We start from the raw sequence: 48,248 nt of genomic DNA, 5'->3' as shown, positions 1-48,248 counted from the left end.
TAACCCTGTACAACGAGAGGCGATTACACTCCAGTCTGGGGTACGTGCCCCCGGCAGAGTTTGCGGCCCAGTATCATCAAGCCCAGATGTGACTTGACCCCCTGTCCGCCTTCTTGGGTGCAGTCCAGTCAGTCGCCGCTCTGAGGAAGGAGTGGTTCTTGCTCCAAGCACGGAACCATGGGCCAGAAGAACGTGCCTGGCATTCAGGTTCAAACTTGCCCGAATTGGTTGCAGGCAAGCAGCCATCGCCTCATCGAAGGTACGCACGTCACTGGCACCGAGCCTACTGCGGACGACTGCCGGCTCACAGAACGGAACACAGTGAAAATGCACAGCACCCCATTCATCCTGCAGAACGAGCGGCTTAGGGTCAACTTCCGGCCAACCCGTGATATGCAGATTCTGATGCCGCAGCAGGTGGCGCAGGAAGGCTAAACGTTCCGCGCTATCATGATTACCGGCAATGACAATGACTGGAACATTCAATGCCTGTAACTGCACAAGGACATCGTTAAGCACTTCGACTGCCTCCGGTGGAGGAACAGCTCGGTCGTATAGATCTCCACTGATCAGGATGGCATCAGGTCGATCACTGTGGACAAAATGAATTAATTGTTCGAGGATCTGTCGCTGAGCTGGGAGAAAGGACTCACCACCTAAGCGCCTTCCAAGATGCCAGTCAGCTGTATGGATAAATCGCATCGTTACTCCGTCTGCAAAGATGAGTGAAATAAGGGCAGTTGTAAGTCGGTAGAGTTAAGCCTTGCACACAGGATGCACAACCATAACGCCTCCAGTGGCTTGGTCGCTTGTGCCCATTCACTCCTGTAATGCCTTGATAAGAGCGTCCCGTGCATCGGTGTAGTACAGAATGGTCAGTTTGGCGGCCACGTCGTCCGACAGGTCGTTGAGTTGCTTGCGTGCGCTGATGGGCAGCAGCAGGGCCGCGGCGCGTTTCTCCGCAGCCAGCTCCGCCAGGTCGATAGCGTTATGCACCGGGTCTATGCCGCCGCCCAGGTTCAGATGACCCGCCGCAAGCAACCCGCCCTTGAGAGGCCTTTCCAGCAGAGCGCTGCACAGCGCCAGCAGGGCCGGCAAGCCCAGCCCGCTGCCGCTGCGGGCCGAGTCGAAGGCCCGGAGCTGCACGCTGTACTCATGCTGGCGCGGCTCCCGTTCTCCGACCAGCGTCCTGGCCTGGGAATACAGGTTCTGCTCGGCGAAGCGGATGCTCTCCTGGAAGGGACGCGGCACCGGATTGTTGAGTACCCGAACCCCGCTGCCTGGCCCCTCATTCACATCAATCCGGTACAGCCCGGCGTGTTCATCTTGCCCACCAGAACCGAGTGCCCAGACCTGTCCAGGCGGCAATGGGTCAGAGCCTATCGAATCGTCGCTCTGAAGTTCCGGTGTGGCGACGAACCGCTCCACCGCATCTTCTCCCAGCTGGTAACTGAAGTGCGTATTTCGGAACTCGGCGCTGCCAATGCGCTTTTGCTGCTCCTTCACCCGGCGGCGCATCTCGAGGGCCAGCCGCACTGCCCACTCCAAGTCGGCGTCTTTAATTTCAGCGGCCTCATCCGGCGAAATCAGCTTCAGCAGACCACCAACGGTGCGCTGTACGGCGGTGGTATCCCGGCCACTCAAGGCCCCACCCAGCCGGACACGGTGAGCGACTTTATTCCAGCGTCCCTCGAAGCGCAGCTGGTGCCAGCACTCAGCCAGGAAATCGCTGACCAGCCCAAAATGCTGGGTGAACAGCGCACTGTTCAGTTTGGGCACGTCCCAGCCTGGCAGGTAAGCGTGAATGCGGTCCATCAGTGCAGTGTCATCGCGCATCTCAGGGGGCATTGGGCCAAACAGATGCCCAATGCGCTGCTGGTGGGCCACGTCCACGTCGAAGTTCCCGACCATCACCACGCCGCCGTCCGCGCGGATGCTTTCACGCCCCCGCGAAAATTCGCCGCTCTCCATGTAGCCCTTCATGATGTTCACGCCGTCTTTCTGGTCAAAGGACACGCCGGAGACCTCATCAAAGCACACCACGTCGTACTGCGTGACCAGGCCGCGCTGCCCGTTGGCGTTATTCACGAACATGCGGGCCACGGTGGCTTTCCCGCCCGATACCAGGTGTGAATACGGCGACACCTGCTGGAACAGGTGAGATTTCCCGGTACCGCGGGGGCCAAGCTCCACCGAGTTGTAGTTGCGCTCGACGAACGGCACCATACGCAGTAGCAGGACGTCCCTGGCCCGCTCGGAGAGGGCCTCAGGTTCGAATCCCACGCTTCTGAGGAGGAGCGCCTTCCATTCCTCAGTGGTAAACTCCGCCCGTCCACGCGCCATTTCCTCGAGGGCCGAGCGTTTCGACAGCTGGATGGGACGTAGGGAAGCCACGCCGAAAGGCCGCCCGTTCTTCTCGGCGGCGATCACGGCGTCATACTCCAGTTCGACCTCAGCGTAGAAGCCGCCGGTCAGCATCCGCTCGTGCTCCTGCACCAGTTCCGAGGTAATACGCACGTCCTTGAGTTGCAGGCTAGGTAGTTCGACCAGATACGAGTCCGTTTTCGCGTCCAACCTTGCCGTGACCAGATCAATAAGTTTAACGCTGCCACGTTCCCTGGCCCGCGCTTTGAACAGTTCCTGGGTGCCGGCACGAACGGTGCGTTCACTCATCAGCCGCTCGACGACTTCCAGCCCTTCCCGGATTTCTTCCTGATCTGTCGTCGCACAGTACCGCCCCAGCAGGAATTCCCCCACGTAGGTGGGCACCGGGTACTGGCCTTTAAAGCGCTGGGCCAGGTCTTTGCGCACGATGTAACCCTCAAAGGCGCTGGCGGCCTTGCGGTCGAGTTCGTCGGTCATGATCTCAGTCATCCTTCATCCCCTACGATGACAGTCTGCTGCCTCACGACCTGTCCGTCCCGCAGGGCCACCAGAATGGCCGCCTCGCCTTCCAGGTCATCGGCTGGAACAAGCAGCGAGACCTGACCGTCTTCCCCGACCGATTTACGCGCGGTGATCAGCGAGCTTTCCGGGTCGGTGGCCTTACGGCGCAAGTCCACCATCAGTCCTGTGCCGCCGGTGACTTCCACCTTGCAGCGATTGTTTACCCAGCGGATGGACGTGAACGCGACGGGAACAGGTGCCCCCTCGCGCTTAATGGTGAGGACGGGGATGACGCTCTCCTGCAGGCTCAGGCCGCCGTGGGCGTAGGTTCCCCCCGCCTCAAACGAACTGATGGTCGGGGCGAGCGTGATGTCGACCGCGTGATCCCAGCTCCAGGGCAGCGTGCCGTACTCGGAGATGTTGCCGCTCTTCAGCAAGGCGCAGCGTTCCTTCTTGAAGAGCGTCTGGGAGCCGGGCAATTCCACTTTGTGCAGGCTGCCCGGAACCAGCAGCCAGCCGTGATCGGTGATGACCCGCACTTCCCGGAACCCGTGCGAGAGCAGTTCCACAATGGTTTCACGCAGCTTGTCGAGTTCGTCCTCGATGCGGGAGGCCAGCCGCAAGCCCTGGCTATGACCCATGCTGTCGAAATCGCCCGATTCCAGCCAGGCGGCCCCCGCTGGGTCAGGCAGACCCGAACCCGGTGGACTGAGAAATCCCCGCCGCGCCAGCTCACCACGCAACAACGCGGCGGTCTGGGTTTTACCCTGGAGGCCAAGCGTTAATTCCTGACTGTTCAAAGGCTCGATACCGGAACCGACCGGTGCGACAGCGGGTTTGGCCGATTTGGTAATGGTGGGAACAGTCGAGAACTGCCAGTCCAGCCGCACTTCCTCATCCTTCAGGTGACTGGCCAGCTGGGCCGCGAGGTCAAAGCGCAAACCGTCCACAAAGATAACCGCCAGGCCTGGCGCCGCACTCCATCCGTGTGACGGCGGCATGGGCAAAGTCCCCTGAGCTTCGACCGCCTGCCGAAAGATTTTGTTGACGCGCTCCAGCCATTCCAGGTACGGGGCGCGCACCACGCCGCCCAGGATCTGCCGCTGCAGGTCGGTGCGGGCACCTGCCAGCACCTGCACGACGGCCTGATCCACCTGGTAGCCGTTCGAGGCGAAGCTGTCCGCCAGTTCCTGGGGCGTAGAGCCACTCAGTGTTTCTGTGGTGCGCTGGGCCAGTTCCAGCAGCGGGGCCAGCGCACCTGCCAGAGGTGACTCCCGCAGGGCACTCCACACGACGTCCCGGCGTGCGCCATGCCGCCCTTCCAGAACCTGAAGGCCTTCCCGAACCAGGGCGCTGGCCTGCCCATGCAACCCTTCGAGCGCCGCTGCGAGTTCTTTCTCAGCAAATTCGTTGACCTGCGGCCATACTTCTGCCTGTTCCAGGATCCAGTCCGGCCCGGGTGTGGGGCCAGTGGTCGCCAGTCGCTCGCGGACGCCTGGAAACTGACCCGGTGACTGGGTGTACCGTTCCCACGCTTCCGCCAGGGAACCGCCACGTCCGGCCAGTTGCGCCGCCACGGTGGCGGGGCCACTGGTGAGATCGACGCCGTATTCGCTTTCCAGCGCTGCCTGCAAACCACCTGAAACCGGTGATTCCGGTTCACTCAGCCAGGTCAGCAGTTCACGCGCCAGATCCGGGTAAGAGAGCTGATCCAGGACGCCAGGGGTCAGCGGAGCCCGCTGCCTGAGGTCACTGACTTTCCGTTCCAGCAGCGTCTCCAGGTGACCTGCCACCACCGGGCGGGCGCTGCTCGCCACCTCGACGCCCAGCCCCTCGCCCTGGCGGTTGAGGAACGAGGCCACAGTCCAGTCGTTGCGGTCACGGCGTTCGAACATGGCGCCGCGGTACTGCAGTTCCACCAGGGGAGCAAGGGGTTCAGGAATATGCTCGTCGCGCAGCTGGTCATGTGAGACACCGGGCAGGTACACCACCGGAAGCGTCCCTGCGCAGGGATCCACCACGGTGCGAATCCAGACAGCTGGCCCGGTCTGGGTGGCCGGGTCGTACTTGCCGAGGGTCAGGACAGGACGCCGCTGGCGGAGGGCTTCGGCTGCCGCTCGCCATTCCCCGGTGCCATCCGGCCACAGCAGGCAGACGGGCGGTACGACGTCGCCGGGGTTGTAGGTTCCTGCTTTCTGCAGCGCCTGTTCCAGGGCGTCCAGGACGGTGATGTCGGTGGGTATGGTCATGTCAGGTCGTTTCCCAGGGGTTGAGGAGATGAATGCCGAAAGCTTGAAAATCTGAACGGTTACGCGTCACCAGGGTCAGGTCGTGGTGCAGGGCGGTGGCGGCGAGCAGGGCGTCCATGCAGGGCAACTGTTTTGGTTTCAGCCCACTGGCCATCACCATGCGGGCCCAGGTGACCATCACCTGCTCGTCAATGGGCAGGATGCGGCCCAGGTAATCCGGAAGCACACTGTGCGTCAGCCACTGGCGCAGGGCGGCCCGGCGGGCGGGATCGGTCACCTGTTCCGTTCCCCACTCGAGCTCCCCGAGGGTAATGGCGCTCAGGTACAGCTGGCTGAGCGGCTGGCCCTGGAGGAAGGCCACGACGGCCGGGGCCGGGCGGGCTTTGGTGGCCTCACTGATGACGTTGGTGTCGAGCAGGTACATTTGGCGACCTTACAGTTCGGGGATGTCGCGTCCTGGCCTGCTGGCCCGTACGGGTTCGAAGTCCGGCACTTTCGGGGCGCTGGAGAAGGTGTCCCAGCCGTTGCGCTCCTTCAGGGTGACCTGGCTGGCAGGCAGTACCACCGCCGCAGGTTGCCCACGCCGGGTGATCAGCTGCGGCTGCCCGGACTCGGCCGCGCGTACCACCTCCGAGAAATGGGCTTTGGCGGTTTCGAGTTTCCAGCGTTTATAGGTGGTCATGCATCCTCCAATCTGGTCAGCTGACCAGATTGTAGCAGGCCCGGTTGATCGCCTACGTGTTGCCACGCCGAACCCAGGCCCGGCGATACTCCACGACGGCTTCACGGCTGATCATGGTGTACAGATCAGCGAAATTGTCCAGGAGCGACTCGCGGTGACCGGTATACACCTCCACATCCGACTCGATGGGACTGCGGTAGAGAAAAACGCGGATGTCGTCACCGTTGGTGAGCAGGTAGTACGGTGCCTGCAGGAACATGGCGTAACTTCTGGCCTGACCCACGTGATCCGAGAGCCGTTTCCCCGCACGCTTGGCTTCGACAACCAGCAGGGCATGGTTGGCATCACGGTTCGGGCCGTCGAACAGCACAAAGTCCGCCTCAGCTCGTGTCCGTCGAACCCCGACCACGATGTCCACCGGGAAGCCGTCGGCACGGTTCTCCTCACGGTTCTCCTCACGGTACCCCAGTCGTTCGAGCAGAGGCAGGATGAAGCGAATTTCCACTTCGCGCTCACTGGCGAATGTTTTGGCCTTCACTTCAGTGAACCAGGGATCTTCACTGAAACCCGGCATGGTGCTGGCGGGTGGATCGGTGTTCGGCAGTGCCGGAGCAATCAGCGACAGCGTGACCCAGTCCTCACGGTCACACTCGGCCAGGTCTGGATTAACGTGAATCCCGACTTCCGCCAGGCGGCCCTGGATGCGGGTCAGGCGGTCGCCAGACTTGATCTTGAAACCGAATTCCTTGAGGAGCGTCCTGAGCAAGACCCGCCGCGACTTCTTTGGCGTCGCTTCCAGGGCCGCCTGGATTCTGGTAACCGGCTCAATCAGGTCAGGACTCGGTGCGTCAGTCATGGGTTCCTTTGCAGAGAATGAACTTCAGTCGAAGAGAGAAGGTTGCCGGGCGCTGACCGGGGCTGGATGGAGCGCTGACAGGAAGGCGTCCTGACCGCCCAGCGCTGCTGGCCACGCGCCCGACCGCCGCATTCCCAGAGCCATGGCTGCACACCGCGCCTGGCACGCCGCCGATTTCTGCGGGTTAAACGCGATATCGCTGAACCCTGCGTAATGTTCCAGCGCTTCCAGTTCGGTGGGATGTTGCGCGAGCGCTTGAAGGTAAAGCCAGTCGTAAAACGCGGTAGTGGGCTGCCCCGGCCACGCTTCACCGAAGAAGTCGAACCCGGCAATGTCGCTGCGTCCTTTGACCCGTTCGTCCAGTTTCGCGTCGCGGCTGGAAGCCCGGTAAAGGTCAGGGAAGTGGTCGCCATTCCTGAAGACCTTGCTGCCCTGGTAGGCGGATTCCACGGAAAGAGTCGTGCCGTCCAGAGCCGTGAACGTCAGGTTAAAGGCACTCAAGGCATTGCCCAGGCGCTCGCTGCCCTTCGAGGAGATTTCTAACAGCGGTTCAATGCCCTTGGCCTGAGCAGAAGCGTGAAGCTCTGCGATAGAGCGCTGTGCCTGGGCACGGGACATGCCGGGATGCCATTTAAAGGGAATGACCTTCTCCGCGACGAAAGGAGTCGCCGAAACAGGGAGGAAAACGGGACGCTCAGCCATACCTAGAAAGCTAACGGATTACGCCAGTACTCGTAGTCATGTCGCCCCCAGAAGTACCTGGTGTCCGTTTTCATCGTAATGATGTGATCTTCATAGGACAGTGGGAAAGAGGCATCCAGATGTTCTTCAAGGTGAATTTCCTGAATAAAGGTGGGATGGATGCCTTCAAAGACGAGCACTTCCGCCTGTGGGTTGGTGGGGTAGCGGGACGGCAGAAGTAACTTCCGGCGTAATTCATCGTTCTGAAACAGGGCCTCGAAGGCATCCACAGTTTTCAGGGATGCTTCCGTGCGCTGAGCCACGCCCGTGGAAGCTGCGTTCACTTCAGTGAAGCCGCAGTCCAGTTCCCATAACAAACAGGGATCAAGCAGGAGAACCGCCCAGCTTCCACCCACCTGCTGGCGGTAGTTGTAGAACATCTTGTAATTCGGGTAGGACACGCTCAGGCAATTGGCGTGACGCCGACCATCACCGCGCCAGCCGTCATTCCAGACGCACCCCTGGTCGCCCAGCACACCGCGACTGAGAATGCCATGTTTCAGAATGCCGGGGAGGTTCTCTAGCCGCGTGAAATGCACGAGGTGCCGAATCCCCCGATCCTCCACGAGTCTACGCAGTTCATCTTCACGCGACCGAACTGGACTTTCTACGTCGGGAATGTACCTGACGTTCACTTTGAACGAAGGAATGAGCACGCGGAAGCGTGGGGGGTTCTGCCGCAAATGGTGCTGGAAAGATCGCGCCAGGTCACTCTGCCAGGTGGCTGCATGTACGGGATTCACCCAGCCTACCCATTCCACTTCAGCAGCGAACCACACCAGGTCAAAAGGGCGGGCCAGTCGATCTGAACTACTGTAACTCGTAACGGACTTCCGCAGGGTGTCACTGAGGGCTTTTCGTAAAGCCTGACTGGCCTCTACAGAGGTGAATGCAATGGCGCAGTTGACGATCACGTGTCCTTCAATCTCGAACTTGCACACTGTACCGGTCGCTGGAGCCAGGTCGGGAATTGGTATACGAAGGCCCAGCCGGGAACTCAGCGGCCCAGCGACCTCGCGCAGGCTCGCTTGACCATGACCCATCAACCAGTCGAGAAGCAACGTAGCATCGAACTTTGAGCCGGAGTGAGCCTCCACAAGGGAAACCACACCAGGAACCACACCATGCAGGTGGCGGAGCAGCTGGAGGGCAGCGGCACGGGATTCGAACTGGAAAGCCTGTCCCCCAAGAACCTGGTCATTCCAGCGAATCTCATAGACGTTCGTTGCCGCCGGGTCTGGCGTCACCAGAGCTGTGTGGGGAATGCTGTGCGCTGTATCCAGTTCATCATCTGTTGGGAAATCATCAAAGTCCCAATCCGCTGTAGGAGCTACCTGAACCTGTGGTTTTGTGGGTGGCGTGATGAGTGAAACCGGGGGCGGCGTTTGAAGAGTTGTCCTTTCAGACGACGTTTCCTGCGCCTTCGTCATCGGCAACTTACTAACTGGGTCGAGTTCAGGAAGCTCGGAAAGTGGCCGGTGACGGTACTGCACGCCGCCATGCAGATGCTTCAGGTCGGAAACGTCAATCCATCCGCCATCCACCTTGATGCAGTGAGAGGAAGGACTGCGCGACACATTCCACTCATCCAGATCATGTGAAGCAGTGATGATGTCAAACAGGTTCCCGTCCGGGCCATCCCGGAACTCCGGATACTCTGCACCGTCCGGCAAGTCCTCCAGAGGTGGAAAAGCGTAGTGAACGGTGTCGCTGTTCGCGCTGTACTGAACAGAGTTGCTCTCTCCCCAGGCATCCGGGGGCCACACCAGTTCGCGTAGCGTAACCTGCGGTACATCATCCGGGCGGCGGTAAGCACGTTGCATTAACTGTGGGCCGTATTGGTCAAGCCAGGAACTCACCTGCTGTAAATCGAACGGTGGCGCGTTTTTCTGCACCCAGCCACGCTGAACTGCGGACGCCCGTGCTCCCGTGATGTGGCCCAGCAGCAGCACGAGGCGTTCCACCTCTTGGCGGGTATTGAAGATAAAAGGACTGTTGCCGACCAGCCGACCATTCAACAGGACAGCGTACTGTTCCCTGGCGCTCATGCAGACCCTGCAAGGTCAACCAGCAGAAGCTCCTGCGGGAAGCCGAGTGTCCTTTCATGGTGTAGAACGAAGGTGTACGTCACGCGCTGCAGGCCTTTCATACCGAACCTGCCCGCCTGCGCCAGCCGCACCAGGTCAAGCCACTCGCCGTAGAAGAATAGGTGGGCCTTGCCGGGCATGTTTTTCAGCAGATGAGCGCGGTACTCCGCCAGCGTGCGGTCGCCCTTACCGTTCCCGGCGGAGTTGTTACAGGCGCGGCAACTGGTGACCTTGTTGCGATCCTGGGTACAGATGGGCAGACCTCTTGACCGCGGGGTCTGGTGCTCGATCTCGGCGCTGTCGTCCTGCCGGGTGGTTTGCATGTTCAGGATGCGTCCGCAGTACCAGCAGCGCCCGCGTTGCGCCCTGGCCTTCCGGTGCCGTTCTGTTCCCGCGTTGAACCTAAGCTTGTCGCCATGCTGCTCAATATGGTTCTGCGCTTCCAATTCCGTGCCGAAACCCTGCGCCAGTTCGTAGGAAATACCCAGCCTGTCCAGTTCTGGCCGGAGTTCCTGATCCCAGTTCAGGAAATGAACACCAGGCGCATAGGAATCCGTTTCTGCCAGCAGAGCGTACCAGCGGCGCTTCATCACGCCTGACCATCCGCGTTCTTCTTCTGCATCATAGTGAAGTGCAGGTCGTTGTGCCGCTCGTTGCTCTGGTGCTTCTCCAGATCCGTCTGTGGGCCTTTCTCGCCGAAGTCCTTCTTGCCGGGGTCGCTGCCCCGGTCTTTACCCCACTTCACATTCACTTTGTTGCGCAGAATGCCAGCTTCCACGAACGGGCGGATGTTCAGACGCACGCCGTCGTTCAAGTCTGGGTTCCAGCCTCTCGGCTGCTCATTCAGTTCCTTCCAGCGCACGTAAATGTCGTAAGGCGGCTCGCCTTCCAGAATGGCTTCCAGTTTCTTCTGCAACGTCAGGGCGTCGGCCAGGCGTGACTCGGCTCCCTTCTCATTGCGAGAAATTGCTGACCGCTGATGGTCGAGCCATTCGCCCAGGTACGTGTAAGTCAGCTTTTCCAGCTTGGCCCGGTCAAGCGCGTGGTAGTTCACGATGGCGCTGAAGCCGTCTTTGCGCCCGTCCCAGATGTGCCACAGGAAGGGGCGGTGATGGAACAGTTTGCTGTGCTGATCGAAGAACTTATCACGCAGCCAGACTTCCATCGAGTCGGCCCCCACCTGAGCCAGCAGTTTCTGCAACTTCGCCGCGTTCCACTCGCTGCCATACGCCTGGGCCAGCAGGTTCTGCAAACGCACATGCGCGGGCTGCTCACCCGAAAGCGCCTGCAACGGCACAATGCCGTCGGCATCCGGCGTCAGGTTGTCCTCCACCTGTTCCGGCCAGTTGTACCCCAGCAGCCGCGCCACCGCCACCTGCAAAGGCTCGGTGGTATCGGTCACTGTGCCTTTAAAGAGCCACTGCGTGGGGTCGTTGCTGTACTGCTCCGGCAGGCCGTCCGGGTACTTCTCGGCGGCCACCTGCTGCCAGTAGGGAAGGTCGAAGGGGACTTTGACGAGGGATGTATTAGTCACCTTCAACGCCTGGTCAATTTTTCTGACAGCGCCGCTGTAATTTTCCGAGCTGCAGTAGGCAAATATTGCGGGCAAATGTGCTTCTTCGTCAGGAATTATTACAGAAATATTCGTATCGAAGGGAGTGCCAATAAATAGAGTGGCGGGCAAATCCCTCATTGCTGATATAGCTACGCCCTTCTTCCCCCAGGCGCCACGCCCTTGTAAGTCTCGATGCTTGTCCTGCGATTGACTCTTAGCAAGGCGTCGCATTCTTCCGTTGCCGTCCTCGTGCAGGAGAATGAAATCCATTCCTCCAAAGTCTGAAGTAGCAGAAATACTGCCTTGATATTTTGCCCAGCCTGAGTCGATATCAACTCGCTCCCAGAACTGTTGTTTAAATTGGTCATCATCACTTGTGCAAAGACCTTTAAATGCATAAGCGTAATCGCTGAGCAACTTTGAGGCAGAGCGTTCCTCAAGGCTAATCCTCGAATCCGGGTTCCCTCTCTGCCCCTCCTGCCCCAGCATCACCACCTCGCCTTCTCTCAGGGCGGCGTCTTTCTCTTCAACGCTTTTGCCTGCGCTGGCGTCAAAACCAATCATCAGATGGTCTTTGGCGGGCGTCTTATTCGTCAGGGTGACAAACGAGATGTTGAAATCCCACATCGGCGTCGAAAAGGCTTTAATCCCCAGCCTCGCCACCCAGTCCCAGGTCTGTTCTTTCAGCAGCCGCTCGCGCAGGCGCTTGTAGCTGCCCAGAAACAGCCAGTTCTGCGGTGTGACCAGGCTGTAACTGCCGCCGGGGGCCGCAAAGTCGCGGCAGCGCTGGACAAAGGCGGTGGCGAGGTCGGCTTTGGCTTCCGGGTGCCGCCGCTCGATGAAGGTCTTCAGGGTGTCGCCCTGCTTGCCCCGGGCCAGGTACGGGACGTTGGTAATGACGAGATCGTAAGTGTCTCCCAGCAATTTGGCCGCTTTCGCCACTCCCTGCGCGTTCTCCCCGAAGATGGCGGCGGCTGGGTCGGACGAACGCTCCTTTGACAGCGCCTTCTCAAGTTGCTCAGGCAGCGTGGTCAAAATATCGTCGGCAAACATGCCAAGTTCCTGGCGAATGCTCTGGCGTGGATTGATCAGGCTCCCAAGGTCCGTTGCGTCTTGAAATTGCTTGTGCAAAATCTTGAGTGCGGAGCGAATACCACCGTCATCACTCAGCCCCATCCAGTCGTCCACGCTGGCGCTGATGCTCAGGCCGCTACAGGCAACATTCGGCGTGGGCAGGGGGCGGTAACCGCCGGACTTCCAGGCTTCCAGGGTCAGGTTGAAGGCGGCCAGTTGCGTGCAGCGCGGGTCAAGTTCCAGGCCGTGCAGGTTGTCGCGCAGCACCGCTTCGCCCGCTTCGGCTTCACTCAGCCCTTCCTCGATCATCCGCAGGCGCTTCAGCAGAGCAAACGCGGCGACCAGAAAGTGACCGCTGCCGCAGCACGGATCAATGACTTTCAGTTCCTTGACGGTGGTGGGCCAGCCGGGGAATGAGCCAGCAGCGGGCGTGCCGTCGTCGTTCAGTCGCAGGTAGCTCTTGTCGGTGGGCAAAGGCTGATCCGGGTGGCGGGCTGTCCACCACGCGCCGATGGTGTTGTGCAGCATGAACTGCACCATGTAGTGCTCGGTGAACAGCTGAGTGACTGGAGAAATGTCGGCCCCGCCAATCTTGCGGCCTGATTCGTTCACCTGCTTTTTGCGTTGCGTCTGCCAGAACTGGTAGACCCAGCCCAGGCCGTCGTCGGAGGTGTAGGTTGGTTTGGGAATCTCCTCGATCAACGCTTCGAGTTTCTGACGGTACTCGGTCGGGAATTTGACCTGCAGCAGCGGGTCGTGCGGGCGGAAGATACCGGGGAGCATGGCCGCGGCATACCGGGCTGCAGTGGCGTAAGCGTCAGCGTCGCCCTCCTCGTTAGCCAGTTCCGCGAGGTCGTCCAGCGTCACACTCTCTTTATGCTCTGGATGCACCAGCAGGCCATTGGCTTCCAGGAAGCGGGAAAACAGCATGGTGTGCCACTGCTCGTAAGCGCATTCCCGGATCAGGGCGTCGCGGCTCCCAAGTTGTTTTTCTTTAGCCAGAAGGCCTTTACGAACCAGCTTCTCCTGGTCACTCAAATGCTTAAGGTTCCCGGCGTCGCCATGCTTCCCGTTGTCGACCAGCAATCGGTCAAATACGGCCTGAGCGGCAGCCTCCGCGGTATCGCGGGCGTCAATGATCTTCTTTTCCAGCGTGCGGCGTAGTGGGGTTTCAAGGGCAGTCATTGGTCGGCACCTTGATGTATTTGCTCGTTGTGTCTTTAGAAACGATACGGAACAGATATTGAATAAGTTTTACAATCTCCTGCTCTTGTTGAACTTCAACGTCTCTATCTTCCCCTCTTAATGCGTAGCGTTTGACCGTCCATCCCAACTCGGTTCGCCGAATAGCGAATGATGCATCCAGGGAATGGCCTTGTCGCAGTTCTAGCTCTAGGTCGCAGGAAATGAATCCATTGCGGCAGTATTGGAATTCATTGACCTCTCCAGTGATCTTGTATTTTTGGCCCAGAGGACTTTCCTTCAGAGAAGTGAATACCCGCTCCAGCACTTCTTTTCCATCAAGGTATGACGCTTCACGAGCGTGAAAGTCCGACTCCAGGCTAGAGATAAGATCACTCATTTCAAAATCGTCGCTACCTGCCACTTCCTCTGCAAATTGAGCGTCTTCGTTTATGTTGTGCTCCATTCTTGCGTCTCCCAGTGGTCGTCTTGCAGGTCGTAAACGAAAGGGCTTTCCTCACCGCTGCGCGTAAACACCGCCAGGTGCCGCATGGCTCGGGAACAGCCCACGTAGAACAGGCGGCGATCCTTGAGTTCCTCCTCCGTCTGTTCCTCGCTGGGCAGGTCGCTGACATCGCGGGGCAGAACACCGTCTGTTACGTTCCAGAGGGCCACAATCGGGAATTCCAGCCCTTTACTGGTGTGCATGGTGATGATCTTGATGCAGTCGGCGTCCAGGCGCAGATCCTTGCTCGACATGTAATTGGCTTTCAGTTTGCGTGACTTCAGCTCTTTCGAAAGCCGGGCACCTTCGCGGGCTGCCGCGAGTTTCTCACCCGCGACAAGGATGGCGGCATTGCGCTGTGGTTCACGGCTCTCCCGGCTGGCCTCACGAATGAAGTCCACCAGGGCGTCCACTTCTGTTTCCGCAGTGGCGTACACCTTGCGTGGTTTTGGCCCCTGGGCCGCCCCCTCGTCAAGCGCGGCTTCCTCATCCTGTAGGTTCAGTGCTTCACGCACGTCCGCAACTGCCCGCACGATCTGAGCGGTATTGCGGTAATTCTTCTTCAGCGCGTGAACTTCCGCCTGCGGCCAGCCCTGCTTCAGAGCGTCCCAGGAAAAACTGCTCTCGTAGAGCGTCTGGTTGGCGTCGGCAGTAATGTAAAGCCCGCCGGGTGTTTTCACCATGCTGGCCAGCATCCTGATGGTGATGGGGCTGAGATCCTGCGCTTCGTCGACGATCAGGTAGTCGTAGGGTGGGTGAAGCTTCCCTTCCTCGAGAGCGTGCAGGGTTCGCTGCCGCAAACCGGCCCAGGTGACCAGGTTCTTCTGGCGGATTTTGGCCTCCAACGCCTCGTACAAGCCCCAGATGAGCTTCCTGTTGGCACTGGAAATAGGGGACTTACGTCCATGTCGTGGCGAGGCGAGATACTCGGCTTCCGTCGTGAGGCCGGCCACTTCGATCACGTCGAATAGTTCGGCCAGGAGGTAGGATGCGCTGTACCGGGCCAGCTGTTTGGGTTTATCCGCGAGGATTTCCTCGAACAGAGTCATTGTGAGTTCACTGGTCGCGCCAAGAATCGTGGAAGGTAATTTCTCCACGGTGCCCAGCCAGTGCCGCGCCAGGCTGTCGACCGTCCCAACACGCACTTGCGAGAAATCCTCGGGAAGCAGGATTTTCAGTTGTTCCTTGCTGGCCTCGGCGAGGGCGTTGGTGTAGGTGGTGTAGGCAATGGCAGCGTCCGGATATCGTTCCACCAGCAGTTTGGCGCGGTAGAGAGCTACTGTACTCTTGCCGCTGCCCGGGCCGCCTTTCACCACCATCGGGGTGCGTCCACCCTCCAGGTGAAGGCTGCTCACCTGGCGCTGATGGTCGTCGAGGCGCAGCAACCGGGTGGTGAGCCGCCCTTCGGCCAGGTCCTCCAGGTCAGTGGGTCGAGTCAGGACATACTGCGGCTGCGCCAGACGTTCCTGCCACTTCTTCGAGTACAGCAGGTCGACCACCCGGCTGAAGACCGGGTAAGGCACCTTCACCTCCAGCAGGTGATCCTCGGTGGCGCAGGCAGTCAGGGGCGACTGACATTCAGCCGGAATACGCCAGGAGGTCAGCAGATCAGCGGTCAGTTCGTGTGGCAGAGCGCCATGACGCGTGGGTTTGGCAACAGTCCTCAGTTCGACGTCGGGAACGATTTTCAAGGTGTCTTCGTCGGGTATACCGAGTTTTTTGTAGACGTCTTTGCGAGGCAGCACACTGATAAACGTCTGGGCGTTGCCCTCCACCCGGTAAATCACACGGTAGTCATCGACCTTGATACGCAGGGCATCGATCGCTTCAAGTTTCTTGACATCAAGCTGCTGCTTTTGATTCTGAGGGTCTTCCTTGAGAACGGTGATGGCCTTTTGAACGCGCTTGTGCACGCGGGTGGGCAGGGCGGCCTGCTCACTTTCGAACGTGGGAGTAACGTACTGGTCAATGGATTTCATGTAGGCCTTAACGAAGAAGTATAGAGGTCATGCCCTGACAGTTTTCTCAATGGTGTGAGGCCATTCCGGGCCTTTATCCGTTGATAACCACCGGTCTGCCTTCAGCGATGGATTTCATGATTTCCTGCTTCAGCGCGTCTAAGTAAGTCTCCACATCTTCGGCGGAATGTAAGGTCGCCCCCTTAGGACGAATCACCTCTGCCTTGGGTGCCGTCTCCCGGATCACATCCTCCTTGACGCGCTGGATGCGTCCGGCAATAGCTTCAGTAGCGTCCGCCCAGCCGGTCAGGTTGCGCTGTTCCAGGGCCGCGATGACCTCGTTGATACTGGAGACTTTCGGCTTATCGAGCCCAGTTAAGCCGTGTTTCAAAAAGAGGCTCTCCCGGTTGTCTTCCGGGTACTCGGCCCACTGCGGCATCGACTTAACCTCGCCGACACCTGCTTCCAGCCTACTGACATACTGCTCGCGCGCCTGATTGAGCTTTTCCCGCAAGCTGTTCATCACGTCGTTTCGGAGCGGCACAGCTGGATCTGGATCGTCGAGCAGCAACCGGTTGCTGACGATGGCATCCGCCTGACTCTGTAATGCCGGATCGGTGTTGTGCTTTAGCAGTCTCTGGACTTTCTGCCAGTCCTCGGTGCGCTGCTTGATCAGATCGATGCGGGACTGTGCAGCGGCGTTCAGTTCCTTCAGGGCGTCTTTGTGTTCATAGATCTGACGCAGCAGTTCCCGACCCGTCAAGCCCTGAAGGTGGATCAGTGAGCCCTGCTCCAGACGATCGGGAAGGGGCGCATCACCCCCGGAAGCCTGTACCTTGTCCTTGAGGCGGCTGACGTAGGTACTGGCCATGGCACTTTCTTGACCGCTGTCCACCTTCATGCCGAGGTCGGTGTACACCCCACGCACCGCCAGCAACTGTCCCTTGGTGAGGGGCTCGTTCACGGTGCGGAAATCGGCCTTGCCGAGCGTGCCCGCATCAAGCTGCTTGGCGGTGACTTCGCTGCCGTTCACGGAAGCCGTCACGTTCCCCAGCAGGGTCAACATGACCAGGGCGCTGTCCACTGCGTCCTGCGGCCAGCCGTACGGCACGCCGGTAAACTTCCTGCGCAGATCCGTGCCTTTCTTACCAGACCCAATCTCGGAAAGCACCGCTTGCAGCACCGGGTGCTTGACCGGTTCGGCGCTGTGGTTGATGGCGTCCAGTGCGCTCGCGTTGGCCTGTCGCGCCTGGGTCAGCACCGTTCCCCATCTGGCCTGATCGCCAGGCTTGAATTGTGAGTACAGGCGGGTCGTGGAGGCATTGAGCGCCCTGGGCAACGCTTCAGATAGGTTGCCGTCCACTTCCTGACCGCCCCCCTGAATGACCCGCGCTCCTCCCACCATCTGCGCGATCAGTCGCTCGACTTCCGCCTGCGCGTTGTTGCGCCGCGTCTGCATGGCCTGCTGCGCCTCCCGTGCGCCGGGCGTGGTCGGGTTGGGCCGCATGGTCAGCACTTCCGAGGCGGCGAGGAGGGTGGAGACCTGGGTTTTCAGGGCCTGGCGATCCGGTTCCGGCAGGTAGACGTACACCACTGGACTCTCATTCCCGACATTTAACGCGTCCTGCCGAACCTGCGGCTGCGTTTCGTCCCAGCCGCGGCGCACCCAGATGGGAATGGTGGTGGTCTCTGTCGGTGGGGCGGAGTAGTAGATCTCGCCTTTACGGGCGGTGCGGCTCTCGCCCTGCGTGAAGGTGAGGTGCCGCTTGAAACTCGCTTCCACCGCCTTCTTGAGTTGATCGTCGCGTTTCTGAAGTTGAGCCACCTCGTCACCCAGGAAGCGGTTAAACGCTGTCCGGAAGGCCCCCTCCCACTCTGCCCCCTCGCGGGTCTGGAGCCGGTACTCGTTGTCGTGCTGCATCACCTGCCCGGACTCCACCAGTTCCGCCAGGACGCCGGTCAACTGGGCGCGCAGGCCGCTGCTGCCTTCATTCAGGTTTTCCACCAACAGGTCGGCGATGACGCTCTCGGTGGCCTTGACGCCGAGGCCAGGATCGAGGCGCGAGATGATGAAGAGCACCTGGGCGATCCGCTCTTTCAGAGGGCCATGGTTGCCCAGGGCCAGTTTCTTGATCTGGGTGGAGAGGTCGGGGAGCAGCGCCCCGGTATTCAGCATGTTGGCTTCTAAAGTCTGGTAGACAAAATCGGTGCCAACGACGTGCCCGGCCACTTTGCCAGCCACAGCCTGGTTCGCTTCATGGGTGATGCGCAGTTGGCTGCGCAACTGACCGCTACCCCCGACCCGGTCGATACTCCGGATGAATTCCTCCCATAGGCGGCGGCGGCTGGGCAGGATCGGGTAATCGGCGGCCAGAATCTGGTCGTCACTCGCCTGCCGTTTCAGGCGCGGGCTGTCTTTCAGGTGGCGGTTGATCTCACCGCTGGCCTGATCGAGTAACGTATTCAACTCGCCCGCGTGGGTGGGATTTTTTCGCAGGAGCACCTGACGCACCACCTGATCTACGTCTGCGCTGCTCAATTCGACCGCCATCGGAAAGCGGTCTTTGATCTTCGACAGCTGTGGTGTGGCTCCCATCGCCGACTGCCCGGTGGCGACCAGCAGCAGTTTCCCGCCGAAACGCTTGGTGACGCTTTCCGCCAGGCGGGCCACCTGGTCGATGCGGTTGTCTGCCCCGGCCACGAATTGCTGCACTTCATCGAGAATGACCAGCGTGCACGGCAGTTTGCCGGGCTTATGACTCTGCAGCGCTATCACTTCTTCCGCTACCGTCAGCACTTCCTCATCGCTCAGGTCACTGGGCTGGCGGAACTGCTCCTTGAACAGGGTACGGACTTCAGACTCGGAACTGAATCCGGGCACCGCATCCTTGATGGCTGTGGCCAGCGGCACAGAAAGGTACATATTCTCCAGTGCGAAGGCCCAGGTTTCGTTGGAGGCATCGATCACCCGGCGTACGTTTTCCAGGACGCCCTTCTGCATCAACCAGAGCACCAGTCGCGCCTGCTGATACTGCGAGGGTAAACCCGCGGCCCGGAAGAGGATCGACGCAAATGCCAGGCGGACAGCGTCACCCGCACCCGCACCCAGCGTTCCCGAAGCGGCCCACAGCCCCCCCTCACGTTTGCCCTCGGCGTCCAGTTCCCGCAGCAGATTCGTGATGTCAGCGGGCAGGTGTACCAGATCCCTGGCCAGGCTGCCGTCCGGGAAGCGGGTGTTCGTCCAGAGGTGCTCCAGTACCCGCACCAGGTGCGATTTCCCGGAACCGTAAAACCCGCTGATCCACCACCCCGGCTGATCGGATTCGCCCACCCGTTGCAGGTACGTTCTCAGCAGCCGTTCCAGACCGCGGGCGTACTGACCTTCACAGACGAAGCTTTCCAACTCCCACTTCAGTACCTGCCACTGCGCGTCGTTGACAGGCGTGCTGAGCATGGTGACGCCGCTATTCGGAATGTTGAAATGACGTGGATCGCGGGCAAAAAGTTCAGCGTTTTGCAAGGTGGATCTCCTTCAGGGAAGCAGAGGCACGGAATGGTAATTCCAGCCGTCGCGGGCGTTGAGCAGGCGGTAATTGTGGCCTTCGAGGCTGCCCGGGAAAAACAGCAGCATGCGGCCACGGAGGCTGGGGGCAGCGCGTTCAATGACGGTGGAAATGCGAGTCAGGCCGTAGAGGGTTCCGGCCCCGGTGACAGCCAGGACACTCTGGGGGGAGAGTCTTGCCATCTCAGCCTGCAGGGCGTCCAGCAGGACATTCTCGAACCCCTGTAAGGCCCCTTTGAGCAGTTCCGGTTCAGCGAAATACGCCTCGTGGTACGGGTGCTCAAGCATCCAGCGGGCGAAGTGTGGGGTCAGATCGAAATGACTCCATTCCAGGTTCTGCTGCTGGGTGACCAGCGCGAACTCGCGGATATTGCCCCGGATACGGCGTTCTTCCGCCGGGTCGTGTACCGCGATCCAGATGCGCTCGGCGGGCGAGAGGTACGGGTTCTGGGGCAGTTGGAGTTGCTGTCTGTACCGTTCGAACAATTGGGTCGTCTGGCTCATGGAGCCTCCACGAGTTTTGGAAAGGTGATCTCAAGGACGTCGTCCAGGCGATGGTAATTCAGCATTCCAAGCCGACCGGCCTCGCTGGCGAGGGTGTCCAATTGCTCAGGCGCCAGGCCCAGTGCTTTTGCGGTCTTACTCTCGTACAGCCCCAGCCCCCTGGCCCCCTGGCGGTATTCCTGAAAAAGCAGGGACGTGATGGCGGCAGGGTGCCAGGTGACCTGCAACCGCTTTTTGGCCACTTTGCCGGAAAGCCAGCCCACCTGCGCCCAGCTGGACAGGAGATTTCGTGCGATGCTGCCCATCGTCTTTTCGCTGTATTTCACTCCTTCCTTCTTCAGGAATTCCGCCAGCTCAGGCCAGCCCACGTTCTGACCGATGGGCAGTGTGCCCATCCACCCGGCACTGAGCTGGAGTAAGGGATCCCCCGGGAAGGCTCGCAGAAGGGCCAGTTGGTTCTGGGCCTCAGGAAACTGTTCCCAGAGCTTCAAGAATCCAGACACAGCCAGGTCGGGATCATCCAGCCGGTAAGTGCTGTTCAGGTAGCGCCAGCTGCGCAGGCGGGTGCGTTCCGTCTTCTTGCCGAGGAGGTTGTCGTCCACGACCGCTTTTTTAAGCTCTTCCGAATTCAAGATTCCGTTAGTGGTGTAGGTCAGAACTGCCTGCAGGTTATCAACCATGATGGTGCGGCTGGTGTGCACCGATCCCGCGCGGCGGTTCGTTTTTGAAGTGGTGGGTTTGGACGTCATTTTTTTGAGCATAACCGAGGTTCCCGGATCTTCATGGAGGCGTTCGTCAGGATCGTGATGGAATCGCGAAGATACTATCCTCACACGAATTTCATTTTGCTTACCTTCCGCGTCAATGAATGACGCTGCTCATCCCCCATCCCCCGTGTCAACCGGTGACGGGCGACCCGCGCAGAGTAAAGCCACGGAGGCACCCTATGACCCCACTCGAATCGACGGACATCCAGCAGGTGGTAGAACGCGCCGGTTGGCAGCAGCAAGCGGAGATTCAACTTCCAGCGCGACCGGCCCGGCGCGTCGCCACCACCGACCTGCCCTGCAGTGAGGAAGTCAGGCGTTATCTGGCCCGCACCTACCCGCAGGGGATCTACCGGCATCAGGCGCAGGCCGCGGTGCTGGCGTCCGATTTCGAGAGTTTTGCGGTGACGACCGGCACCGCCAGCGGCAAAACGCTGTGCTTCCACCTGGCGGCTATGGAACTGCTGACGACCCTGCCTGGCGGCAAGGTGATCGTGCTCTACCCCCAGAAAGCCCTCGGGGCTGAGCAGGAACAGCGCTGGCGTGAGGCCCTGCGCGAAGCCAACATCAGCGCGCGGGTGGGCCGTATAGACGGGAGTGTCAACGTCCAGCAGCGTGAGGAGATCTTGCGGGACTGCCGGGTGGTGATTCTCACACCGGACGTGATGCATGCCTGGTTACTCTCGAACCTGGCCAAGCGTGCCGTGGCCCAGTTCGTGCGAGATGTGCGCCTGATCATCGCCGACGAGGTGCACACCTTCACCGGCGTGTTCGGCAGCAACGCGGCCTACCTGATGAGGCGCTTCGAGCACGCCTCGAAGACCCTCAGCCGCAAACGGCTGCAGTTCGTGTGTGCCTCGGCCACCCTGGCCGATCCAGCCGAGCACCTGCGTCTCCTGTTTGGACGCGATTTCACGGTCATCGGCCCTGCTGAAGACGGATCACCCAAGGCGGGCGTCAGCCTGCATTTCCTGAAACCCCAGGGCGGCGTGAAGGACCTGCTGAGCGGGGCATCTAACCTGCTACGGAGGCTGTCCCAGGCAGGCGTCAAGTTCCTGTGCTTCACCGATTCCCGCAAGCAGACCGAGAACCTTGCCAGCATCGTGGCCCGCCAGAACGACCCGCAGGCAGAAGATTCCGAAGAAAATGCCGAGGAAGTCAATCTGCGCGACGATTCCACACTCGCACGCCTGAAAGTGCTGCCCTACCGCAGCGGGTACGAAGCGCGTGACCGCGACGAGATTCAGCGCCGCCTGAGCGAGGGGCAACTGGACGGCGTGATTTCCACCAGCGCGCTGGAACTCGGGATGGATATTCCTTACCTGGACGCGGTGGTGCTGGTGGGCGTTCCCACCTCCAGCACCAGTTTCTACCAACGGATCGGTCGCGTCGGGCGGCGCAAACCGGGCCGGGTATTCATCCTGCACACAGGTTCGCCTACCGACGACATCCTGTTCCAGCAACCTGAAGATGTCCTGAACCGTCCCCCGGCGACCAGCGCCCTGTACCTGGAAAACCCCAACATTCAGTGTATTCACGCGCTCTGCCTGGCTCAGAGCGGAGGGGAGCATGAATCGCTCCTGACAGTGCAGAGGCGGGATGTGGAGACTGACTTCACCACGCCGATCGAATGGCCAGCCGGTTTTCTCGACATCGTGGCCAGAGAACGCTCGGGCACGCTCCCGCAGACCATGCAGAGTCTCAAAACCCAGGCGGGCGAAGATCCCCATCATGCCTTCCCGCTGCGGGACGTGGAGAGCAGCTTCCAGGTCGAGGTGCGGCACAACAACGAACCCTTCGAACTCGGCTCGCTGTCATATTCGCAGGTGATGCGTGAGGCTTACCCGGGGGCGGTGTACCTGTACATGACCCGCGCTTTCCGCATCACCAAGGTGCATCCCGTGTCCCGCAGAGTGCAGGCCCGCCCGGAGAAACGCTACTCGACCAAACCCATCTGCCTGCCCACCCTGGCGTACCCAAACCTGGAACCGGAGAGTGTCACGCGGGCCGAGTGCCGCGGTCTGCTCACGCTGGTGGACTGCGACGTGATGATCGCGGAAAAGGTCATCGGATTCAGCGAGCGGCGTGGGAACAACGAGTTTTCCAGCCCGTACCCGCTGGACGCTCACCAGACTGGCATCTACTTCCAGCACTCGCAGTTCACGCGCAACTTCTACAGTACCGGCGTGGTGCTGCACCATCCGCTGCTGCAAGCGGACTTGCAGCGGCAACGCCTGGCCGACCTGATCTTGGAAGCGTTCGGGATCGAAGTGCCTTTCGAGCGCCGTGACATCGGCATCACGGCCGACCGCCTGCGCCTCAGCCAGCCGGGCCTCGACAAGGGAGCCTACGTGCTGGTCGTGTACGACCAGACCTACGGCAGCCTGCGCCTGTCAGCCCGCTTGATGGAAGACGGCGTGCTGGAAAAAGTACTCGGTACCGCGGCCCAACTCGCGCAGTTCACCTGCCAGCAGGCAGAAACGGGCGCGGAACGCGACGCAGCGGCGCAGTTCGCCGGGGCGCTCACCGACCTGTACCGGGCCAGCCAGCTCACTCCGCACATCCCAGCCTGGAGTCAGTCACAGCCTGAAACGCCACCACCCGGGGAACTGGTGCAGGTCATCGTGCCTGGATCGCAGGGCATCTGCGTTCTACACGACAACCGCGAGATGAACATTCAGGATCTCTACTACCACCCTCGCAAAGGCCTGCATTACAAGGGACGGCTGATTACCGACAGTCGCTGGGACACCTCGTTCACGGTTGTTCCGGTGGAAGGTGTGCAGCCGATTCCCGGCGTAAGTGAGCTGGGCTGGTACGACCTTGACCTGGGAGAGTTGACCCAGACACCTGCACAGGGAACCGCAGTATGAATGATCAACAGGAACGTTTGAAAGGTCACGAATCAAACGCCATGCCGCCGGGCAGATCCAGAGCCTCAGCCTCACCTTTGGGCCCCACTACTTCCTGAAGCTGGTGGTCACGGAACCTGGCCGGGTCGAGTTCACCCTTGGCGTCACCCACCACGGCATGACCTTCAATGCCTCGGAAGTGGGCGGGGAGCCGGAACGCGCCATGGGCGTGATGTCCACCGTCTGCAGGCCTGAAAATCAGACCTGACCGGCCTGGCAGGAGCAACGTCACTGAGTGACGCGCGGCGGTGGAGAAACCTCCCGTCAGCCCCTGTCAGCCCCGATCGTGACACTGATGTCAGGAGGGCAATGCATGAATAACGTAATGCTCAGTGCACACGCCGTCGAACGCTTTCAGGAACGTGCGGGCAACCTCAGCTAGGAACGGGCCCGGGACAGACTCAAGAGGCTCGTGAACCGCAGCCGCTTTGTTGGCATGTGCGCCGGTCAGGCCCGCACCTACTCCCTGGGGAACATGCGCTTCGTGATTCAGGACGGTGTGCTGGTAACCGTTTACCGCCAGACGTACCGCGTGGTGGAGGCAGGTGAAGACCTGTGGTGCCTCGCGGTCTAACCCCTGCGGGGAGCCTGTGACCCGTCAGCTGCTGCTGCATCCCAGCGCGAGCGTGCGACTGGCGGCTGTGGTAGGTCAATTCACGCCATCCGCACAGTTGATTGTTCCGAACGTCTAGGCCGGGCGCGTATCGCGCCCGGCCCTGCGCGGTTCGGGCAAGGCCTTGACGCTCACCCAGCTTGCCCGTGAACTGCTAAGTGGACTGATTCAGAAGAACCTTGGGAAATTGTCGTCTTGATATAGGGCAGGCAGAAGCGGCGAATGCTGTCCAGGATGTCATCCGCAGACCGTTTCCACACGAACGGCTGCGGATGGTCGTTGTTCTCGGCGATGAATGCCTCGATGGCCCGTTCGAGCTCATCCTTGGAATGAAAATCTCCGCGGCGCAGCCGTCGACGACTCAGTAGCGCAAACCACGACTCCACCAGGTTCAGCCACGACCCGCTCGTCGGCGTGAAATGGAATGTACCGCGGGTGCTGCACCAGCCAGCCCTGGACTGCTTTCGTCTTGTGCGTAATGTAGTTATCGAGAATGACGTGCACCGCGAGTTCCTTCGGAACTCGCCGATCGATCTCCTCGAGGAAGTCCAGAAACTCCACCGTCCGGTGTCGGGGGTAGCAGCGGCCAATCACCTCTCCAACCTTGGCGTCAAGTGCCGCAATCAACGTGGTGGTGCCATGCCGGATGGAGGTGTGCCCGGTGCGTTTCTCCTGACCCGGCTGCATGGGGAACGTGGCTCGGCCACGTTCCAGGGCCTGAATCTGCGGCTTCTCATCGACACACAGTACCAACGCCCGATCCGGGGGCGACAGGTACAGGCCCACGATGTCGCGAACTTTTTCAATCGGCAGCGGATCCTTGGAGAGTTGAAACGAGGAGGTCAGGTGGGGCCGCAAACCGAAGGCCCGCCAGATGCGATACACCGCGCTCTGTGTGAGTCCGCTGGCCCTGGCCATGCTCCGGGTCGTCCAATGCGTCGCATCTGCTGGCAGGGTGTCCAGGGTCAGGCGCATCACCTGCTCAACCTGCTGATCATGAATAGAACGCGGTGCCCCACTTTTCGGCGCGTCACTGAGCCCATCGATCCCCGCTTGGATGAACCGTCGGCGCCAGACACCCACGGTGTCGTCGCATAACCCGACCCGCTGACCGATCTCCCCCAGGGTTCACTGCGGGTGGTCTGCGCTGAGCAGGATAATCCGGGCCCGGGTGGCCAGACCTCGCGGGGTCTGGCGTCGTCGCCCGAGAGCCTCCAAGAGGGCACGCTCGTCAGGTGTGGGTTGAGGAACCGGTGAGTGGCGACCGTAGGGCATGCCTCACCTCCGAGTCCATCGGACGCCTCGCAACCCAGCACTCTTCTGAATCAGTCCACTATCAGTAAGGTAGTGCAGGGCGGCGTCGCCAATCTGGACATTCAGCTGCCCCTGTACATGCTGGCCCTCGGGGCAGCGCAGGGAGGCCACCTGAGCGTGCAAAAGGCCGAAGTGCTGCAGGGAGCCGGTACATCTGCCGAAGGTTCGCGGCGGAGATACAAGTGGGACATCCATCAGGAGCAGATGAAGGCATTCCTGCAGGAGCTCGGGGAAGCCCTGGCGCAGGGAGACGTCGCGCCCAACCCAGATATCAAGCGCAAGGTGTGCACCTTCTGCCACCTGAAAGCGGCCTGCCGGAACCGGGGCATGGTGACGTTATGACAGAACAGATAAGCAGAGACCGTTTTACCCCGGAGCAGGCTCAGGCCATTCACTTCCCGGGCAGCGTGGCGATCTCTGCCGGGGCGGGGAACGGGAAGACGCGCGTGCTGGCCGAGCGCGTGGTAAACCTGATTGACCTGGGTGTTTCCCCAGCTTCCTTCGCCGCGGTGACTTCCACCGAGGCGGCTGCGGCGGAACTGCGTGAACGCATTCTGCAGTACGTGGAACGGCGCACCGAGGAGAATCCTGGGACGTGGCAGAGCGTCCTGGCGGAACTGGCCCTGATGCAGGTCAGCACCATTCATAGCCTGTGTGGGCGCATTGCCCGTGAACATCCGGTGGAGAGCGGGGCTGGTCTGGGCTTCATGGTGCTGACCGAGACCGAAGCGGACGCCTGGCTGGCTGAATACCTGAGCCGGGTGTTAGCCGAATTGCCGATGGAGCTGGTGCTGGCCGTTCCGGGGCGCATCCGAGTGGAGGTGATCAGAACACTTCTGCAGGATCCCAAAGCCGCCCGCAAGGCCTTGCGAGTTGCTACCCAGCGGGCGAGCCGAGCGAACCGGCGCGGTTCCGCGCCCTGGCGCGCTGGGCAGAGATCAGTGAGCGCTGGAACCAGGCGCTGGCGACGCTCAGCGCGCATGCTGGAATCCCCAGTGACCTCCTCGAGAACTACCGGCAGGCGGCCCTGCGGCCAGCAGTGGCTGCTGGCGCTGCCCGGCCCGAACAGCCGCCCTTCCCGAGCCTGCAGGCGCAAATCAGTCCAGCTGGCTCCCGCCAGCCTTTCCGCCGTCACCTGCGTACTTTCTGAAAGAAGGAAATGCTCGTTCGTGAGGCTCTGGTAGCGGCCCATCAGTGGCAACTCCAGTGGTATGGGCAGCGGGAGGACAACCATAGTGCCAGCATGCCTGCCCAGCGCGTCAACCGTTGACGTTGTGACCATCGCGGGCGGTGCCAGCCATTGACTGGCCGGCGCATGGCGCATGGGGCAGGTCGCCTCTGCTCTCTCGGCTGTGCACGGTAGATCCTTACTTTCATGACATCACCAGTACGCATTGTGGAACACTTCGGCTGTAGCGACTGACCAAAGCCGGCTTACTCTCACCGCAAACTCTGGCCCCGGCCATAGACAGCCCTTTCTGGCAGTACAGGTACTAGGCTTCCGGCTCAAGTTCAGTCCTGGCCAGCAGCTTGGTCTCCTTTGTGAGGAGCAGCTCCCGGGAGGCCTGCAGGCTTTAAGAACGCCCAAGCTGCTGATCGTCAAGCTGATCCTGGGGGCATTGACCTGGTTAAGTTGCTGCCCAAGTTCCTGGAGGTGCGCGCTGGCCGTGACAATGGTCGCCACCTCAACCGTGGCCTGGGAGACGGAGGCCAGCTTAGCCCCATGCACCGACCTGAACCTGGCATGCACAATCATCTTCCCACCAGTAAGTCCACGGTACTGTGCAGGCGACCTTTTAACTCCAGCCAGCAAGGAACGATCGACGATCAGACCAGCCGCCAGGCCTCTCTTGTCACCAGGGTTCCTCCACCAGAATTCACCCAGCGCAACACTGTGGTGATTAAGGTGTCCTGCTGCTCAGCGAACATGGCTTCAGGAAGTTTTCCAACCTCTTTGAACCTGACCGGAGTCACTGCCAGTATCGGCGCCTGATTTGCCTCTGCCGCGAGAATGACCTTCGTTTTTTCCGCCATAGGTTCTGCCCACTTTATTACTGAGTGCTGCCGTAGCGAGCGAACCCTGTCAGGCTAAGCACCAGAAATCCTCGATCTGACCCGCATCCTTGTAGGTCGGGCGGTAGACCGTCACCAGGGCGCCCTGATCCACCACGAAGCGCATGTCACCCAGTGCATACAGCCGGGCTTTACCGGCACATACGTGCAGGAAACGCGCCCTGGACAGGAGTTTGCGAAGCCGGGCGTTGGCTGCCCGGGGGCTGAGGTTGCCTGCAAAACGTTCGAGGTAGCGGTGGATGGCGTGGGCGGTAATCGTGATGTCGCGCATGGTGTGGCCTCCTTACCTTCAGCTTCCCGCGAACGAACGCCATGGACTGACATCCGGAAAAACCAGGATCGCGTCATTGACTGACGCGATCCTTCGAGGATTTACTCGAATTCTGGGAAATCAGATTTCAGACGAAGCTGGAAGATCCCCTCTGGACGAGTAGCGGTACATCTGGCCACCGCACGCAGGGTGCAGACCGGAGACTCAAACGTCACCTCGAACTCCCTGCCCGGGGTCTTCAATACTGTTTCATGCTCCGGTTCATAAGACGTGAAGACCAGCCAGTGGCGAGGAGGAAAGCGTAGCCGTCAATGTGAAAGAGGCCAGACGTTTCTTCCATGCCAATGCCTCATTTGCTGCGGCTGCGGTTGTAGTTCTGGCTGGCCGCGCGTTTGCGCGTCAGTTGGCGGTCTTCCATCAGGCCATCGATCAGTTCAGACATTTCCGCCAGTTCCTGTTCTCTGACCGGGGCCGGGGCCATGGGGGCATGGGCGGCGTAAACGTCCTGCCGGTTCCTCAGCACGCGCTGCGAACCAGCGTAGTCTCCCCTGTCCATCAGGTGAACGGCGTCACGCTTGGCTTTGGCGTTCAGTTGCACTTCCAGCGCCACACGCACGTCAGCATTTTCAGTCAGTGCATCGAACTGCTCACCGGGCAGAACCGGCATGTTCAACTGCGCACGCTGCTTGCGGCGAATCCCATCACGACCCGTCCAGGCCAGCCGCACGCGCAGGACGCCCTGCTCAGCCTGCTCAGCCTGGGCGGGCACCTGCAGCGTGAACACCACCTCGAGGGGACGACCGGCAATGAGGTTGGGCAGTTGAGCGCGGCGCAGGTCGTTCATCTGGAGGTCATTCAGAATTTCGGTACGCAGACTCCCCACTTCAGGGTTCGGCTCAATCCCCAGCGAGACCGTATGCCCAGTGGTGCGGCTCATCCCGTGAAATTCCGTCTCAAAGAACCCGGGCAGTTGACTGGCGTGCTCGATGTGCTCGAAGTTGCCGTCTCCGGCCTCGGCCATACCGCGCAGCAGGTCTTCGTCGTAATGGCGTCCCAGGCCCATGGTGCTGGTACTGACCTGACGGGCGGTCAGTCCACGCACATCGGGGACAATTTCACTGATGTGCCGTTTTCCCTGGTTGGCCTGACCGTCACTCAGCAGCAGCACGCGGTTCAGGGCACGCTGGTCAGTGAACTGGGCCACCTGCATCGCCCCGTCCAGCCAACCAGCATGCAGGGCCGTGGAACCGCCGCTGGTAATGCGTTCGATCTCACAGCACAGCTTCTCGGGATCGGTCACCTGCTGTGAGGGAATCAGGGTTTCCACCTCGTCGTCAAAAATGACGACGCTCACCCGATCATGAGGCTCCAGCAGACGAATCCCGGCCTGGGCGGCCTGGCGGGCCATAGCGAGCGGGTGACCACTCATGCTGCCGCTGCGGTCAATGACCAACGCAAGGTTCAGAGGGGGACGTGGGCCGCTGGTGTCCACCGGCTGGGCCGGGGAAAGACGGGCGAGTACCGTGAGTTCACTGTCCTGTCCGGCGGGCAGGGCGGCTTTCAGGGGCAGCAGTTCGATGCGGGGGAGCAGGGGCTGGTCTTGCATAAGGGCCTCCAGAGGTGTGAGCAGGGTGACCCACCAGCAGCGTACTGGTGGCGCTTTTGCAGGATGGTCTGGGGAGACCTGAGTCTGTACCCAGATAATACATCAACAGTTTCCATTGTCAACAATTCAGGATGTCACTTCTGCCTGATGTGTTTATTCTCCTGTGGAGGCGCGACACTGACTGCCCTCCATCTCAGGAGGACTGCATGTCAATAAATGACGCCCGGAGTTCGGCGAACAGTCTGTCCCACTCCTCCTCGTTGCTGGGATAGCGAAAATGCTCGCCTACCAGCACCTCGAGGCCCGGGCGCAGCACCGCCCGGAACACCTTCTGGGGCCCACGCTTCCTGGTAGACGGGGATGAGTTGTTCAGCCTCTCAACCCCCAGTTTCGGCGCAGCGGCGGAGGGGGCCGGTTTCGTCGCCGGCACCAGGTCGTACGCCGAACTGTTTCCAGACTTGGTGCCGTCCTTCAGTCGGCGCAGGTACGAGAGGGCATCATCCTTGACTGATTCGCTCTCCTCGTCCAGGGCCAGCCCCTGGACAGAACCGCTCCCTTGCACAGCCAGATTCTCCAGTTCAGCGTCCGACTTGTCACGCAAGGCCGCGTAGAGGGCCTTGCCACTCAGGCCATCGGCCATTAACCGGCGCAGCGCCAGCAGGGCCAGCAGGTGAAGGCGGGTATAGCGGGCGTCGCGTCCTTCCCGCCCCGCGGCAGGGAGCAGCCCCTGGGTGGTGTAATGCCGCACCAGTCTGGGGTTCACCTCGTCCTTGGGACGCTGGGCACGGTCTTCAGGCAACAGGACGCTCAGCCAGCGGTTGGCTTCCAGCACCAGGTCGTCAATCCCGCCTGACCAGGCCGGGGGGACATCAATCATGTTGCGAGGTTAGCAGATTGCTGACAACAGAAACTGTCAAGGTCTATTGAGGGCTTTGCCCTGACCTCGCCTCCTTCTCCTGATCACCGACACCACCCACAACAAAAAAGCCCCGCTTCTTGAGCGGGGCTGCTGGTGGGGCTGGCCGGGCAGCCTGGGGGTGTTCAGACCGGGAGCTTCGCGAGCCTCCCTGCCCACGTTCGCGGGCAACCCTGTCCCAGGATTTGATCGAGTCCTGCGTCCTGCTCCCTTGAGTCCTTCTGCGCCTGAGCACTGATTCCTGACCGCTGAATCCTGCGTCCTGAATCCTTCCAATTTCGGTTTTTGAGACCGTCCAAGTATTTTTCGCTTTGTCGGCGAAAGGCTCGAGAAGGTGTTCATCTGCACTTCACCCGGACAACCCCACCCTCAGTTTAGTTCGACGCGGGCACCTCGATATACGTGGTGGCATTGTGTTCATCCAGCACGCGATCCACCTCGCTGGCGAACACTTCGACTTCTTCTTCCAGGCCCTCCAGTTTCTTCAGCAGTTCCAGCGGGTCGTCGATCACCGGGGTATTGGCGGCGCGGTAGGCTTCCTCAACCACTTTCGTGTCCAGGGCCGCGCTGTCCTTCTGGCTGCTCTTGCTGCGATCCTGGTTCAGGAAGGCGTTCACCCGCATCTCGCGTTCGGACTCCATTACGGCTGTCAGGTTGGCTTCCTCCGTGATCGCCTGGGCATACTGACTGCGCAGATGGGCCACCAGCGTTTCCTGGGTGGGCACGAAGTCCTCGTCGCGGCGGCGACCTCTGCGCTGGGCTTCCAGGGCGCGTTTGCGCTCGATGGCCGCGGCCACCGTCATCTGCTGGCCACCGATGTCGACGGTGCTCTGGGCATTCGAGCGCACGATCTCGGCCTTGATGGCATCCCGGCGCGCCAGCAGTGCCTGAATCGCCTGCATCCCTTCCCGGGCGGCCTGCTCGAAGTCCTTTTTGTTCACGCCGGCCACCACGTCCATGCTGGAACGCCGCGTGCGAATGGCTTTCAGGTGCTCGATGCGGGTAGTGATGCGCTTGTTCAGCAGCTTGAGTTCCTTCAGGCCGCTGGTCACGGTCATGCGCTGCCTCTGGTCAGTGGTCTGGGTCTTGCGGGCACGGGTCATACTTCACCTCATTGGGGTTGGAACTGAAAGAGCCTGAAGAGCATAGGGTCGCCGACCAGCACTGCGCCATAGCAGGAATGGCGTAGACCATTAGTCCCAGCGTTACGTCTGGTGTACTGAGGGCAGTTGAATTTGGTCTCAGCATGCGCCGACGACACACCTGAGTGATTTACCATTTTCATGACGACACACCTGAGCGATTAAGCCAAAAATCCGACGACATACCTGAGCGATTGAATAGCAAATTTGCCTCTTCTACCGACGACACACCTGAGCGGTTTCAGGTGTACCGAACGACACACCTGAGTGGTTATGGACGACACACCTGAGCGATACGCGACGACACACTTGAGCGGTTTCCGGTGTGCCGAACGACACACCTGAGCGATTAAGCTCTTTTTACGACGACACACCTGAGCGATTGATAGCGACACACCTGAGCGATTCGGTCGGAAAAGTCCGTCTCACTCAGCAACTGACTCAGTCCCTTGATGATGATCATCAATTATTTAATCAATATCTTTATTCAAACAAAGTAAAATCATCAATCAAGGAGAACAGTCCGTGACCAACGCGCTCAGCCGCTTCGATGAACTCAATCTGTCCCGCCTCAACCTCATCTCGGCCCTGGATCAGGCTGAGGAGACCGAGTGGGACGTGAACTTCGAGGCGGAGGGACGCATCGTCCGGGTGCGCTGTGAGGCACTGCCGAAGTATGCCGTGCCGCACGGTCTGGATAGCGACGTTTCCTCCGCTTTGCTCAACCTGTACATCGAGTCTGGCGAACCGGAAGATGGGCGCTTCGCTGTGAGTGCCACTACCCTCCTGAAACTGTGCGGCTGGCACAACACTGGCAAGTATCACGGTCTGCTGCGAACCTCGCTGGAGAGACTGCACACGTCCTCCTTCAGCGTGAGTGGAGGCTGGCGTGACCATCCCAAGGGCCGCTGGACGCACGCCAAATTCCACTTCATCGAGTCCCTCGACTTTTCGAGCGCCGATGGCGCCGGGGCCTTTGATGAGCGCACCATCATCGCCGGACGCCTCGCCGACGCCATCGTCGCCAGCATCCGGGGCGGGTATATCAAGCCCCTGGACACCGTGTTCATGCTCTCCCTCTCCAGGCCACGCACCCGGGCGCTCTACCGCATTCTCGACGGTGCCCGCTACAACCCGGCCAACCCGGACAAGCCGCTGAACGTCCTGGACGTCAACCTGATTGCCTGGGCCGACCAGTGTAAGATCCCTTCCTCAGTGCCGGGCAACATCCGCCGCTCCTTGCAGGCTCCTCACACTGAACTGATTGAGCGCGGGTACCTGAAATCTGTTGATGTGACCGGAAGGGGACGTCAACAGATGATCCGTTACGAGTTTGTCCCTGAGTTCACGCCGATGGATCCACAGGTGGCTGCCCGCCTGGCCAGTTACGGCGTCGCCGATGGAACCGTGCGTAAACTCATGAAACAGCACGACCGAACCTTCCTGACAGACAGCATGAACCGCTTCGACACACTGGTGAAAAGCGGGGTGATTGTCATCAAGAAGACCAAAGCGGCAGCCCTGATGCACCTCCTGACGCATCCAGACGATTATCCCTACCCTGCCAGCCCTGTGAAGCCAGGCGAGGTTGTGGTCAAAGCCTCGCGGATGGAGCCGATGCTCGAAGCACCAAGTATCACCTCAGAATTTACCGGGCTAAATCCGGAGCAAGCGGCAGAGAAGGCAGTGCGTCGTCTCAACCTGTTTTACCGCAACCGGATTCCAATCACTCTGCTGGACGGAGTGCGCCGCGCTCTCCTTGATGAACAACTCGACGTGGTGGCACTGATGGAGGACGCCATGCTTGCGGTCACGCAGGATCAGCGCGATGAGTTTGCCCGTGTACTGAAGGGGCGAGTAGAAGGAAAATCTGCTGACTGAGAACGCAAGAACGGTTGAATCCCAGCGTTGAATCATGGCGCCGCCCGACACTCCCGTGTCGCTCAATCGCTCAGGTGTGTCGTCGATACACAGGTCGGCGGGAAAACGGGCGGAATCGTCAGGCACTTTCGGTGAGGCCGTGATGCTTCCTCAGCCTATGGGTGATTTCGGCGTTGTCCTTGCTGCACCTCAGCATATACACCTGCGCCCCGCTGGTGGCCCTGCGTCACGGCCTGACGCAGTTCCTCGGGTTCGATGACCTCCACCTCGCCGCCCCAGCCGAGCACCCAGTGCACCAGTTCCAGCCAGCCGCCTACCGTAAAGACCACCCGGGTGTGGCCGCTGTTCAGCACCCGCACCTGGGCGTCCGGCGTGAAATGCGTCTCCGCGACCCTGTCTTTCACTTCAGGCGTGAAGTGCAGTTCGACCCGCGTGGGCTGCCCGGTCATCACGCCCCAGGCGTTCGACAGGAATTTCAGCGGGTGGAAGTCCTCGGGAATGTGGCATTCCTCGTCCAGCAGCGCCGCATTCTTCATGCGCGACAGCCGGTACACGAAGGGGTCGGCCCCGCCTTTGAGGCGGTTGACCCCGATGGCGTAGCTCTCGCGGTTCCTGGCCCCCAGTTCGATGAAGTAGATGACCAGCTCCATCTTCGAGGGGGTTTTCTTCGAGAGGCTCTGGTAATCACATTTCAGCACCCGCCCCTGCAACCACGCCTGCGCCACCATTTCGAAGGTGCGCGAGGTGGTGGCATTGGGCCGCTTGCGGTAGGCCTCATTGGCGAGCATCGCCACCCGCCGGGCCGGGGGAGGCAGTTGCGTGGTGAGCTTCTCCAGGGCGCTGAGGTAGTGCTCGTTGTACTCGCTGGCATGGTGGTAGAGCATCCTCGCCGCCGAGTAGACCGCCAGCGCCTCCACCGCGTTAAAGAGGGCCCCCCTGGGGGGCACGCGGTATTTGCCGCTGTGAAGCCGCTCGATCTCCCCCTCGTTCAGCAGTTCTCCCAGGTCGCGCTGCACGCTGCGCAGCTTGTTCGCCGGTAGCTGGAGGCGCTGGGTGATCTCCCTGGGACTGCACTCTGCGCGGGCAAGCAACTCCAGGAGGGCCCGCACGCGCTGGGCCTTGGTGGCCGGGGCACTCACGCGCTCACCACGGCGGCGCACACGCCGCGGAATTCGCACAGGCGGCACTTCTGGGGCGAGGGTGCCGGCTCAAACTGTCTCTGGTTCATGTTGTCCACGGCCTCCCTGACCCACTCGAAGCCCTCGTGCAGGTCTTGCGTTGAAAACTGGTGCAGGTAATCGTGCCGCAGGTATACCAGCGCCGCTTCAGAGGCGCCGAGGTGCCGGGCATAGATCGACAGTTGCGGCAGGTGGTGCTCCGGGGAAATGCTGCGGTCGGTCTTGTAATCCAGCACCAGCCCGCCCAGGGCGTCAAAGGCGTCCACCACGCCCTCGAAGAGAATGCCACCCAGCGGCACCTGAATGGGCTTCTCGCGCTGGTAGGTACGGGTGTTGACACCCACGTATACCGGCTTACTGAACGACTGGACGAGGGTGACCACCTGCTGCTGATCGGGCAGCGCCAGGTAAGCCACTTTCGACAGCAGTTCTTCCCCGCGCCAGCCATGTTCCATGGCCAGATGCACCGCGTCGCCGATCTGACGCCCGGCCACGCGCCCTTCCGGGTTCAGGCGGGTAAGTTCCCCCAGTTCACTCCACAGGGCCGCCAGCGGCAATCTCCCCTCCACGTGCCGGTACGCGAAGCGCCGGGGACAGGTCAGGTAGGTCGCCACGCTGGTTACCGGCAGGGTGGTGGGCAACACGACGCCCGGCCCACTGCGAACAGGCAGAATCGGGCGCGGCACCTCAAAGGTCATGCCCAGGGGTTCAGGGGCACTCACCTGACCCGGCGCGAGGTACGTCCGGCTCACGCCCGTGTCCGGCAGGTGGCGCAGGAAGGTGCTGGCCCGTTCCAGAGCCGCGCCGGTGTCCCTGGCTGTGACGCTCAGGATCAGCAGGTCGGCGGCGCGGGTGAAAGCCACGTAGGCCAGGCGTTCGTCCTCGCTCAGTTCGCGTTCCTTGCTGACCACTTCCAGCGCGTCCCACTCCGGCAGGTCGCCTTCCAGCCTGGGGAGGCGCAGCGCCACGCCCACCTCTGGATCGAAGCGCACCACCGGGGGAAAGCCGCCCCCCTGCCGCAGCGCGTCGGCGTAGATCACCACCGGGAACTCCAGCCCCTTGCTGCCGTGAATGGTCATCAGTTTCACGGCGTGCTCACTGGCGCTGCTGCCCTCGGCCGCCTGTGCCTGAAGGCGCAGCATCTGCTGGAGCCTCAGGGCCACGCTGGCGAGATCCCGCTGCCCTTCGAGGGCCCAGGTGCGCAGCAGCGCCTGGAACTGCCGCAGGTTGGCGTGCCGCCGGCCCCCGTCCGGCTGGGCCGCGTGAACGGCAAAAAGGCCGGTACGCCGATCCGCTTCTGCCAGCAGTGCCCCCACGCTGCTGGTGGCGCTCTGCTCCCGCAGGTCGTGAATCAGGGTACAGGCCGAGCGCACAGCCGCGTGCTCGCTGCGCCCCGCCGCCTGCCACAGGCTCTCCCCTGGCCCGCGCAGACCCGCCACGTCCAGCAGTTCCTGATCGGTGAGGTGCACCAGCGGTGAGCGCAGCACCGCTGCCAGCGACACGTCGCGGTGCGGGTCATCCACGCTCAGCAGCAGGTGCAGGGCGTCCTGCACCTCCTGCCGCTGGAACAGGCCCTCTCCGCCCAGCACCTGGTACGGAATGCCCGCCAGGGTCAGGAACTCCTCGTAGACTTTAAGGTCGGTGCGGGCGCGGAACAGGAAGGCGATGTCACCCAGCCGAACAACACGGAGCTGCCCGGTCTCCCGGTCATAGACCGCCTGCCCGCCCAGCACCAGGGCCTGAATGCGCTGCGCGAGGTACGCTGCCTCCGCTTCGCGCAGCCCCTGCTCTCCTTGCAGGACGTGGACTTCCACACTTGCCTTCTCCGACGGCGCTTGCGTCCGGTGTGCGATCAGTGGTTCAAAGGATGTGGCGGTGGGGCGCAGTTCGTCCGGGCCACGCATCAGGCTGCCGAAAAAGGCGTTGACCGCCTCCACCAGAGCGGCGTGCGTGCGGAACGAGGTGTGCATCGGGATAACGCTGCCCCCCCGCGCGGCCACGAAGGCCCGGGCTTGCCGGATCACCTGGATGTCCGCCCGCCGGAAGCCGTAAATGCCCTGCTTTTCATCCCCGACCACGGTGACGTTCACGCCGTCTCCCATTAACGCTGACAGAACCTGCCATTGCACCGGGTTGGTGTCCTGCGACTCGTCGATCAGCAGGTGCGTCCAGCGCCGGGCGTAATACTCGCGCACCTCGTCACTCTCCAGGGTGCGGGCGGCGTAGACCTCCAAGTCATTGAAGGTGGCGACGCCCTGCTCGGCCTTGAGTTCCGCAAACCTCACGGTGACGTGTCCAAACATCACGGCTAGCGCCCGCAGCGCCGCCTCGTGTCGCGCCGAATCGGGTGTTTCCTCCCCCAGCAGGTCATCCCGCAGGGCCAGCGTGCGAATCCCCTTCAGGGCCGCGTGAACGGCCGCCTTGGCATCCTTATCCCAGCCTTTCCCGATGCTGCCCTTGTACGTTTCGAAGGCTGAGCGCACCGCCCGCAACCGGTCGCTCAGGACAGGCACGCCAGTGGCTGTCCTGACCACCATCTGCCGGATGCGCTCCAGTTCATCGGTGCCCGGCCCGGCCAGGGCTGCCAGGTCACCCAGCAGCCCCACCCACGCTGGCTGCACCGCCTCCCAGGCCCGCACCGCCCGCTCCTGGGGCGAAAGGGAGAGATGTTCGAGCGCAACGCCCAGGGCTTGCTGCGCTGCAATGGGGTCATTCAGGAGCGCCTCGATGGCCCCCCGCCTGATCTTTCCGGGTACGGCCAGCAGGACGTCTTGCGGCAACTCTGAGAGCACCCTTTCGAGGTGGTCATCCAGCCACAGCTTCGCCATCAGGGGATCGAGCACCTCGAAGGTCAAAGACGCGCCGCTTTCCAGCGGGTGTTCACGCGCAATGCGGCCACACAGGCTGTGAATGGTGCCCATGGTCATGGCTGGCAGTTCCCCCGAAATCCTGAGCCAGGCCCCGCCCTCCGCCCTGAGGCGCTCCTCGACGAACCGGCCCACCCTGGAACGCAACTCCGCCGCCGCCGCCTCGGTGAAAGTGACCGCGACAATGCGTCCGGGATGCACGCCCTGCGCGAGCAGATGCGTGATGCGCTCGGCAAGCACCCGCGTTTTCCCGCTTCCCGCACCCGCCGCGATGGCGACGCTGCCCGGGTCGCTGATCGCCTGCCACTGCGCCGCAGTGAAGGTCGTCATGCCATGCCTCCTTCTGCTGCATCAAGGCTGACCGTGTGACGGCACACCGCCGCGAACGAACAGTACTGGCAGGCTTTCCCATCCACATCAGGACTGGGCGCGAGGTCTCCCCGGCCCAGCGCCTCCCCGACTTCCTCCAGAAACCCCAGGACATCGTCACGGTGTGCTGACCATTTGTACTTTTTCCTGGGGCTTTCGGCGTGCGGGCCAGCGGCGTCTTTCAGGTTCTGCGCCTGCTCGATGCTGAAGTACCGGCCGTTCGTGGCGTTCAGCCCCAACATGTACAGAGGCAACTGAATTTCCAGGTCGTTCTTGCCACTGCGGTTGACGTGACTCACGTAGCGGTTCGACTTGTAGTCGGTGACCATCAGCCCTTCGGGCGTTTCATCCACCCGGTCGAGGATGCCTCGCAACTGGTACCGGTACTGTCCCGCCTCAACCGTGAATTCGCGCCAGTCCTCCAGGTGCAGCGGGGTGTGAGCGGCAGGCAGGAAGTCCGCCGACTGCACCGCCCGCTCCAGCGTTTCCAGTTGCTCCTGTTTGGTCACCTGCCACAGCGGACTGGGGCGCAGGTCACCCGAGGCCAGCAGTTCGCGCTCTTTGGCCTCATAAGCCGCCTTCGCACGGGTGATGAGGGTCTCAGTCCGGTCACCCGCCTGCCAGCCCGTCAGGGCCCCTTCCAGGCCCGCGTGCAGAAGAGTACCGGACGCTCGCCTGTCCTCGACTTCATCCGGGTCGACCTGCTCCTCCAGCTTCAGGAACCTTTCGGCAAACCACCTGAAGCGGCAACTCCCCACGGAATGCAGTTGTGACGGACTCCACGCCCGATCCCCCACCGCGATCCCTTGAGGGAGTTGACCACTGTGAGGACTGGGGACGCCCTCTCCCCTCCCCTGTTCGACTTCGACCCTGATCTTCAGCGGGCCGGGCAAGTGACGGCCTGCCAGGGCATCCTGGCTGAGTTTCTCGGCCTCGCTGCCCCAGTCCAGGTTGGGCAGCGGAAGTACGTTGCCCCCCAGCCTCCTCCAGTACGTCCCGGCGGGCACTCCCCGTCCCCCCAGGTCACGCCGGGGGCGGCTGACCACCAGTTCCTGCTCACAGGCGGCCAGTGCACCCAGGAAGAGATCCTCCTGTGCGGCCGCCAGCACCGTCAGGTCAGGCAGGTGAACCCCGGCTGCTGCCCAGGTCTGGCGGGTGAACCGGTCGACCAGCGGGTGATCCGCAGTGCGCCTTGGAAAGAGGCCGTCCGATAAACCCAGCACCCACATGCAATCAAAAGATCGTCCCAGCGCGGCCAGCGGGTTGGCCACCCGCACACCGCTGCGGCTCAGCAGGGCCAGGACGGTGCGGGATTTCAAGAGTTCACTGAGTTCAGCCAGGACTTCCGTGCTGGACACTTCTCCACCGCGCTGAGACCATGTGGAAAGTGCCTCCACCAGGACGGCCAGGGCAGCATTGAGGGCAGGATGCTGCCTGGCCCTGCCCTGAATCCCCCCTTCCAGCAGCAGGCGCTCAATCACCTGGAGGGCTGCGGGCCAGCCCGTTACCTCTGGCAACGCCAGCCACTCCAGATCCGCGTTCCAGGCCATGAGTCCGCGGGGAGCCGTACGTTGCAGTCGTCTGGTAGTGAGGCCCAGGTCAGCCGGCCACTGCACCAGCGGGTGGCTGAGCAGGCGGCGGGTGCTGCTGAAACGCCACTCTTGGGCGTGGGCATCGATCCAGGCCAGCAACACGGAACCCAGGGGTGTGCTCCTGAGGGGAAGCTGCTGACCGCTGATCAGCGGCAGGTGGTATTCAAGCGCCACATCAGCAAGCGTTCCCAGGTACGCCTCCTCATTCCCGGTCACGATGGCCACCCGCTCTGCTGGCACACCAGCGGCGAGCCAGGTTCTGACCTGCCTGAGACAGGCCCGGACTTCTATTTCAATCTCGCTCAGCTCGTGGCAGGTCAATGGAACGGGTGTGAGGACTTGACCAGTGACGTAACGCTGAACCACCTGACGGCCCACCAGACCGGATGGAACAACCTCCGCTTGATGCACCGTGAAACCCCGCCCCTCAAGGTCTTTCACACTCATTGCAGTTCGCTGCAAGCCTATGCCGCCAGGAGTGTAGGGCAACGTCACCAGACTGCTTTCTCCCAGTACGCGATCGAGCCAGTGGGCCTGGGCAGCGTCAAAGTGAGCGAAGCCGTGTACCAGGCTGGATTCCCGCGGCGTGGCAGCAAATCTGGCCGCAAAGTACTCCGCTGAAACAGCATCGAAGAACTGCTGGTTGATGCAGGTTTGAACCCAGCCTTCGAAAATCAGGGCCACATCCCGATCCCGGGCGGTGGCGACAACCGCTTTCAGCTGTACCGGCTCAAGGTCAGCCCGGAAGAGCTCACCCAGCAGACTCAGCAAAACATCAGGGGTTCCTGGTCGCTCCCTGAGGGAACTCAGGTACTCCAGTGGGAGATCCGCCAGTAGGCTCTGCAAGTGAGACAGGCGGTCAGCGTTTGGCAAGAGACGCCAGCCCCCTTCACGCAGGGCTGAGCGGGCCAGTTGAGACAGGGTAATGGTCTTCCCCAGGCCACTGAGTGACTTTCTGAGGTCACGACCTGCCTGAAGGCTGGGGACGATGCTTGGTGGCTCGGAGTGCTCCTTCTTCCACTCGATCAGTGTTCGTAGCAGCGCATCCGGGTGCAGATGAAGCAGTACAGTTCGCATCATCTGTGGCCACGACAGGGGAAGAGCGTGATTCGAGACATCTTGGGATTCATTTGAACGCTCCAGTCATATCACGACTCTGACCCACTGCCGCGTCATTTATTGACATGGATGAGCGAGCCATGATTCACCATGCGCGGCGAAGGCGTTCAGATCATGAGGACTGGAGTGCAGAAGATTGACCATGATCAGAGCGGAGCGGAAAGGGCTCTGAGATACACCAGAATTCCAATAATTTGTCAAAGTGGTGGAGAACTTCGCCCAAGTCCCTCAGAAAATACGGGAGGAAGGGTGGGGGAGAGGTTCAATTCGAAAGCTGGGAGATTTCCCGTACGTTTTGGAAAATACCTTACCAAACGAGTTATTTCTGTGGCATACCCTGTGTTAGCACCGGTGCTAACACCTACTCCTCGAGGGCAGACTTCAATGCTGTGGGCATTTTCCCAAGCCAGCTTTCGATGGCATTCTGATCCTTCTGCGGAAGCTGTCCCAGCCATTTGTGGTTGGTCAGCAGCCTGCCCACCTGTGCCGAAGTGCTCAATCTGGCTTTAACGGGTGCACTCAGGCGCTTGAGTTCGGCCTGTAGTTCAGTTCGGCTGGCACCCTTGTCGGCAAGCTTGAGGAGTGCGGTTTGATGTTCCTCGGGTGCCCCGGCGATGACAGCCCCCAGTGAAAAGGGAAGTCCAGTCCTCACTGCGGCCAGAATGGGGGCAGGCCAACTGAGAACGCGCAATTTTCCTCTGGCAAAGGTTGACCAATTCTCCCCCAGGCTTCCAAACGCCTGGGTCAGGGCGAGATGCTCCTCACCTTCCGACTGTCGCAGCAGTTGCATCAGCCGGGCCTTCGCCTGGTCGGCTGGCAGTTGCAGGGTTTCAGAGACCAGCGCCAATTTGGCATCGACCTCATCCAGCAGATTGAGATCCTCACGCTGCAGGTTTTCGATCAGTGCGATCTGCCGCGCCTCGCTGTCTGTCAGTTCCCGGATCACCACCGGAACTTCCGCTAACTGCGCCAGTTGCGCGGCTCGCCAGCGCCTTTCACCAGCAACGATCTCATAACCCTCTCCAGCCGGGCGTACCAGGAGAGGCTGCAGGATGCCTTTCTCCTGAATGCTTCTGGCCAGCTCCTCCAGCTTTGCAGGGTCAAATTCTCGTCTCGGTTGGCCCTGGCCTGGTTTGAGCCGGGTCGTGGCCACCGTCTGGCCCCCTGACGATTTGAGGAGTTCAGCGGAAGCCCCCAGAATCTCGCCGAGTTGAAGAGGTTTGCGTTTTGCTCTGGTCATGCCTGTACCCCCAGTCCCAGGGCCTGTGCGATTTCATGGGCGACCTTCTGGATGTCACGGTGCTGTGGTGAATCGGGAGCGTAAATACCAACGGGCTGTTCAGCATTGGTGCTGTCCAGCCAGACGGCCGCGCGGTAGGGGAGAGGTGAAGCCAGTCCGGCCAGCTGCTCCTGCAGCGCATTGAGGATTTCCTTGTCGTGCAGTCGGCGCCCGTCATACATGGTGGGCACGTAAAGTCCGACCCGCAGCTCAGGTCGCAACTGACGGTACATGCCCAGGGCTCGCTGAAGGCCCGGCAGGGCGTCCACTCCCTTGCGGCTGGTCAGGACGGGCACGATCAACATGTCACTGGCCAGGGCCCCCAGTGCAGCGAGCTGACCCAGGCTGGGCGGACTGTCAATCAAGACGACGTCGTACTGATCCTCGACCTCCTGCAGGGCGCGGCGCAGGCTCATGACGGCTCCAATCTGTCCGGCGATCTGAGCCTCAGCCACCGAGAGGTTGATGTGGGAGGGAATCAGGTGAAGGTTGAAGACCTGGCGTGGGCTAGGGAGGGACTTACTCTCAACGGCCACCGGGTAGACGGTCTGATCCTCCTCCACATCTGTCACGCCCAGCCACTTGGTCAGGCTGGCCTGCGGGTCAAGGTCGATCAGAAGGACTCGCTTACCGGTTGCCGCTAGCTCATAGCCGACGTCCCGCACGATGCTGGTCTTGCCAGCGCCTCCCGCATGATTGAACACCGTGGCAATTTTCATTAACAGAAGGGTATAACCTCTGAGCCGTGTAAGGGCAACGAGCCATCGCCAGATAGGACGGGGTTTCATTTCTGCAGGTAACGGAAGAGACAGGACGAGCTTCTGGCCTCTCGTCAGTGGTTCACCAGGCTCAGTTACCGCTGTTGACCTGGTTTGCGGTAATCCCCACGCTCCAGTCTGCTGGAACCAGTGAAGAAATGAATTGGCCTGTTCGGCAGTTCGACGCGGATTGGTATCCGTTGTTCTTGAACCATCGCTGATTGAGATCGGTCGCTCTGTCGCCGCCTTGTTAGCCTGTGGAACCTGGACGATCTAGCGAAGCAGCCTGGTTGTCGACGCGGGTGAGCTCAGGAGGGGGCTTGCCCTTCATGTCCCCCGTCTCCTGTCTGAAGGTTTGGCCGTGCCACCCGAGTGGGAGTGACACGCTCAGCTCTCCACGGCTTGGCGCAACATGCAAAGATGCCAGAACCTGTCGTCCTTACTGGCGCGACCATGCGTCAAGAGGTGACGCCCGCCTGGCGTAGCCTGGAGGCATGAATGCCCACACCACAAACTGTCGTCCGGCGTTCCGATTCTCGCAGTACCATGAAAAGCATCTCATGAACAACACATCCGGGATACCTCTGGCGTCCTTTTCCACAAACAACGATGCTCCATGACCAATCCGCTGCTTCCTGATTCCCAGTTTCCAACCCTGTCCCTCTCCTTTAGCCAGCAGGAGGGCAACTCCGTCATCAAACTCCTTGATCAACTCGAGCACCTGCAAAGCACACAGAAACAACTTGAACAGGAACTTGAACGCTGGGCCGGTCGGTCGGGTGCCCTGCAACTCGCCGAATACTTCAGCACTGGCCCACCGGCTGGGTTAACCATGTGGCACACCCAGCTCGGTCGCCTCAATCAAGAGCTCGCGAAGCAAAACCCTGAAACCCTCAGCCAGTTCAGTGAGACCGTCAGCAATTTGGCTCAACAACTTCAACGGGAGCGTGAACAGGCTGATCAGGAGCTGAGTGGCCTTCGCCAGTTGCTGCCCAGCGCAAATCGGGTGATGCAGGCCAGAACCCAGGCGGCCAGCATCCGCGAAAAGCTGCAGGCGCAGCGTGGGCTGGGGAAAATCTGGACGACCCTATCCGGAAAGCAGAGTGCCTTACAGCAGGAACTGAACTGGGTTGAACGTCAAGTGCAACGTTCAGAACAGGATTATGAGCAGGTCAGGCGCACTACAAATGCGCCGCATACACTCGAACCCAGCGACATTTCTGCCCACTACCAGGGGCGCACCGGGTACTGGGGAGACCGCATCAGACACCTCAGCGCCCAGCAGGTGGCGGCGCAGCAGGCCAGGGATCAGGCGCAGAAGCTGTTCGAAATCACCACAACGGAACTGAATGATTCGCAACAGGCGCATCTGGCGACCTGGCCAGCGCTCGCGGCCAGGTACCACCTGCCCGATACGCTTCAGGCCTGGGAAGACCTGCTCAAGCGCCGCGCAGAGGGTGAGGGGCTGTGGCAGCGCTGGCGGGAAAGCAGCCGGAGGCTCTCCACCATCCAGCAATCACTGGAACACCACTGGCAAACCTGGCCCGCTGAATACCGCACCGTTCAGGCCGCCAGAAGTTATCTGAATCAGCAAGCTATAACGCCAGCACCTCCTACCCCATCTCTCCTGCCAAACCTTCCCTGGCCTGGGCCTACACCCACTGGCCTTCACCAGCCTTCAGTGGTGCCCTTTCCCCTTCAGCCACCTGAACCCTCCTTACCACTCGCTCCTCTGCTTCCCTGGGCCGACATGAAACAGGAGCCTCAGCCCGTCGTGGCACGGGATACATGCCTGATGCCCGCTGAAGAGCCTGCAGTCCCCCAGGTCACTGAAGCCCTCACAGTCTTACCAGAGCCTCCCATTCCCCTTCCTCAGACATCTGGAACAACGAGCGCCGCAGCTTTTCCCCTGCCCGAGATGACCAGCCCACTTCGGGCTGACCTCCCCAGCTTCGCCAGGCCACCTGAGAGTGCAGCACAACCCCCACAGGTGAATCCGTGGCTGGGAACACTGCCTGGGCAACTGAATCCTGTTGGCACGCAGCCAACTGTCCAGACCACTGAACTGCGCCAGTTTGTCACTCCCGCCGAACGCACCCGCCAGATTGCCGTCAAGGTCGCTGCCGACCTCGGACGCCACCACCAGATCAACCTGATCGAAGACCTGCTGGCCGGCACAAACCCGGCACTCAAAGTCCAACGTGTCACCCGCCAGCTGCAAACCATGGCCCAGGAGGACATCTGGCTGGCCGAGGAGCTCTACGCGTGGTGGCCAGCGCAGGAACACTTCGGAGCCGACTACCGCATGCGTAACGGAGAATGGCACCGTGCGGCCTCCAGCATCAGCCGCCGCACCTGTGAACAGTTCGTTTCCCGCTTCAGTTCTACACCCTGCTTCGAGGAAGTCATTCTGCTTCTTGAAGCCCTGCATGAGCAGATCGGATGCGCCCATGTTGCGTTCGCTTACCAGTTGCAGACCATCCTGGATGAGATGCCAGCAGATGTGGACATTGAAACCTGGATCAACTGGTTGCGCAGTGACATCCTCCCTGAAGACGGTGAGGACTGGGACGATGAGATCGACCTCCAGCGTCTGGCGCGACGACGTTTCCAGGCCTGATTCATCCTAAGGAGCTGCATGAACCTCCCCAAAGGCAGCATTGTGCGCTGCCCGCAGACTGGACAGACCGGACATGTCCTGCGCGGCCATGACCCTGTGGACGTGCAGTGGCAGGACGGCAGCCTCACCACCCGTCCTGCCTCCACCCTCCGCTGCGGATTTGGCACCGGCACCACCATCGTCGAGCGTCCCAGCACCCTGCGCACATCCCGTGGTGAGGGCCAGGTGATCGGCCACCGCACCCTGGGTGGACGCGAACAACTCCTGGTGGACTTCTGGCAAGGTGAACGCCACTGGCTACCCTGGCAGAACCTGCTGCCCATCTGGAGTCCAGCGGCGCTGTTTGATCACCGCGTCCACCCACCAACCGGCAGTGCTGAACGATTCCGCCTGCGCCAGCTCTCACACGCCCTGCAGCACTGGGCCGAAACCACCGGGGCGCTCTCTCCCATCGACATTGACCCCCTGCCCCATCAGATTCACCTGGTTCACCGGATCCTCTCCAGTGCCCACCTGGACTGGCTGATCGCCGACGACGTGGGCCTCGGTAAGACCATTGAGGTGGGCCTGCTGCTCACGGCATTGCGGCGCCGGCGGCTGCGGCGCTTCCTGCTGGTCGTTCCCTCCGGCATCACCCGTCAATGGCAGGCTGAACTCCGAGACCGTTTCGGACTGCGCGAGGCCGTCATCTACGGCGAGGACTTTCACATCAGTGATGACACACAGTGGCGACTCTACGACCTGGTCATCGTCAGCATGGACCGGCTGAAACAGGACGCGCACCTAGAAAAACTCCAGCGTTCAGGCCGCTGGGATCTGGCTGTGTTCGATGAAGCGCACCGCCTCTCCCGGCGCCAGTACGGCCGCACCTTCAAATACACCGACCGCTACAGGATGGCCCTGGAAGTGCGCCGCGCCGCTGACGCCGTGCTGCTGCTCACCGGCACGCCCCACCAGGGTGACCTTGACCGCTTCCAGGCTCTGCTGGAGTTACTGAGGCCTGATCCGCAGTGGCGCCAGCGTATCCAGGAAGTTCAACTGCACCCGGAGATTCTCAGCGGGATGATCATCCGCAACCGCAAGGCGGACGTCACGGACGCGCAGGGCAACTTCATCTTCAAAGGTAAAGTCACACGCGCCATCGAAACGCCAATCGGCGATGAAGAACGCCAGTTCGAGGCCGCGCTGGGCCGTTACTTCCAACGCGGTTACCAGACCAGTGCCCGGCTCTCGGCCCAGCAGCGCGGCGCCCGCGCGATCGGCTTCGTGATGACCACCTACCGCAAACTCGCTGCCAGCAGCGCCCTGGCCATTCACCGTGCCCTGGAACGGCGACTGCAACGCCTCACCAGCAGCCCACTTCCCTCTGCATCACCTCAGCCACCAGACCCTGGCGAAACCCTGGAAGATGATGAACAGGCCACCTTCGAGCAGCCAGAAACGGCCCAGGGCGACGACCAGCCTGAATTCTTCGATGGTGAGGTGGCCATGCTCGAGAACCTCCTCGCGCAGTCCACCCGCCTCCTGCAGAACGACCGAAAACTCCAGGCCTTCCTTGAGCTGCTGATCGACCAGATCGATCAGCAGGAAAAAGTGCTCATCTTCACGGAGTACCGCTCTACCCAGGAGCAGTTGCTGGCCGCCCTCGAAGAGCGTTGCCCCGGGAAGGTGGACGTGATCCACGGTGGTCAGCATCAGCGTCAACGGCAAGCGGCCATCGAGCACTTCGAAGATGCCGGACGCTTCCTGGTCAGTACCGAAGCCGGCGGCGAGGGCTTTAACCTGCAACGGCGGTGCCACATCCTCATCAATTACGACCAGCCCTGGAATCCCATGCGCCTGGTTCAGCGGGTCGGACGACTCTACCGCTATGGTCAGGAACTGCCAGTGATTGTCTTTAACCTGCGAACCCAGGGCAATCTTGACGACCTGATCCTCGATCACATGTACAGCAAACTCGAAGCGGTCGCTGCGGGCATGGCCGCCGTTTCAGACGAGTACCGCGAGGGCCTGCATGAAGATATCCTCGGATCCATTGCCGGATTCCTCGACGTGGCGGCCATCCTGGAAGAAGGTCGCGACGTCTCGCTGGATCGCACACAGGAACGCATCGACGAGGCTCTGGAACGCGCCAGACAGGCCGCACGGCGCCAGGAAGATCTGATGCGTTTTGCCTCCAGCTTTGATCCCGACGCCCTGAACAGCGAACTGCCCATGGATCAGCGCCACCTGCCCGCATTCATTGAAGGGATGCTTCTCACCTCAGGTGGCGAAGTGCGCAGCAGGCTGCATGGTGGGGCCGTCTGGGAAATTAACCTTGGCGAAGGTCTTGGGAAGACACTCAACACCCGTCAGTTGAACCGCATAGCCTTCACGCGCCAGGCCGCCAACAGGCACCGGGCCGAACTGATTGACAATGGCCACCCTCTGCTGAAGCATTTCTTTAAACAGGCCCAGGAATATGACTTCCAGGGACAGGTGGCGTGCCTTTCTCTCCCCGCTGAGGTGGTCGGCTGTACCGAGTTACGCTGGCAGGACGAGAGTGGAAAACCCATGCGTGAAAGTTACCGGGTCTTTTATAAAATCCAGGGGAACTGGACACTTAATCCTCCAGCCTTCAGTGAGTGGCTCCTGAAACCCACTGATGATGCTGGTCAACAGGAAAGCGATGTCACCAGCAGCGACATTGCACTGCAGGCAGACACGATTCTGTGTCAGGAATGCACTGATGATACTCATCCAGCAGGGCTGCGCCATGTCGGGCTTGCCTGGGGTTCAGAGATATGAATGACGCGCTCGACAGTGCAGCACACTGCCATTTGATATGCAGCAGAGGCCCTGCCTTAAGTCATTGTGACGGTCACCAGCGTGCCATCTGGGAATACCGAAAGGGTCGTGACTGGTTGAGATAGTGCGCGGCTAAGCCAGATATTGTGGCATTTTCCTTCAGCCAGGGGTTTAAGAACGGCAACGCGGGAACGGTTTTTACGCTCATCGTAGTTGTGGGCTGGCCCCAAAAGTTGGACGGTTTCAAGTAGAGACTCGGCTCAGGTCAAGGGTACAACAACGCGGATCAATGCTCATCCAGGGGACGGGATGACGGCCACATTTGCGGCGCTGTGACCGCAAA

General features: G+C 61.1%; 33 protein-coding genes and 1 pseudogene. 7 read left to right on the top strand and 27 right to left on the bottom strand.

Features of this window, described 5'->3' with window-relative positions; all coding sequences use genetic code 11:
• The 15 genes from E5Z01_RS20380 to E5Z01_RS14390 form a co-directional block, all read right to left on the bottom strand.
• Positions 1–702, bottom strand: a 702-nt coding sequence (locus tag E5Z01_RS20380; protein WP_135230009.1) for a metallophosphoesterase family protein, incomplete at its 3' end; no start/stop codon positions are given.
• Between the two features lie 117 nt (positions 703–819).
• Entirely contained in the window at positions 820–2,874 is a 2,055-nt protein-coding gene (brxL, locus tag E5Z01_RS14455) for a BREX system Lon protease-like protein BrxL (RefSeq protein ID WP_205750496.1), read from the bottom strand.
• Positions 2,871–5,135 carry a BREX-1 system phosphatase PglZ type B gene (gene pglZ / locus E5Z01_RS14450; protein WP_135230008.1) on the bottom strand — a complete coding sequence of 755 codons (2,265 nt, stop codon included), beginning with the start codon at positions 5,133–5,135 and terminating at the stop codon, positions 2,871–2,873. Before pglZ ends, brxL begins: the two co-directional genes overlap by 4 nt.
• A 1-nt stretch (position 5,136) precedes the next feature.
• A complete protein-coding gene (locus E5Z01_RS14445; RefSeq protein WP_135230007.1) occupies positions 5,137–5,559 on the bottom strand; it encodes a type II toxin-antitoxin system VapC family toxin in 423 nt (140 codons plus the stop codon).
• A 9-nt stretch (positions 5,560–5,568) separates the two neighbouring features.
• A complete protein-coding gene (locus E5Z01_RS14440; RefSeq protein WP_135230006.1) occupies positions 5,569–5,817 on the bottom strand; it encodes a type II toxin-antitoxin system Phd/YefM family antitoxin in 249 nt (82 codons plus the stop codon).
• A 52-nt stretch (positions 5,818–5,869) separates the two neighbouring features.
• Positions 5,870–6,673, bottom strand: coding sequence for a type I restriction enzyme HsdR N-terminal domain-containing protein (locus tag E5Z01_RS14435; protein WP_135230005.1), 804 nt, complete (start codon positions 6,671–6,673; stop codon positions 5,870–5,872).
• 24 nt (positions 6,674–6,697) lie between these two features.
• Complete coding sequence (locus E5Z01_RS14430) at positions 6,698–7,375, bottom strand: DarT1-associated NADAR antitoxin family protein (RefSeq protein ID WP_420810852.1); 678 nt, start codon at positions 7,373–7,375, stop codon at positions 6,698–6,700.
• Positions 7,376–7,377: 2 nt separating this feature from the next.
• Positions 7,378–9,462 carry a DarT ssDNA thymidine ADP-ribosyltransferase family protein gene (locus E5Z01_RS14425; protein ID WP_135230003.1) on the bottom strand — a complete coding sequence of 695 codons (2,085 nt, stop codon included), beginning with the start codon at positions 9,460–9,462 and terminating at the stop codon, positions 7,378–7,380.
• On the bottom strand, positions 9,459–10,091 hold the full coding sequence (locus tag E5Z01_RS14420) for an HNH endonuclease (protein WP_135230002.1): 633 nt from the start codon (positions 10,089–10,091) through the stop codon (positions 9,459–9,461). Before E5Z01_RS14420 ends, E5Z01_RS14425 begins: the two co-directional genes overlap by 4 nt.
• Positions 10,091–13,315 (bottom strand): N-6 DNA methylase, encoded by a 3,225-nt coding sequence (locus E5Z01_RS14415; protein WP_135230001.1) that lies wholly within the window; start codon positions 13,313–13,315, stop codon positions 10,091–10,093. Before E5Z01_RS14415 ends, E5Z01_RS14420 begins: the two co-directional genes overlap by 1 nt.
• Entirely contained in the window at positions 13,302–13,778 is a 477-nt protein-coding gene (locus E5Z01_RS14410; protein WP_135230000.1) for a hypothetical protein, read from the bottom strand. Before E5Z01_RS14410 ends, E5Z01_RS14415 begins: the two co-directional genes overlap by 14 nt.
• Positions 13,763–15,796 (bottom strand): 3'-5' exonuclease, encoded by a 2,034-nt coding sequence (locus E5Z01_RS14405; protein ID WP_135229999.1) that lies wholly within the window; start codon positions 15,794–15,796, stop codon positions 13,763–13,765. The genes E5Z01_RS14410 and E5Z01_RS14405 overlap by 16 nt, the downstream gene beginning before the upstream one ends.
• 73 nt (positions 15,797–15,869) lie before the next feature.
• Entirely contained in the window at positions 15,870–19,295 is a 3,426-nt protein-coding gene (brxC, locus tag E5Z01_RS14400) for a BREX system P-loop protein BrxC (RefSeq protein ID WP_135229998.1), read from the bottom strand.
• A 12-nt stretch (positions 19,296–19,307) separates the two neighbouring features.
• A complete protein-coding gene (locus tag E5Z01_RS14395) occupies positions 19,308–19,841 on the bottom strand; it encodes a BREX protein BrxB domain-containing protein (RefSeq protein ID WP_135229997.1) in 534 nt (177 codons plus the stop codon).
• Positions 19,838–20,674 (bottom strand): hypothetical protein, encoded by an 837-nt coding sequence (locus E5Z01_RS14390; RefSeq protein WP_135229996.1) that lies wholly within the window; start codon positions 20,672–20,674, stop codon positions 19,838–19,840. Before E5Z01_RS14390 ends, E5Z01_RS14395 begins: the two co-directional genes overlap by 4 nt.
• Before the next feature lie 113 nt (positions 20,675–20,787).
• On the opposite strand from E5Z01_RS14390, the gene E5Z01_RS14385 reads away from it, so the two are divergent.
• A complete protein-coding gene (locus tag E5Z01_RS14385; protein WP_167757943.1) occupies positions 20,788–23,481 on the top strand; it encodes a DEAD/DEAH box helicase in 2,694 nt (897 codons plus the stop codon).
• A gap of 25 nt (positions 23,482–23,506) precedes the next feature.
• Here the strand turns inward: E5Z01_RS14385 and E5Z01_RS20245 are convergent, their stop codons facing one another.
• Positions 23,507–23,635, bottom strand: coding sequence for a hypothetical protein (locus E5Z01_RS20245; protein WP_276321256.1), 129 nt, complete (start codon positions 23,633–23,635; stop codon positions 23,507–23,509).
• A gap of 297 nt (positions 23,636–23,932) precedes the next feature.
• Between E5Z01_RS20245 and E5Z01_RS19595 the strand changes: the two genes are divergently transcribed.
• Positions 23,933–24,094, top strand: coding sequence for a hypothetical protein (locus E5Z01_RS19595; protein ID WP_167757942.1), 162 nt, complete (start codon positions 23,933–23,935; stop codon positions 24,092–24,094).
• 170 nt (positions 24,095–24,264) lie between these two features.
• Here E5Z01_RS19595 and E5Z01_RS14380 read toward each other — a convergent pair.
• A pseudogene (locus E5Z01_RS14380) lies at positions 24,265–25,408 on the bottom strand (IS630 family transposase).
• Positions 25,409–25,480: 72 nt separating this feature from the next.
• On the opposite strand from E5Z01_RS14380, the gene E5Z01_RS14375 reads away from it, so the two are divergent.
• Positions 25,481–25,789 carry a PD-(D/E)XK nuclease family protein gene (locus E5Z01_RS14375; protein WP_135229994.1) on the top strand — a complete coding sequence of 103 codons (309 nt, stop codon included), beginning with the start codon at positions 25,481–25,483 and terminating at the stop codon, positions 25,787–25,789.
• Positions 25,786–26,631, top strand: a complete 846-nt coding sequence (locus tag E5Z01_RS14370) for a UvrD-helicase domain-containing protein (RefSeq protein WP_135229993.1) — start codon at positions 25,786–25,788, stop codon at positions 26,629–26,631. The genes E5Z01_RS14375 and E5Z01_RS14370 overlap by 4 nt, the downstream gene beginning before the upstream one ends.
• A 643-nt stretch (positions 26,632–27,274) precedes the next feature.
• On the opposite strand, the gene E5Z01_RS14365 is transcribed toward E5Z01_RS14370, so the two are convergent.
• The 5 genes from E5Z01_RS14365 to E5Z01_RS14345 form a co-directional block, all read right to left on the bottom strand.
• Entirely contained in the window at positions 27,275–27,481 is a 207-nt protein-coding gene (locus tag E5Z01_RS14365) for a hypothetical protein (RefSeq protein WP_135229992.1), read from the bottom strand.
• 49 nt (positions 27,482–27,530) lie between these two features.
• Positions 27,531–27,791 (bottom strand): hypothetical protein, encoded by a 261-nt coding sequence (locus tag E5Z01_RS14360; protein ID WP_135229991.1) that lies wholly within the window; start codon positions 27,789–27,791, stop codon positions 27,531–27,533.
• Between the two features lie 349 nt (positions 27,792–28,140).
• The gene (locus tag E5Z01_RS14355; RefSeq protein ID WP_135229990.1) at positions 28,141–29,397 is read right to left on the bottom strand and encodes a vWA domain-containing protein; all 1,257 of its coding nucleotides are present in this window, start codon (positions 29,395–29,397) and stop codon (positions 28,141–28,143) included.
• Between the two features lie 193 nt (positions 29,398–29,590).
• Positions 29,591–30,274: a MerR family transcriptional regulator gene (locus E5Z01_RS14350; RefSeq protein WP_135229989.1), complete on the bottom strand. Its 684-nt coding sequence runs from the start codon at positions 30,272–30,274 to the stop codon at positions 29,591–29,593.
• Positions 30,275–30,687: 413 nt separating this feature from the next.
• Positions 30,688–31,416: a hypothetical protein gene (locus tag E5Z01_RS14345; RefSeq protein ID WP_135229988.1), complete on the bottom strand. Its 729-nt coding sequence runs from the start codon at positions 31,414–31,416 to the stop codon at positions 30,688–30,690.
• 564 nt (positions 31,417–31,980) lie between these two features.
• On the opposite strand from E5Z01_RS14345, the gene E5Z01_RS14340 reads away from it, so the two are divergent.
• Positions 31,981–33,336, top strand: coding sequence for a replication initiator protein A (locus tag E5Z01_RS14340; protein WP_135229987.1), 1,356 nt, complete (start codon positions 31,981–31,983; stop codon positions 33,334–33,336).
• Positions 33,337–33,491: 155 nt separating this feature from the next.
• On the opposite strand, the gene E5Z01_RS14335 is transcribed toward E5Z01_RS14340, so the two are convergent.
• The 5 genes from E5Z01_RS14335 to E5Z01_RS14315 all read right to left on the bottom strand — a co-directional run bounded on the left by E5Z01_RS14335 (position 33,492) and on the right by E5Z01_RS14315 (position 42,459).
• Positions 33,492–34,475, bottom strand: coding sequence for a helix-turn-helix transcriptional regulator (locus E5Z01_RS14335; protein ID WP_135229986.1), 984 nt, complete (start codon positions 34,473–34,475; stop codon positions 33,492–33,494).
• Positions 34,472–37,711, bottom strand: a complete 3,240-nt coding sequence (locus tag E5Z01_RS14330; protein WP_135229985.1) for a UvrD-helicase domain-containing protein — start codon at positions 37,709–37,711, stop codon at positions 34,472–34,474. Before E5Z01_RS14330 ends, E5Z01_RS14335 begins: the two co-directional genes overlap by 4 nt.
• Positions 37,708–40,422, bottom strand: coding sequence for a PD-(D/E)XK nuclease family protein (locus tag E5Z01_RS14325; protein WP_135229984.1), 2,715 nt, complete (start codon positions 40,420–40,422; stop codon positions 37,708–37,710). Before E5Z01_RS14325 ends, E5Z01_RS14330 begins: the two co-directional genes overlap by 4 nt.
• Before the next feature lie 400 nt (positions 40,423–40,822).
• The gene (locus E5Z01_RS14320) at positions 40,823–41,701 is read right to left on the bottom strand and encodes a ParB/RepB/Spo0J family partition protein (RefSeq protein WP_135229983.1); all 879 of its coding nucleotides are present in this window, start codon (positions 41,699–41,701) and stop codon (positions 40,823–40,825) included.
• Positions 41,698–42,459 (bottom strand): ParA family protein, encoded by a 762-nt coding sequence (locus tag E5Z01_RS14315; RefSeq protein ID WP_135229982.1) that lies wholly within the window; start codon positions 42,457–42,459, stop codon positions 41,698–41,700. The genes E5Z01_RS14320 and E5Z01_RS14315 overlap by 4 nt, the downstream gene beginning before the upstream one ends.
• Positions 42,460–43,114: 655 nt before the next feature.
• Here E5Z01_RS14315 and E5Z01_RS14310 point away from each other — a divergent pair.
• Both E5Z01_RS14310 and E5Z01_RS14305 read left to right on the top strand, forming a co-directional pair.
• Positions 43,115–45,118 carry a hypothetical protein gene (locus E5Z01_RS14310; RefSeq protein ID WP_135229981.1) on the top strand — a complete coding sequence of 668 codons (2,004 nt, stop codon included), beginning with the start codon at positions 43,115–43,117 and terminating at the stop codon, positions 45,116–45,118.
• Positions 45,119–45,136: 18 nt separating this feature from the next.
• Complete coding sequence (locus E5Z01_RS14305; RefSeq protein ID WP_135229980.1) at positions 45,137–47,905, top strand: helicase-related protein; 2,769 nt, start codon at positions 45,137–45,139, stop codon at positions 47,903–47,905.
• Positions 47,906–48,248: the final 343 nt, after the last annotated feature.

Origin of the sequence: Deinococcus fonticola (assembly GCF_004634215.1) — a bacterium.
GTDB lineage: Bacteria > Deinococcota > Deinococci > Deinococcales > Deinococcaceae > Deinococcus > Deinococcus fonticola.
The sequence above is the reverse complement of the archived record's forward strand: the minus strand, read 5'-3'. Positions and strand labels throughout refer to the sequence as shown.

Coding starts and splice junctions, on each gene's coding strand:
- E5Z01_RS14365 (WP_135229992.1), bottom strand. CDS start 27,481: ATGGCGGAAAAAACGAAGGTCATTCTCGCGGCAGAGGCAAATCAGGCG.
- E5Z01_RS14410 (WP_135230000.1), bottom strand. CDS start 13,778: ATGGAGCACAACATAAACGAAGACGCTCAATTTGCAGAGGAAGTGGCA.
- E5Z01_RS14395 (WP_135229997.1), bottom strand. CDS start 19,841: ATGAGCCAGACGACCCAATTGTTCGAACGGTACAGACAGCAACTCCAA.
- E5Z01_RS14350 (WP_135229989.1), bottom strand. CDS start 30,274: ATGATTGATGTCCCCCCGGCCTGGTCAGGCGGGATTGACGACCTGGTG.
- E5Z01_RS14330 (WP_135229985.1), bottom strand. CDS start 37,711: ATGACGACCTTCACTGCGGCGCAGTGGCAGGCGATCAGCGACCCGGGC.
- E5Z01_RS14325 (WP_135229984.1), bottom strand. CDS start 40,422: ATGATGCGAACTGTACTGCTTCATCTGCACCCGGATGCGCTGCTACGA.
- E5Z01_RS14320 (WP_135229983.1), bottom strand. CDS start 41,701: ATGACCAGAGCAAAACGCAAACCTCTTCAACTCGGCGAGATTCTGGGG.
- E5Z01_RS14355 (WP_135229990.1), bottom strand. CDS start 29,397: ATGCAAGACCAGCCCCTGCTCCCCCGCATCGAACTGCTGCCCCTGAAA.
- E5Z01_RS14315 (WP_135229982.1), bottom strand. CDS start 42,459: ATGAAAATTGCCACGGTGTTCAATCATGCGGGAGGCGCTGGCAAGACC.
- pglZ (WP_135230008.1), bottom strand. CDS start 5,135: ATGACCATACCCACCGACATCACCGTCCTGGACGCCCTGGAACAGGCG.
- E5Z01_RS14345 (WP_135229988.1), bottom strand. CDS start 31,416: ATGACCCGTGCCCGCAAGACCCAGACCACTGACCAGAGGCAGCGCATG.
- E5Z01_RS14310 (WP_135229981.1), top strand. CDS start 43,115: ATGACCAATCCGCTGCTTCCTGATTCCCAGTTTCCAACCCTGTCCCTC.
- E5Z01_RS14370 (WP_135229993.1), top strand. CDS start 25,786: ATGACAGAACAGATAAGCAGAGACCGTTTTACCCCGGAGCAGGCTCAG.
- E5Z01_RS14415 (WP_135230001.1), bottom strand. CDS start 13,315: ATGACTGCCCTTGAAACCCCACTACGCCGCACGCTGGAAAAGAAGATC.
- E5Z01_RS14405 (WP_135229999.1), bottom strand. CDS start 15,796: ATGAAATCCATTGACCAGTACGTTACTCCCACGTTCGAAAGTGAGCAG.
- E5Z01_RS14385 (WP_167757943.1), top strand. CDS start 20,788: ATGACCCCACTCGAATCGACGGACATCCAGCAGGTGGTAGAACGCGCC.
- E5Z01_RS14360 (WP_135229991.1), bottom strand. CDS start 27,791: ATGCGCGACATCACGATTACCGCCCACGCCATCCACCGCTACCTCGAA.
- E5Z01_RS14420 (WP_135230002.1), bottom strand. CDS start 10,091: ATGAAGCGCCGCTGGTACGCTCTGCTGGCAGAAACGGATTCCTATGCG.
- E5Z01_RS14425 (WP_135230003.1), bottom strand. CDS start 9,462: ATGAGCGCCAGGGAACAGTACGCTGTCCTGTTGAATGGTCGGCTGGTC.
- brxL (WP_205750496.1), bottom strand. CDS start 2,874: ATGACTGAGATCATGACCGACGAACTCGACCGCAAGGCCGCCAGCGCC.
- E5Z01_RS14430 (WP_420810852.1), bottom strand. CDS start 7,375: ATGGCTGAGCGTCCCGTTTTCCTCCCTGTTTCGGCGACTCCTTTCGTC.
- E5Z01_RS14440 (WP_135230006.1), bottom strand. CDS start 5,817: ATGACCACCTATAAACGCTGGAAACTCGAAACCGCCAAAGCCCATTTC.
- E5Z01_RS14435 (WP_135230005.1), bottom strand. CDS start 6,673: ATGACTGACGCACCGAGTCCTGACCTGATTGAGCCGGTTACCAGAATC.
- E5Z01_RS14305 (WP_135229980.1), top strand. CDS start 45,137: ATGAACCTCCCCAAAGGCAGCATTGTGCGCTGCCCGCAGACTGGACAG.
- E5Z01_RS14445 (WP_135230007.1), bottom strand. CDS start 5,559: ATGTACCTGCTCGACACCAACGTCATCAGTGAGGCCACCAAAGCCCGC.